The sequence below is a fragment of the Pseudomonas sp. CFBP 8758 genome, from assembly GCF_014841725.1.
Taxonomy (GTDB): Bacteria; Pseudomonadota; Gammaproteobacteria; order Pseudomonadales; family Pseudomonadaceae; genus Aquipseudomonas; species Aquipseudomonas baltica.
Map to the genome: position 1 here is coordinate 57,672 of NZ_JACYUK010000002.1, position 56,227 is coordinate 113,898.

Below are 56,227 nucleotides of genomic sequence, written 5' to 3' on the forward strand. Positions count from 1 at the left end.
CTCGCTGGCCTTGGGCAGTGGCGATGCGCAAAGCGGCAAGCACGGCATGTGGCACCGCCAGGGTGACGAGTTCATCCACATCAACACGGTGCAGCCACGAGGCCTGCTGTATGGGGTGACACGCTATCGCTTCGACGACCAGCGCCACATGCTCAGCGCCAGTTTCGCCCGCAAGGCGCAATACGACGGCGATCACTGGCAGCTGAACGACGTCACCACCACGCTGTTTCACGCCGATCGCAGCGAAGTGGTCAAGGCCGCCGAAGAGCGCTGGGAAGTCTCCCTGACCCCCCAGTTGCTCAGCACGGTGATCGTGGCACCCGAAGCATTGTCCATCTCCGGGTTGTGGGGCTATATCCACTACCTGGCCGACCAGGGCCTCAACAACGGTCAGTACTGGCTCGCGTTCTGGGTCAAGGTCCTCCAGCCGCTGGTAACGGCGGCGCTGGTATTGATGGCCATCTCCTTCATCTTCGGTCCGTTGCGCTCGGTCACCCTGGGCCAGCGCGTGTTCACCGGTGTGCTGGTGGGCTTCGTGTTCCGCATTGCCCAGGACCTGCTCGGGCCTTCGAGCCTGGTGTTTGGCTTTCCGCCACTACTGGCGGTGGTGTTGCCTGCGGCGATCTGCGCGGTGGCGGGACTCTGGCTGCTGCGACGCGCTGGTTAGCGCCTGGCGATCACCTTCGAACCGGCCCTCAGTGGCCGGTTTTTTCTTTGGTAACCCGCACGACCTGGCTACGTGAACCCAGGTCGTGCCAGGTGCGCTGGCGGCGCTCCATCAGCATCCACCACCAACCGAGCCCCAGGCACAGCCAGGACAGCAGTGCCAGCACGAAGCGCAGCAGCGCCTGGCCGAGGCTGACGGTGCTGCCGTCGACGTTCTGCACGCGAATGCCCCAGGCCTGCATACCCAAGGTCTGTCCGCCATGGGTCCAGAAACGAGCGAAGAAGGCGAACGACAGGCTCGTCAGCAGCAGCGACAGCCATGGATCGCGATCCAGCGCACCCGCCTCGGAAAGGACGCGCAGACGGGCCTCACCGTACCAACCCATCTGGGCCAGCTTGTACAGCGCGGCGGCAGCCATCAGCAGCGCCAGACACAGGATCAGGTCGTAGGTCGCTGCGGCCAGGCGCCGAGCCAGGCTCGCCGGTATCGGCTGCAGGTTGTGCGCTGCAATGGGCGCCATCGAAAATCCTTGGGCAGAATTGGCCGGTCACGTCGGCCGAGCGGCCACAAAAAAAGCCCCAGGCTATCAGCGCTGGGGCTTTTCGGCGACGCTCGAATCAAGCCTCGGCTTGAACCTCGTCAGCCTGCAGGCCTTTCTGGCCCTGCACGGCAACGAAGGTGACCTTCTGGCCTTCCTTCAGGCTTTTGAAGCCGTTGCCCTGAATGGCGCGGAAGTGTACGAACAGGTCCGGGCCGCTCTCAGGGGTGATGAAACCAAAACCTTTTTCGTCGTTGAACCACTTGACGGTACCGCTTTGACGATTCGACATAGCTTAATTTCCTTGAAACCTAGAATTATTAACAGCGTCTTTCACATGAAAGATCACTGGGCTGATTTGCAGGAAAGTAAGAGACGTCGAACGGGTTGTAGCAATGATCAGAGCTACTGCCCAGGTCACGATCCAAGCGACCCATGCAAACACAGTGGAGAAACTTTACGCTAACTTCAGCGAGAAAAACAAGCCCTCGCAACCTGCGCATTTCGAGCTTTTTTTGCCGCATTTCAGGCCGTATCCGCCGCGTTGCTCCACGATCGTGCACGACGCTTATTCCCTTGACGCCAATGGATTCAAGCAGTGGCAATCATGGGCCGAAGTGCGGTGGAACCATGACGCTTTATAGACGCGTCATAGTTTTTATCTACCAGCAGCGACTGTTTGCGCACTCGCAGGGATATCCGGTCTTTCATTCACCCACGATAATAGCGTTGAGCAACGAAGGGCATCTTGGCAACTTTCAAGGGCACAGGCTTGCCACGCACGATGGCCTGCAGTTCGTTATCCACGGCAGCGGCGCTGGCGTCGACGTAGCCCATGGCAACCGGCGCGTCCAGTGTCGGGCCGAACCCGCCGCTGCACACGCGGCCGACTTCCACTCCTTGAGCGTTGATGATCGACGCACCTTCGCGCACTGGAGTGCGATCCTGCGGCAGCAGGCCGACGCGCTTGCGTGCAACGCCTTCGCGTTGCTGGGCAAAGATGATGTCAGCACCTGGGAAGCCACCGGCGCGCGCACCCTCGGCACGGCGCGCCTTGGAGATGGCCCACAGCAAACTGGCCGCAATCGGCGATGTCTCGCTGTCCATGTCATGGCCATACAGGCACAGGCCCGCTTCCAGGCGCAGCGAATCGCGTGCACCCAGGCCGATCGGTTCCACTTCAGGCTCGGCCAGCAGGGCACGCGCAAGCGCTTCTGCCTCGCCGCTGGGCACGGAAATCTCGAAGCCGTCTTCGCCGGTGTAGCCCGAGCGACTCACGTAGCACTCAACGCCCAGCAGCTTCACGTTGGCGAACTGCATGAAGGTCATGTCTGCGACTTCCGGCGCCAGGCGTGCAAGCACTGCAACGGCCGCCGGCCCCTGGAGGGCCAGCAGTGCGCGGGAATCGAACAGCGCTTCGATCGTGCAGCGGCCGCTCAGGTGGTGGTGCAGATGGGCCAGATCCTGATCCTTGCAGGCGGCGTTGACGACCAGCATCAACGTGTCGTTGCCCAGGTTCGCCACCATCAGATCGTCGAGAATGCCGCCTTGTTCATTGGTGAACATGGCATAGCGCTGCATGCCCACGGGCAGGTCGATGATGTCCACCGGCACCAGCGTCTCCAGTGCCTTGGCGGCATCGGCGCCGGTCAGGCGAATCTGGCCCATGTGCGACACGTCGAACAACCCGGCCTGGGCGCGGGTGTGGCGGTGCTCCTTCATCACGCCCAGCGGATACTGCACCGGCATGTCGTAACCAGCGAACGGCACCATGCGCGCGCCCAGTTCCAGGTGCAGCGCGTGCAGGGGTGTTTTTTGCAAAGTGGCATCGGACATTGTTCGTTCCTTGCGAGGCAGGGCGCGCAGCGATCAACGCTGCGCGCCGCAGTTGTCACGCTTGCTGATAGGCTTCGATGGAAGGGCAGGCGCACACCAGGTTGCGATCCCCAAAAACGTTGTCGACCCGACCCACAGGCGGCCAGTACTTGTTTTCCTGCAGCGTCGGCAGCGGGTAGACCGCCTGTTCGCGGCTGTAGGCGTGGGTCCACTCACCGACCAGTTCGGCGGCGGTGTGCGGCGCATTCTTCAACGGATTGTCTTCGCGATCCAGACGGCCTTCCTCGACCGCACGAATCTCTTCGCGGATCTGGATCATGGCGTTGCAGAACCGATCGAGTTCTTCCAGCGACTCGCTTTCGGTCGGTTCGATCATCAAGGTACCTGCCACCGGGAACGACATGGTCGGAGCATGGAAGCCGAAGTCGATCAGGCGCTTGGCGACGTCGTCGACGCTGATGCCGCTGCTGTCCTTGAGTGGGCGTACGTCGAGGATGCACTCGTGAGCCACCAGGCCGTTGCTGCCGGCATAGAGGATCGGGTAGTGCTGTTCCAGGCGCCGGGCAATGTAGTTGGCGTTGAGGATGGCCACTTGGGACGCACGCTTGAGACCGTCGCCGCCCATCATGCGAATGTACATCCAGGTGATCGGCAGGATGCTGGCGCTGCCGAACGGGGCCGCGCAGACCGCGCCCTGTTTGCGCTCCAGCGCGGCATGGCCGGGCAGAAACGGCGCCAGGTGCGCTTTCACGCCAATCGGGCCGACACCTGGGCCGCCACCGCCATGGGGAATGCAGAAGGTCTTGTGCAGGTTCAGGTGGGACACGTCGCCGCCGAACTTGCCCGGTGCGCACAGGCCGACCATGGCGTTCATGTTGGCGCCATCGATGTACACCTGGCCACCGTGGTCATGAATGATCGCGCAGATCTCGCGGATGCCTTCCTCGAACACGCCATGGGTGGACGGGTAGGTGATCATCAGTGCGGCGAGCTTGTCACCGTGCTCGATGGCCTTGGCGCGCAGGTCTTCGATGTCGACGTTGCCGCGTGCATCGCAGGCAGTGACCACGACGCGCATCCCGGCCATGTGCGCGGTCGCCGGATTGGTGCCGTGCGCCGAGGATGGAATCAGGCAGATGTCGCGGTGCGCTTCGCCACGGCTCTGATGGTAGGCACGAATGGCCAGCAGGCCGGCGTATTCACCCTGGGAGCCGGCGTTGGGTTGCAGTGACACGGAATCGTAGCCGGTGGCAGCGCACAGCATGCTCTCCAGCTCGTCGGTCAGTAACTGATAGCCCCGGCTCTGCGCGGCCGGTGCGAAAGGGTGCAACTGGCCGAACTCGGCCCAGGTCACCGGGATCATTTCGCTGGCGGCATTGAGCTTCATGGTGCAGGAGCCCAGTGGGATCATGGTGCGATCCAGGGCCAGGTCCTTGTCGGCCAGGCGGCGCAGGTAGCGCATCAGCTCGGTTTCCGAGTGATAGCGATTGAACACCGGATGCTGCAGGATCGCCGACTGGCGCAGCAGCGGCTCGGGCAGTTGATCGCCGACCTCATCGGCCAGGGTCTGGAATACTACCTGCGTGCTTGCGTTGTGGAACAGCTGCCACAAGGCTTCCACGTCGGCCTGGCGGGTGGTTTCGTCCAGCGAGATGCCCACGCGCTGCGCGTCGACTTCGCGCAGGTTGATGCCTGCAGCCCGGGCCTGCTCGTGCAGGCGCTCGGTCGCGCTGCCGGTGGCCAGGGTCAGGGTGTCGAAGAAATGTTGCTGCTCCACGCGCACGCCCAATTGGGTCAGGCCACGCGCCAGGATGGCGGTGAGCTGGTGGGTGCGTCGTGCGATCTGGATCAGGCCGGCCGGGCCATGGTAGACCGCGTACATGCTGGCGATGTTGGCCAGCAGCACCTGCGCCGTGCAGATGTTGCTGGTGGCCTTCTCGCGACGGATGTGCTGTTCACGGGTCTGCATGGCCAGGCGCAGCGCGCTCTTGCCATGGCGATCCACCGACACGCCGACCAAACGTCCAGGCATGTCGCGCTTGAAGCTGTCACGGGTGGAAAAGTACGCCGCGTGTGGGCCACCGAACCCCAGTGGCACGCCGAAACGCTGGGCGCTGCCGATGGCGACGTCGGCACCGAATTCGCCCGGAGGGCTGAGCAGCGTCAGGGCGAGCAGGTCAGCCGCCACGGCTACCAGGGCATTGCCGGCATGAAAGCGCTCTACCAGTTCACGGTAGTCGAAAATGTCGCCGTTGCTGGCGGGATACTGCAGCAGAGCGCCGAAGAAACCGTCGGTGTCGGCGAGCTCATGCTCGTCGCCGATGACCACTTCGATACCCAGCGGCTCGGCGCGGGTGATCAGCACGGCCAAGGTCTGTGGATGGCAATGGCTGGAGGCGAAGAAGCGCTGGCTGTTCTTGTTCTTGCTCAGCCGTTTGCAGAAGGTCATGGCCTCGGCGGCGGCGGTCGCTTCATCGAGCAACGAGGCATTGGCGATGGGCAGTCCGGTCAGGTCGCTGATCAGGGTCTGGAAGTTGAGCAGCGCCTCCAGACGGCCTTGGGAAATCTCCGGCTGATACGGCGTGTAGGCCGTGTACCAGGCGGGGTTCTCCAACAGGTTGCGCAGGATCGGCGCCGGCGTGTGGGTGTTGTAGTAGCCCTGGCCGATGTAGTTCTTGAACAGTTGGTTCTGCTGGGCGATGGCCTTGATCGCGGCCAGGGCATCGGCTTCGCTCTGCCCGGCAGAGAGACCGAGCACGCTGGTGCCCTTGATGCTTTCGGGGATGACGCTGGCGCTCAGGGCATCGAGGCTGTCGAAACCCAGGAAGTCGAGCATGGCCTGCTCGTCGGCCGGGCCCGGGCCGATGTGGCGGGCGATGAATTCGTTGTCGGTGTGCAATGCAATGGCGCGAGTCATGGTGGGTCCTCAGCCTTGGGCGGCGATCAGGTTGTCGTAGGCGGTCTGGTCGAGCAAGGCGCGAACCTGTTCGAGGTCGTCGGGAATGAACCGGAAGAACCAGCCCTGGGCCAGTGGGTCCTGGTTGACCAGTTCCGGAGCCGCATCGAGTGCCGCGTTGACTTCGACGATCTCGCCATCCAGCGGCATGTTGATGCTGCTGGCGGCCTTCACCGATTCCAGCACCGAAACCTCGGCATCGCGCGCATGGCGGGCCAGTTCGGGCAACTGCACGAAAACCACGTCGCCCAAAGCATTCTGGGCAAATGGGGTGATACCGACCGTGACGCTACCGTCGGCTTCGAGGCGCAGCCATTCGTGTTCGACGGTGAAACGCAACTCGCTCATGGAAACTCCGCAGTGATTTGGGGTTCAGCAATGAGGGTTACTTAGCAAGATGGTTGCCAGATTTCCCAAAGTCACAGGCTGCAAGGGCTCCAGGCAAATTACCCCCATCAAGGATCGCAACGGCTGTAACGAAAACGCTACGCAACACGTAGACCAGCAAATACTCCGCCTCCCTTGTAGCAGCGGCGCGAGCCGCGTCGGCGGTAGACGCGGTCTATTGCATGGACCCAGACGAGCCCGGACGCGGCTTGCGCCGCTGCTACAGACGTCGTATCGAATTACGTACGCTGTATTTAAATCGATACAGTTCGGTTCGGCTGTGGTATCAGTTCGCGCCACCGATTCCATACTTGCGCAACCGGTTGGCGATGGCCGTGTGGGATGTCAGTAGACGGCTGGCCAGCTGCCTGCTGGATGGATAACTGGGGTACAGCTTTTCCAGAAGTGCTTTTTCGTAAGCGCCAACGGCCTGCTCCAGGCTGACGACGTCGCCGTCGTTGCGTCGACTCACGCTGGTGCCGGCGATGTCCAGATCGCCGATGTCGACTGTGTTGCTTTCGCAGACGGCGGCTGCGCGAAAGATCACGTTCTGCAACTGCCGAACGTTGCCCGGCCAGCGGTTGCCCAGCAGGGCAGGGTAGGTGCTCGTCGTCAGTCGGCACATCGGTCGCTGAATCTGCGTGCAGGCCTGCTGCATGAAATAACGAGCCAACAGCAGGATATCTTCGCCGCGCTCGCGCAGGGGTGGCACGTTCAGGTTGAGCACGTTCAGGCGGTAGAACAGATCTTCGCGGAAGGCGCCTTCGGCCACCATCTGCTCCAGGTTGCGGTGGGTGGCGCTGAGGATGCGCACGTTGACCTTGACCTCACGGTCGCCGCCTACCCGGCGAAAGCTGCCATCGTTGAGGAACCGCAGCAGCTTGGCCTGCAGGTACGGCGACATCTCGCCGATTTCGTCGAGAAACACCGTGCCTTGGTGAGCCAGTTCCATCAGCCCTGGCTTGCCGCCGCGCTGGGCGCCGGTGAATGCACCGGGGGCATAGCCGAACAGCTCGCTCTCGGCGAGGTTTTCCGGCAGGGCGGCGCAGTTGAGCGCTAGGAACGGCGCGCCGTGGCGCGCGCTGACGGCATGGCAGGCCCGCGCCACCAGCTCCTTGCCCGTGCCCGTCTCGCCTTGGATCAACAGCGGCGCATCCAGCGCCGCAACACGTTGCGCCCGGGCCTTGAGCGCACGGATCGGTGCGGAGTCGCCCAGCAGCGAATCGAACCCTTCGGCGTGGTCGTGGTGCAGGGCGGCCAGTCGCTCACCCATGCGGTTGGGCGGGTATAGCGTCAGCAGGGCACCGGCGTCGGTGATGGGTGTGGCATCGAGCAACAGCGTCTGGCCATTCAGGTTGACCTCGCGCAGTGGCAGACGGAACCCTTGTTCGAGCAAGGCGCCGAGCAAGGCAGGATCGGCGAACAGGTCCGCCACCGACTGTCCGGCGGGCTCGCGGCCGTACAGCTCGACCAAAGCCGGGTTGGCCAACAGCACATTGCCGGCACTGTCCAGTGCCAGCACTGGATCGCCCATGGCGGCCAGCAAGGCTTCAAGCTGCAGGTGCCGGCGTTGTCCTGGAAGAATATCGACCACGCGCACGTCCTCCACACCCCGCACCCGGAACAGCGCATCGTGCAGTTCTTCCAGCACCAGCGGGCTGAGGGTCGGTGCGTCGATATAGACGTTGGGTGGGACCATCTCGACTGCGTCGAGGTTGAGGTTGCGCGCCCCCAACAGGGCCAGCACTTCCTGGGTGATGCCGACACGGTCGATGAAGCTGACGTGGATACGCATGGGGTCTCGAGCATTCCGGACAGCGGAGGGACGCAGTATGCCTTGCCATCGCGCAAAGCTGTAGCACCTACGCGGGCGTGCTCAGTGCTGGGGGTTGATGCGTTCGGGCCGCGACCAGATCCACAGGTTGACCAGCACCATGCCGGAGATCGCCGCGTACACCGGCCAGTGCTGCTTGAGGGTGAACCACATGAGCACTGAACAGAGGACCATGCTGACGGTTGCGCTGACCTTGGTTCGACGGGTTATCACCTTGCCATTGCGCCAGTTCCGCAGCATCGGGCCGAACAGCTTGTGGTTCTCCAGCCAGGCGCTCAGCCGCGGTGAGCTTTTGGTCGCCGCCCACGCGGCCAGCAGGATGAACTCGGTGGTGGGCAACCCCGGCACCACGATGGCGATCAACCCGATGATCAGGCTGGTATAGGCCAGCAGGCCGTAAAGCACGCGGGCCAGCTTTGAGGGGAGCGGGCGAGGGTTGTCCATGAGTTCCATACAGTGGGGGTCAGGCCGGCGCCGTTTCCTTGTGGTCGGCGTAGGTGTGTTGCAGCAGCACCTGCAAGCGCGCAAAAGCATCGTTGGCCGCCTGATCAGCTTGCGCTTCTTCAGCCGCGCTGAACGGCAGGGCGTCGAAGATCGCGTTGAAGGCTTTCCAGCCCTTGCCGCGCCCGCCCTCGGGTTCGGCCAAATGGCGAGCACCGAAACTGGCGGTGTAACCCAAGGCGTTAGCCCGTTTGATCAGGATGGCGGCGCCGAGTTTAGACCCTTCGGAGACGCGAATCCAGGTGAGCGCCGTGGCCTGACTGGGCTCGCTGAGGGCGCCCGGAACAGGTTGCGGAATGGCCACGCCCAGATCGATCAGATCGGCCTTGGCCGCCTCTGCGCGGCAGCGCTCGGGCAGATCGGGAAACAAGGCGATCAGGGCCGGGTCGTTGTACAGGTGTTGCAACTCGGATTGGAACAGGTACTGCATCTGCAGAAAGCGCGCATAGCTTTGCGGCGTATCGAATGGCGCGTAGCGGGCCACGGTGTTTTCCAGGCTGTCGTGCAACGCCTGGCTGATCGCGCGCAAGCGAGCGGAGCGCAGTGGGGCGTGGTCCTGAATGTGCTCGGTGACGGTCATTGCGAGTTCCTTGAAAAATGCGGTGCTGTTTAGACGAGACGAATCAACTCACAGCGGACCGTAAAAAAATCCCACCACAGGGGCAGCGGTTATCTGCCCCTACAGTGCCATTATCAGATGTCCCAAACCAGATTGATCGCGAAATTACGACCGGGAGCAGTGAGGCGGTCGAGGTTGGCGGGTGATGTCACCGCCGCTTCGCCCACGCCGTCATAACTGCGCACGTCATCCCATAGCCAGTATTTCTTGTCGGTGAGGTTGTACAGGCCGGCGTTGACCGTGACGTCGTCGGTGACCTTGTAGTAACCGGCCAGGTCGAGGATGCCGAAGCCAGGCGTTTTGAACACACCGCTGCCGTCCGGCGACTTGAACGCGCTGCTATCCACTCGGTTCTGACGCTTGACCAGTGTCCAACTGAGCAGGCCGCCATACTGCTGCTGCTCGTAGCCCAGTCCGAATACGCCCTTGAGCGGATTGACGCTGTTGATCGGTTGGTCGTTGTCTTCGTTCTTGCCATGGGCGTACGCGATGGAGCCCTGGCTGTAGAGACCTTGCGGTGCACCGAAGCTGTCCAGGTTCAAGCGGCCCTTGAGCTCGACGCCCTTGATGGTGGCATGCTTGATATTGTTGCTTTGGAACACGGCGGACGTCGCCCCGGGGCTGACCGCATCCTCGTTGATGAAGTCGCGGTACTGGTTGTAGAACACCGCGATATCGAAGGTGCCTGCCTCGAACTTGCCGCGTAGGCCGGTTTCATAACTTCTGCTTTTTTCCGGTTCCAGATCCGGATTGGGCTGGACCGTATAGCCTGCGCCAAGGTTTTCGAAACGGCCATAAAGCGCCTTGGCCGAAGGTGTGCGGAAGCCTTCGGCGTACTGCCCATACCAGGTGTAGTGGTCATCGAAGTCGTAGGTCACGCCCAGCGTGGGTGACAACCGGTGCCAGTTCCGGTCGCTGTCGGTCACGGTGTACTGGCCAGTGGGGTTGACCGTGCGCAGGAACTCATCGGTCAGGCGGGGCTTGAGCTGGGTGTAGTCATAGCGGGCGCTGGGTCGCAAGGTCCACTGGTTCCAGCGAATCTCGTCCTGAGCGAACAGGCTGTAGGTGTTGATGGTCGGGTCGGGGAAGTCGCTGGATTTGACCAGACGATCGGCCGCGCTGTCGGCGCCGATGGCTCGGCAACTGCCCATCACGGTCAAGCAGGTCCCGTAGCCGCTGCGTGAGCCGGTAACCTTCTGCTGGCGGATGTTCGTGCCGTAGGTCAGCAGGTGATCGGTTTGTCCCAACTCGAAGGCCTTGTCGAGTTGCAGGTCGAACACCCACTGGCGCTCTTTGTACAAAGTGTCACGCGCTCGCAGCACATCGCGTGCGCGCGGGACGACATAGTGCTCTTCGGTGTGCTGGTCGGTCTTGGCGATCTGGTAGTTCAAGCTCCACTTGATGTGATCGGCCACGACGCTGTCCAGCTCGAAGTCGTGATTCAAGCCGAACCGCTCGCGGGTGATGGTGTCATTGCCACCGCGCGATTGATAGAAATTCAGCGGCCTGCCATTTGCATACGGGCCGCCATAGGCGCTTTTCAGGTCAACGTCTCGGTCGTCCTTGTATTTCTCGTAGGTGAGCCCGAATCGAGCATCGTCGGCGTAGTTCCAGCCCAGCTTGGCCAGGACATTGGTCGAGCGCACGTCCTTGGGGTCGGCTGCGGTGCGGCTCAGCCCCGTGCTGGTATGGTCGCCGTAGGATTCGGTCTCGTGGCCATTGCGCTGGCTCAGGTGCAGGAGGGCATCGAAGTCACCCGAACGGCCGGCCACGGTAGCCGAGTTCAGCCAGCTTTCGTCTGCCGAACTGTAACCGGTCTTCAGGCGTGCGCCGACATCCTTGCCGGGTTTGATGATGTCTTCCGGGTCCAGGGTGTAGTAGCTGACCACCCCACCGATGGCACTGCTGCCGTAGAGCGACGACGCCGGCCCGCGCAGGATTTCCACCCGCTTGACGATTTCCGGGTCGACGTAATTGCGCTCGGTTTGCGCATAGGGGCCGTTGAAGAAGCTGTACGGCACCTCGACGCCATCGACCTGGGTGAGCACACGGTCGCCGTCGATACCACGAATGTTGTAGCCGGTAAGGCCGCTGCGCAAACCGGTGCCGCCTGCGGAGACGCCCGGTTCGTAACGCACCAGGTCCTGAAGGGTGTTGACGTTGTCACGGTCCAGCTGCGTGCGGCCCTGGACGCTGACGGTACTCGGGACGCTGTCGGCGCTTTGTTCCTGGCGTGTGGCGCTGACGGTCATCTGTTGCAGGGCGATCACGGCGCCCGGCGAGCTGCGCTCGAGCACGACATTGTTGGCGCTGATTTTCCGGTAGCGCAAGGGTGTCCCTGCGAGCAGCCGATCCAGTGCCTGTTCCGGCGTCAGGTTACCGCGCGCACCGGGTGAAATGACGTCCTGGGCAAGCTCGGCGGGCAGTCCGACTTGCCAGCCCGTCGTGGTGCTGAAGCCGTTCAAGGCCGACGCCAGAGGCTGCCGAGCGATGCTGAAGGCGTGATTGACGCTGATGCGGGCGCTGTTCGGTGTCAGCTCCGCAGCGCTGCCCACGGCCGGCACGGCGGCCAGCAGCAGGGCAGCGGTGAGCACCGAGTGGTGAAACTGAGGACGAGTGAAACCTTTGGACATCGAAAGCGCTCCCTGTCGCGTGTCGTTATAGTGTTACCGATCCGAATGCGAATCAGTTGCATTGGCTATGACTAGACGGATGGGGAAGCGCTACAGCGTAAAAATAATTATGCGGTGTCTCGGTTCATGGCAATGACGTATCCGTCAGTTCAGGATGACCAGCGCCGGAAACTCCCGCACCTGTGCCGACGTCACCTGAGCCAACGAGCGAACCACTTCGAGCGGGTTGTCCAGGCGGTAATTGCCGGTCACTGCCACCTGCTCGAGCTTCTTGTCGGTGTTGATGATCCACCCCGGGTAATAGCGCCGAAGTTCGGCAAGTACCTCGCCCATTGGGCAATTCTCGAAGATCAAACGGCCCTGGACCCAGGCCAGATCCTTCTGTGGATCGAGCCGCTCGCGCGTGCCGAATCCCCTGGGGCCGATGCGTATGCTGTCGCCGGCGTTCAGGCGCACCGTCTCGTCGTGGCTGGCGCTGAGGTCGACGTTGCCGCGCTGCACCCGCACTTGCGCCTGGCCATCGTGGTAGCTCACGGCGAAGGCACTGTCGAGCACATCGGCACGCACCGGGCCTGCTTGCACCTTCAGGGGTTGTCGGCGGCTGGGAGGCACCTCGAAAAAAGCTTCGCCTTCGTACAGGCGTGCGCTGCGTTGCCGGGTGTCGATGCGGCTGGAGAAGGCCGAATCGGTGTTGAGCAGTACCTTGGAACCGTCTTCCAGCTGCAGGTGTTGCCGTTCGCCGACCTGGGTCAGATGAGCGGCCTGTACGCGCAGCGGCAGGTGGGTGAAATTCAATACGCCTACCACCAGTATTGCGGCGCTAGCCAGTGGTTTCCAATGCCGACGCCAGGCAGGCGGTTGGCGCCGCGTTTGCAGGGCGACGGCGGCCCGGTGAACCGGCGCGCCGTGCCACACCGCGCGGGCCTGCTCAAATGCCGCGGCATGTTCGGGGTCGGCCAGCAGCCAGTCCTCGAATGCGCTTTGCTCGGTGGGGTCGGTGCAAGGCTGGGCGATCAACCAATCGATGGCTTGCTCCATGGCCGGCCTCGGCGGCGCCCGCTCAGGTAGATGCTGCCGATTCACGGATGCTCCTCCAGGCGCTGGGCGACGCCGATGCAGATCGCCATGATCAATTTCAATTCCTTTTGCACGGTGCTTGCCGAGACGTGCAGCTCATGGGCAATTTCCACATAGCTGCTGCCATGCACTCGGCTCAGGATGAAAATCCGCTGCTGGCGCGGCGTCAGTCGAGCCAGGCTCACGGTCAGCCTGGCCAGAAGGCGCTCCGCATGGGCGACCTCGTCCGGACTACTGGCCACTGCTGCAATGCTTTGTAGTACGTCGAGGGGCACATCTTCGACCATGGTTCGCTCGTGCACCCGCCGTGAGCGCAGATAATCCAGGGCCAGATTGCGTGCTGTCTGAAAGACGAAGGGTTCGAGGTGCTCGATGCGTCGCTCACCCAGGGCACGATTCACCCTCAGGTAGGTTTCCTGAAGCAGGTCTTCGGCGGTGCTGGGGTTGCGTACCATGCGCTGAAGGGTGCGCAGCAGACTCAAGCGTTGGGAGAGGAAAACGGAATTGAAGCGTGATTGACTCACGGAATTGCCCGGACGGAAAGCAGAAGATGATAATGCTTCTCATCTGTGCGCCTGGTCAAGTCGCGATCTTTGCAAGAGGTATCGCGGCTGGAAACGGCATCCACCGTATCCAGCCGCTATGGGGCCTTACTTGGCGTTGATCAGCGCCAGGCAGTTGTCCAGCATGCGGTTCGAGAAGCCCCACTCGTTGTCGTACCAAGCCATGACCTTGACCAGCTTGCCGTTGACCTTGGTGTGGTTGGCATCGAAGATCGACGACAGCGGATTGTGGTTGAAGTCGGTGGAAACCAGCGGCAGGGTGTTGTAGCCCAGCACCTTGGACTGCTCGGCCGCGGCATGCATCAGCGCATTGATCTCGTCGCGGCTGGCTTCGCGCGAAAGGTTCAAGGTCAGGTCGACCAGCGAGACGTTGATCACCGGCACGCGCACCGCCATGCCGGTCAACTTGCCGGCCAGCTCCGGCAGCACCAGGCCAACGGCTTCGGCAGCGCCGGTCTTGCTGGGGATCATCGATTGGGTCGCCGAGCGGGCGCGGTAGGGGTCGCTGTGGTACACGTCGATCAGGTTCTGGTCGTTGGTGTAGGCGTGGATGGTGGTCATCAGGCCCTGCTCGATGCCCAGCTCGCGGTGCAGCACCTGGGCCACCGGGGCCAGGCAGTTGGTGGTGCAAGAAGCGTTGGAGATCACTTCGTGGGACTGACGCAGCACGTCGTGGTTGACGCCATACACCACGGTGGCATCGGCGCCCTTGGCCGGTGCCGAGATGATCACCTTGCGCGCGCCGGCCGTCAGGTGCGCGGCAGCCTTTTCACGGTCGGTGAACAGGCCGGTGCACTCGAACACCACGTCGATGTTCTCGGCCTTCCACGGCAGTTCCGCCGGGTTGCGGATGGCACTGACCGAGATGCGGTCGCCATTCACCGTGAGGCCTTCCTTGTCGTGCTCGACCGTGCCGTCGAAGGTGCCATGCACCGTGTCGTACTTGAGCAGGTGGGCGTTGATCGCGCTGTCACCCAGGTCGTTGATGGCGACGACCTGCAGGTCCTGGCGGTAGCCTTGGGTATAGAGTGCCCGCAGGACATTGCGGCCGATGCGGCCAAAACCGTTGATTGCTATGCGAATGGTCATGAGTGATTCCTGTGATCAGATTGGGTGATTCCCCTTGGATCAGGTCCGGGCAAGCAGGTCACGTAATCTGTTTTGTTGTTGGAATTACAAGATTATTCGCATAGAAATAGAAAACAAGCCTTTTTAGTGGCAATATTTTGTTCTATCTACAACGAGTGACCGGTACAACCCTTCCTCTACAGCGATTCTTGCCTGCAGGGCTTTGAGCCCTGACACGGGTCGTAGTTCGGACAGAGTGTTGCAGAGGTCGCCCCCAAAGCCTGGAGTTCTTCACATGCATCCCCGCGTCCTTGAGGTCACCCAACGGCTGATTGCGCGTAGCCAAGCTACCCGCAAGCACTACCTGCAACTGATCGACAGCGCCGCCAGCGACGGGCCCATGCGCGGCAAGCTGCAGTGTGCGAACTTTGCCCACGGAGTAGCGGGGTGCGGCACCGAAGACAAGCACCAACTGCGCATGATGAATGCGACCAACATCGCAATCGTTTCGTCATATAACGACATGCTCTCGGCGCACCAGCCCTACGAAACCTACCCGGAGCAGCTCAAGCAGGCGTTGCGCGAGATCGGCTCGGTCGGCCAGTTCGCCGGTGGCGTGCCGGCCATGTGCGATGGCGTGACCCAAGGCGAGGCTGGCATGGAACTGAGCCTGGCCAGTCGTGAAACCATCGCGCTGTCCACGGCCGTGGCCTTGTCCCACAACATGTTCGATGGCGCCCTGATGCTCGGCATCTGCGACAAGATCGTTCCGGGCCTGATGATGGGCGCGCTGCGCTTTGGCCATCTGCCGATGGTCTTCGTCCCCGGCGGGCCGATGCCGTCGGGCATCTCCAACAAGGAGAAGGCCGATGTTCGCCAGCGTTATGCCGAGGGCAAGGCGAGCCGTGAAGAATTGCTCGAATCGGAGATGAAGTCCTACCACAGTCCGGGCACCTGCACGTTCTACGGCACGGCCAACACCAACCAGTTGCTCATGGAAGTGCTGGGGTTGCACCTGCCGGGGGCCTCGTTCGTCAATCCCAACACACCGCTGCGCGATGCGCTGACTCACGAGGCGGCCCATCAGGTGACACGCCTGACCAAGGCCAACGGCGAGTTCACGCCCATCGGCCGCATCGTCGATGAAAAGTCGCTGGTGAATTCGATCGTCGCCCTGCACGCGACGGGCGGTTCGACCAACCACACCCTGCACATGCCGGCGATCGCCATGGCTGCGGGCATCATCCTGACCTGGCAGGACATGGCCGATTTGTCCGAAGTGGTGCCCACCCTGTCCAATGTCTATCCAAACGGCAAGGCTGACATTAACCATTTCCAGGCAGCTGGCGGCATGGCTTTCCTGATTCGCGAGTTGCTCGCAGCGGGCCTGTTGCACGAGGACGTGAACACGGTGGCCGGTCATGGCCTGAGCCGCTATACCCGCGAACCGTTTCTGCAAGAGGGTCGGCTGGTCTGGCGCGAGGGTCCCGAGGCGAGCCTCGACGAAACCATCCTGCGCCCCGTGGCACGGCCTTTCTCGGCCGAGGGCGGATTGCGCGTGATGGAAGGCAATCTGGGTCGGGGCGTCATGAAAGTGTCTGCCGTGGCGTTGGCGAACCAGGTAGTGGAGGCGCCGTGCCGCGTGTTCCAGGACCAGCAGGAGCTGGCCGATGCGTTCAAGGCCGGCGAACTGGAAAAGGATTTCGTCGCGGTCATGCGCTTCCAGGGGCCGCGCTCCAACGGCATGCCGGAACTGCACAAGATGACGCCTTTTCTCGGCGTGCTGCAGGATCGCGGCTTCAAGGTCGCGCTGGTCACCGACGGGCGCATGTCCGGCGCGTCCGGCAAGATTCCCGCCGCGATTCACGTCAGTCCCGAGGCGGCCAGCGGTGGCCCGTTGGCCTTGGTGCGCGATGGCGATATCATCCGGGTCGACGGTGTCGAAGGTACCTTGCAGGTACGCGTCGATGCCCAGACGCTGGCCAGCCGCACCCCGGCGGTCGGCACCTTGGCCAATGGCGTAGGGTGCGGGCGTGAACTGTTCGGGTTCATGCGCCAAGCCTTCAGCTCGGCCGAGCAAGGCGCCAGTGCCTTCACTTCGGGGTTGGAGATTTTGCGATGACACTCGCCCTTATCGGCGACATCGGCGGTACCAACGCACGTTTCGCCCTCTGGGAAAACGATGCACTGCATTCGGTTCGGGTCTTCCCCACGGCAGACTACACCAGCCCCGAGCACGCCATCGGTGTGTACATGGCCGACCTCAAGCTGCAGAAGGGCGACATCGGCGCCGCGTGCCTGGCGGTAGCGGGCCCGGTGGACGGTGACGAGTTCCGCTTCACCAACAGCCATTGGCGCCTGAGCCGCAAGGCATTCTGCGCAAGCCTGCAGATCGGGCACCTGCTGCTGATCAATGACTTCACCGCCATGGCGTTGGGCATGACCCGTCTACAGCCCGATGAATACCAGCTGGTCTGCGAGGGCGAAGCGGATCCCGCACGTCCGGCAGTGGTCATCGGCCCAGGCACGGGGCTGGGCGTGGGCACGTTGATCGCCCTGCGCAACGGCTGGATGGCATTGCCGGGTGAGGGCGGCCATGTCGACCTGCCCGTCGGCAGCGCGCGCGAAGCCCAACTGCGCGCGCACATCGAAGCGCAGATCGGTCACGTCAGCGCCGAGACGATTCTCAGCGGTGGTGGGTTGTTACGGTTGTATCAAACTGTGTGCGAAGTAGACGGCCACACGCCTTCCTGCACCTCGCCGGCGGAAGTTACCGACGCCGGGCTTGCCGGCGACCCCGTCGCTCGGGAAACCCTGGAGCAATTCTGCCGCTTCCTGGGCAGGGTGGCGGGCAACAACGTGCTGACCGTGGGTGGTCGGGGCGGCGTGTACATCGTCGGTGGCGTGATCCCGCGCTTTCTCGACATCTTCATGCAAAGCGGTTTCGCCGAGAGCTTCGCCGACAAGGGCTGCATGAGCGATTACTTCAAGGGCATCCCGGTGTGGGTGGTCACGGCCGAGTTCTCCGGGCTGTTGGGCGCAGGCGTGGCCTTGCAACAGGCGCAGGCTTGAGCGTTTAATCAGCCCTTGAAAAAAGCCGGGCGTATCGACCCGGCAATGACAACAAGGACGCCCACGTGAGCACTGTCGGCAAATCGATCCTGCTGGTCGATGACGATCAGGACATCCGCGAACTGCTGGACACCTACCTTAGCCGCGCCGGTTTCGCCGTGCGCACCACGGCCGATGGCGCGGGCTTTCGCGAAGCGCTTGGCGCCGAAGTCGGCACCGACCTGGTGATTCTCGACGTCATGCTGCCCGACGAAGATGGCTTCAGTCTGTGCCGCTGGATCCGCCAGCATCCGCGCATGGCCCAGGTGCCGATCATCATGCTGACCGCCAGCTCCGACGAAGCCGACCGCGTGATCGGCCTCGAGCTGGGAGCCGATGACTATCTGGGCAAGCCGTTCAGCCCGCGCGAGCTGCAGGCGCGCATCAAGGCGTTGCTGCGACGCAGCCAGTTCGCCAGCGAGCGCAGTGGCGAAGTACTCGGTTTCGACGACTGGCGGCTGGATACCGTCAGCCACCGCCTGTTTCACACCGACGGGGAAGAGGTGTTCCTATCCGGTGCCGACTTTGCCTTGCTCAAGCTGTTCCTCGACCATCCGCAGCAGATCCTTGACCGCGATACCATCGGCAACGCCACTCGCGGGCGCGAGCCGATGCCGCTGGATCGCATCGTCGACATGGCGGTCAGCCGCCTGCGCCAACGCCTGCGCGACAATGACAAGCCCTCGCGGCTGATCCGCACGGTACGTGGTAGCGGCTACTTGCTGGCGGCCCACGTTGCGCCTGTTTAAGCCGCGCTCACTGCTGGGTCGCATGCTGTTGCTGACACTGCTGGCGGTGCTGCTGGCGCAGGGCTTGTCCAGCGTCATCTGGCTGTCGCAGCTGCGTGCCACCCAGCTCGAAGGGTTGGTGACCAGCGCCCGCAGCCTGGCCCACTCGATGGCGGCCAGCGTCAGCTATTTCCGTTCGTTGCCACTGGCCTATCGGCCGCTGGTCCTGGATCAGCTGCGCAGCATGGGCGGTACGCGCTTTTTCGTTTCGCTCAACGACAAGCCACTGGGTATGCAGCTGCTCGAATCGACCGCGCGCAAGACTGCAGTGATCGATGCGGTTTCTGCAGTGCTCCGCACCCAGCTGGGCGTCGACGTGGATATCTCGGTGGCCTTCGTCAGCCCCGACGACCTGCGCATCTTCAATAGCGGCCTGAAGCTCGACGAGCTGCCGCGCTCCTGGGCGCACTACGCTTTGACCCTGGAACCGGTCAACCCGCCGGTGCTGGTCACCCAGATTCGCCTGGGACCCACCGAATGGCTGTACATCGCTTCGCTGTTGCCCGAACCCTATACCACGCTCGAGGAAGAGGGCCTGCCTGCCCAGCAGATCTGGTTCATCGCCCTGACCAGCGGGTTCCTGCTGCTGTTCATTGGCGTGCTCGTGCACTGGCAAAGCCGGCCCCTGAAACGCCTGGCCCGCGCCGCACGCGAGCTGTCGCTGGGCGAGGTGAGCAACGAACCGCCCATGGACGGCGGTGGGAGCGAGGTGGTGGAAGTGGCCCGTGCACTGAATGCCATGCGCGAGCGCATCAGCCGCTACCTGACCGAGCGCAGCCAGCTGTTCAGTGCGATTTCCCACGACTTGCGCACGCCCATCACGCGCCTGCGGCTGCGCGTCGAACTGCTCGACGATCCAGCCCTGGAAGCCAAGTTCGGCCGTGACCTGGACGAGCTGGAATTGCTGGTCAAGGGCGCGCTGCAATGCGTCAAAGACACCGACATCCACGAAAACATCGAACGGGTCGATCTCGATCAGGTACTCGACTGCCTGGTAGAGCCCTATCTGGCGCCGCACGGCAACGGCCGAGTGACCCTGGAAGGCAAGGCGCGCCGGGCTTATACCGGCAAGCCGCTGGCGATCAAGCGCTGCATCGGCAATCTGATCGACAACGCACTCAAGTACGGCGACCGCGCGCACTTGTCCATCCATGACGACGCCGAGGCCTTCGTGTTGTACGTCGACGACGAAGGCCCTGGGGTGCCGGAGCAACGGCTGCAGAAAGTCTTCGAGCCGCACTTTCGTCTGGCCGGCACTCAGCAGGGCTATGGCCTGGGCCTGGGCATCGCGCGCAATATCGCCCACAGCCATGGCGGCGAGGTGACCTTGCAGAATCTTCCGGCTGGCGGGTTGCGCGTGACGTTGGTGTTGCCACGCAAGGCGGTGTGAGACGTTCATGCGTGCTCACGCCAGCCGATCGAATGTCACCAGTCGGTGACATTTCCCCATCCCTTCGTTACCTGCGCCCCTGTGGCGATGTTTACACTCTCATGCAACGCAAGCATCAGACTTGCATCTGCATAACAACAAAAAAGGATGTCCCATGAACTCGCTCTCCCGCCTCGCCATCGTCGTTTCCCTTGCCTCCGTGTTCCCGCTCAGTGCCCTGGCTGCCGACTCCAAAGGTTCGGTCGAAGTGGTGCATTGGTGGACGTCCGGCGGTGAAAAAGCAGCAGTCGACGTGCTCAAGGCGCAGGTGGAGAAAGACGGTTTCACCTGGAAAGACGGCGCCGTGGCCGGCGGCGGCGGTTCCACCGCAATGACCGTGCTCAAGAGCCGCGCCATGGCTGGCAATCCTCCTGGCGTTGCCCAGATCAAAGGCCCCGACATCCAGGAATGGGGCAGCACCGGGCTGCTCAGCACCGAAGCCCTGAAGCAGGTTGCCGTGGATGAGAAGTGGGACAGCCTGTTGGTCAAGAAGGTGTCTGACACCGTCAAGTACGACGGCGAGTATGTGGCCGTTCCCGTGAACATCCACCGGGTGAACTGGCTGTGGATCAACCCCGAGGTGTTCAAGAAAGCTGGTATCGAAAAGGCGCCGACTACCCTCGAAGAATTCTATGCAGCCGGCGACAAGCTCAAGGCCAAGGGCTTCATCGCGCTGGCCCATGGTGGTCAGCCATGGCAGGACAGCACCGTGTTCGAAGACGTGGTGTTGTCGGTCATGGGCGCAGACGGCTACAAGAAAGCCTTCGTCGACCTCGATGAGAGCACCCTGACGGGTGAACAGATGGTCAAGGCGTTCACCGAGCTGAAGAAGGTCGCAACTTACATGGACCCCAACCGTGCCGGGCGTGACTGGAACATCGCGGCTGCCGACGTCATCAATGGCAAGGCCGGCATGCAGATGATGGGCGACTGGGCCAAGTCCGAGTGGACCGCGGCAGGCAAGGTGGCCGGCAAGGATTACCAGTGCGTGGCCTTCCCCGGCACCGAGAAAGCCTTCACCTACAACATCGACTCGCTGGCCGTGTTCGAACTCAAGAACAAGGACGACATGGCCGCGCAGCAAGACCTGGCCAAGGTTGCACTGGGCACCGACTTCCAGAAAGTCTTCAGCATGAACAAGGGTTCGATCCCGGTACGTACCGACATGCTCGCCGAGATGGACAAGTTGGGCTTCGACGCCTGCGCCCAGACGGCGGCCAAGGACTTCCTGGCCGACGACAAGACCGGCGGCCTGCAGCCGAGCATGGCGCACAACATGGCCACGACCCTGGCGGTGCAGGGCGCGATCTTCGATGTGGTGACCAACTACATCAACAATCCCCAGGCTGATCCGCAGAAGGCCGCCTCGCAGCTGGCCAAGGCCATCAGTTCGGCCAAGTGAACATCAGGCTGACACACCCAGCCCTGTAGCACCGGCGCAAGCCGGGTCCCGATCGCCGCCGTTGCATCATGCATTCGCGGCGCTGCCGGACGCGGCTTGCGCCGCTGCTACACACTATCCAACGAAGCGGACATCTCAACATGAGCTCAACTGCTGTCATGCGCAGGGCTTCGCCCCTGGACGCCCTGCAGCGCTGGCTGCCCAAGCTGGTGCTGGCACCGAGCATGCTGATCGTGCTGGTCGGCTTCTACGGCTACATCCTGTGGACCCTGGTGCTGTCCTTCACCACTTCAAGCTTCATGCCCAACTACAAGTGGGCGGGCCTTGCGCAGTACGCGCGGCTGATGGACAACGATCGCTGGTGGGTCGCGAGCAAGAACCTCGCGGTCTTCGGTGGCCTGTTCATTTTCATCAGCCTGGTGCTGGGGGTATTCCTGGCAGTGCTGCTGGACCAGCGCATTCGCCGCGAAGGCTTCCTGCGCACCATCTACCTGTATCCCATGGCGCTGTCGATGATCGTCACCGGTACGGCCTGGAAGTGGCTGCTCAACCCGGGCATGGGCCTGGACAAACTGCTGCGCGACTGGGGCTGGGAAGGCTTTCGCCTGGACTGGCTGGTTGACCAGGACCGGGTGGTCTACTGCCTGGTGATCGCGGCTGTGTGGCAGGCCTCGGGCTTCGTCATGGCGCTGTTCCTGGCCGGCCTGCGTGGCGTCGACCAGTCGATCATTCGCGCCGCCCAGGTGGACGGCGCCAGCCTGCCCACCATCTACCTGCGCATCGTCCTGCCGAGCCTGCGTCCGGTGTTTTTCAGCGCCTTCATGATTCTTGCGCACATCGCCATCAAGAGCTTCGACCTGGTAGCTGCGATGACGGCGGGAGGGCCGGGCTACTCGTCGGACCTTCCCGCGATGTTCATGTACGCCTTCACCTTCAGCCGGGGCCAGATGGGGCAGGGGTCGGCCAGCGCCATGCTGATGCTCGGCGCGATCCTGGCCATCCTGGTGCCCTACCTGTACTCCGAACTGCGGGGCAAACGTCAATGAACCCTATGACCGGCAAACCGGCCCTGACCTTCAGTCGCGTGGCGATCTACGCCGTGCTGCTGCTGGCCGCGGCCATCTACCTGGTGCCGCTGGTGGTGATGCTGCTGACCAGCTTCAAGACACCCGACGACATCCGCACCGGCAACCTGCTGAGCCTGCCGGAAGTGTTCACTGCCATCGGCTGGGTCAAGGCCTGGGGTTCGGTGGGTGGGTACTTCTGGAACTCGGTGATGATCACCGTTCCTGCCGTGCTGATCTCCACCTTCATCGGTGCCATGAACGGCTATGTGCTGTCGATGTGGAAGTTTCGCGGCTCGCAACTGTTCTTCGGCCTGCTGCTGTTCGGCTGCTTCCTGCCGTTCCAGACCGTGCTGTTGCCGGCGTCATTCACCCTGGGCAAGTTCGGCCTGGCCAACACCACCACCGGGCTGGTGCTGGTGCACGTGGTGTATGGGCTGGCATTCACCACGCTGTTCTTCCGCAACTATTACGTAAGCGTGCCGGACGCACTGGTCAAGGCCGCACGCCTGGATGGTGCCGGGTTCTTCACCATCTTCGGCAAGATCCTGCTGCCCATGTCGATCCCGATCGTCATGGTCTGCCTGATCTGGCAGTTCACCCAGATCTGGAACGACTTCCTGTTCGGCGTGGTGTTCGCCAGCGGCGATGCACAGCCGATCACCGTGGCATTGAACAACCTGGTCAACACCAGTACCGGGGTCAAGGAATACAACGTGGACATGGCAGCGGCAATGATCGCCGGCCTGCCGACGCTGTTGGTCTACATCTTCGCTGGCAAGTATTTCCTGCGCGGGCTCACGGCCGGCGCGGTCAAGGGGTAGCAACATGGCAACGCTGGAACTGCGCAACGTAATCAAGACCTACGGCAGCGGCTTGCCGGACACGCTGAAGAACATCGAGCTTTCGATCGACTCAGGGGAATTCCTGATCCTGGTGGGGCCGTCGGGCTGTGGCAAGTCGACCCTGATGAACTGCATTGCAGGCCTGGAGAACATCTCCGGCGGGGCGATCCTGGTCGACGGCGAAGACATCAGCGGCATGAGCCCCAAGGACCGGGACATTGCCATGGTGTTCCAGAGCTACGCGCTGTATCCGACCATGACGGTGCGCGAGAACATCTGCTTCGGCCTGAAGATCCGCAAGATGCCCCAGGCTTCGATCGACGAAGAAGTAGCGCGGGTGGCCAAGCTGCTGCAGATCGAGCATCTGCTCGAACGCAAGCCCGGCCAGCTCTCCGGTGGCCAGCAGCAGCGCGTGGCGATGGGGCGCGCACTGGCGCGGCGGCCCAAGATCTACCTGTTCGACGAGCCGCTGTCCAACCTCGACGCCAAGCTGCGGGTGGAGATGCGCACCGAGATCAAGTTGATGCATCAGCGCCTGAAGACCACCACGGTCTACGTGACCCACGACCAGATCGAGGCCATGACCCTGGGTGACAAGGTGGCGGTGATGAAGGACGGCATCATCCAGCAGTTCGGCACGCCGCAGCAGATCTACAACGATCCGGCCAACCTGTTCGTGGCCAGCTTCATCGGCTCGCCGCCGATGAACTTCATTCCGCTGCGCCTGACCCGCCAGGACGGTCGCCTGATGGCGCTGCTCGACAGCGGCCAGGCGCGTTGCGAACTGCCGCTGGGCATCGCCGACGCGGGGCTGGAGGATCGCGAGATCATCCTCGGCATCCGCCCCGAGCAGATCGCCCTGGCCAGCGAGCAGGTCACGGGTTTGCCCACCCTGCGTGCCGAAGTGCAGATCACCGAGCCGACCGGGCCGGACACGCTGGTGTTCGTCACCGTGAACCAGACCAAGGTGTGCTGCCGCATGGCGCCGGATGCTGCGCCGGCCATAGGCGCCACCTTGAACCTGCTGCTGGACCCGAGCAAGGTCCTGATTTTCGATGCGGCCAGCGGTGCGCGCCTCGGCGCCACGCGAACCGCGCAGGAAGCTGCACCCTTGGGCAACGTGACCCAGTTCAAAGGACGCTGAATAGCGATATCGGCGGGCGGCCTGTCGCCTGCCATTGGCAAGACTGTACAACACGTCAATAACAATAAAAGAGGAAGAGGGATGAACAGCAGACTTATCACTAAACCCAGACTGATCGGCCAGTTGTCGATGCTCGGCGCCTTGAGTCTGGCCGGCAGCGTGCATGCCGCTGGGGCTTTTACCGAAGAGTCGCCGTGGATGACCGGTGACTGGGGTGGGGCCCGTACGGAGTTGCTGGAAAAGGGCTACGATTTTTCGCTGGAATACGTAGGGGAAGTTGGCAGCAATCTCGACGGTGGCTACAACGACGACACCACCGCACGCTACAGCGACCAGTTCGCCTTGGGCGTGAAGATGGACCTGGAAAAGATTCTGGGGTGGAAGGATGCGGAGTTCAAGCTGGCCATCACCGAGCGTAGCGGCCGCAACATCTCCAATGACCGGATCGGCGACCCGCGTGCGGGCACCCTGAGTTCATCCCAGGAAGTCTGGGGCAGGGGCCAGACCTGGCGGCTTACCCAGATGTGGTACAAGCAGGGTTATTTCGACGACAAGCTCAACGTCAAGATCGGCCGCTTCGGCCCTGGCGAAGACTTCAACAGCTTCCCGTGCGACTTCCAGAACCTGGCGTTCTGCGGTTCGCAGGTCGGCAACTGGGTGGGCAACATCTGGTACAACTGGCCGGTCAGCCAGTGGGCGTTGCGTATCAAGTACAACATCACCCCGGAAGTGTATGCGCAGGTGGGCGTGTTCGAGCAGAACCCCTCGTACCTGGAAACCGGTAACGGCTTCAAGCTCAGCGGCAGCGGCACCAAGGGCATGATCCTGCCGGTTGAACTGGTATGGACGCCCAAGCTCAACGACCTGCCGGGCGAGTATCGCCTGGGCTACTACTACAGCACGGCCAAGGCCGACGATGTGTATGAAGATGGCAATGGCCAGGCGGCTGCGGTTTCCGGCGCCAGCTACAAGTCCCACAGCAGCAAGCACGGCGCCTGGATCGTCGCCCAGCAACAGTTGACCAGTCACAACGGCAGCGCCGCGCGTGGCCTGAGCATCTTCGCCAACGCCACCGTGCACGACAAGGACACCAACTTCGTCGACAACTATCAGCAGATCGGCCTGACCTACATGGGGCCCTTCGACGCCCGGCCCAAGGACGACATCGGTGTGGGCATCGCGCGCATCCACGTCAACGAAGACGTGCGCAAGAATCGCCGCCTGGTCAATGATCTGAACAACATCGAAGACTACGACAATCCGTCATACCTGCCGATCCAGGACACCGAGTACAACGCCGAGATCTACTACGGCTTCCACGTGACCAACTGGCTGACGGTGCGGCCCAACGTGCAGTACATCAAACATCCTGGCGGCGTGAACCAGGTGGATGACGCACTGGTGGCCGGGTTGAAGATCCAGTCCAAGTTCTGATTTGTGGTGTGCGCTTTCCGGGCGACTCAGGTCGCCCTTTTTTTCGAGCCAGTAACGGGCTCACCGTAGGAGCGGTCATCGGCCGCGAATGCTGCCCCGCGGTGAAACTGGCACACCGCGGTGTTCTTTTCGCGGCCGCTGACCGCTCCTACGTGGGATCAGGGGCTTATTCATCCCATTTACCTGCGGTTTGACCGTAGGAGCGGTCATCGGCCGCGAAAGGCTCGCTGCGGTGAATCTGATCCACCGCAGCGTTTTTTTGCGGCCACTGACCGCGCCTGCAGATCCATGTCCTTTGCCTGCATTCAGTCCAGGCCATCCCCAGCCGGGTAGCGACTCACGTTCAGGCTTTCCTTGATCTTCCTCAGGTGCGGCTGGAAATCCACGCCGCGCCGTAGCGTCATGCCCGTGGCCAACACATCGAGCACAGTCAATTGCACGATGCGCGATGTCATCGGCATGTAGATATCCGTGTCTTCAGGCAGGGGTATGTTCAGGCTTACGCTGCTGGCCTTGGCCAAGGGCGAGCCTGCTGCCGTGAGCCCCAGCACCGATGCACCGTTTTCCCGTGCCAGGCGGGCGACTTCCACCAGTTCGCGCGTGCGCCCGGTGTAGGAGATGATCACGAACAGCTCGCCGGTATGGGCAACCGACGCCAGCATTCGCTGCATGAGGACATCGGCATGGGCCGACACCGCCAGGTTGAAGCGAAAGAACTTGTGTTGGGCATCGAGCGCCACCGGCGCCGACGCGCCGAGGCCGAAGAAGTGGATCTGGCGTGCCTGGATCAACATGTCCACGGCGCGGCTGACCAGCGCCGGATCGAGTTGCTGGCAGGCGCTGTCCAACGAAGCGATGGCACTGCCGAAAATCTTCTGGGTATAGGCCGCCGGGTCGTCGTCGGCTTCTACCGCGCGACTGACGTAGGCGGCGCCACTGGCCAGGCTTTGCGCCAGTTGCAGCTTGAGCTCGGGGTAGCCGCTGACGCCGAAGGAACGACAGAAGCGGTTCACCGTCGGCTCGCTGACCTTGGCGGCCTGCGCCAGAGCGGCAATACTGAAGCGGGTCGCCTGCTGCGGATTGAGCAGAATGACCTCGGCCACCTTGCGCTCGGCCTTGTTCAGCTCATCGAGGCGGCTCTGGATCTGTTCCAGAAGATTTCGCACACGGTCCATGGTATGTCCTTGGGTCTACTGCAGCGCCAGCGAGCATGTCTGGCCAGGCTGTCTTCACGGGTGGCTTATCCTACTGGGGGGCGCAGTGCGCCACCACCCGTATCTGTCTGAATGGGTAAATGTTGTGGTTATTACTACATTCTGCCTTGAATCGTCCCCTGAAAAAGGGTATTTCTACGTCAACTTGATAGAAGAACAAACATCATGCCCTCAATGACCGCAGGATCATGCACCTTTGCTCTTTTTGGCGCCCTGGGCGACCTGGCATTGCGCAAGCTGTTTCCGGCTCTATATCAACTCGATCGCGCGCAGTTGCTGCACGCCGATACACGCATTCTCGCCCTGGCCCGCGAGCCCGGCGACGAAGCCCATCACCTGGGTGTCATCGAGGCAGGGTTGCGCAAGTTCGTTTCCGACGCCCAGCTCGAGCCCGACGCGGTGCAGCGTTTTCTGGCGCGGCTGAGCTATGTGCACGTGGACTTTCTGGATGCCGACACCTACGTCGCACTGGCCGAGAAAGTCGGTGACGCCGAACAATTGATCGCCTACTTCGCCACACCGGCGGCGGTCTACGGCGCCATCTGCGAAAACCTGCACAAGGTCGGCCTGACCGCGCGTACCCGCGCCGTGCTGGAAAAGCCTATCGGCCACGACCTGGAATCCTCGCGCCGGGTCAACGATGCCGTCGCGCAGTACTTCCCGGAAAATCGGGTCTACCGAATCGACCACTACCTGGGCAAGGAGACGGTGCAGAACCTCATTGCCCTGCGCTTCGCCAACAGCCTGTTCGAAACCCAGTGGAACCAGAACTACATTTCCCACGTTGAGATCACCGTCGCGGAAAAAGTGGGTATCGAAGGGCGCTGGGGCTACTTCGACCAGGCCGGCCAGCTGCGCGACATGATCCAGAATCACCTGCTGCAGCTGCTCTGCCTGATCGCCATGGACCCACCGGCCGACCTGTCCGCCGACAGCATTCGCGATGAGAAGGTCAAGGTGCTCAAGGCGCTCGCGCCATTCACCGCCGACGGCTTGACCCAGCAGGTCGTGCGTGGCCAGTACATCGCGGGCTACAGCGAAGGCCGTCCGGTGCCGGGTTATCTGGAAGAAGAAAACTCCAACACCCAGAGCGATACCGAGACCTTCGTCGCGCTGCGTGCCGATATCCGCAACTGGCGCTGGGCCGGCGTGCCGTTCTACCTGCGCACCGGCAAGCGCATGCCACAGAAGCTGTCGCAGATCGTCATCCACTTCAAGGAACCGCCGCACTATATCTTCGCGCCCGAGCAGCGCCTGCAGATCAGCAACAAGCTGATCATCCGCCTGCAACCGGACGAAGGTATATCGCTGCGCGTGATGACCAAGGAGCAAGGCCTGGACAAGGGCATGCAACTGCGCAGCGGGCCGCTGCAACTGAATTTCTCCGACACCTATCGCAGTGCGCGCATTCCAGATGCGTACGAGCGATTGCTGTTGGAGGTGATGCAGGGCAATCAGAACCTGTTTGTCCGTAAAGATGAAATCGAATATGCGTGGACATGGTGTGATCAGCTCATCGCCGGCTGGAAGAAATCCGGCGATGCTCCCAAGCCGTACGCGGCAGGTTCATGGGGGCCGATGAGCTCGATTGCCCTGATCACACGCGATGGGAGATCCTGGTATGGCGATATCTGATTTGCAGTTCCCCGAGGGGGTCAAGGTTCACGATTGCGTGAGCGCACCGTTGCTGGCCGAAGCCCTGGCCGGCAAGGTCGCCGAGCAACTGCGCCAAGCGATCGAGCGCCAGAACGTGGCAACCCTGGTGGTTTCCGGCGGGCGCAGCCCGGTGGCTTTCCTGGAGTGCCTGGCGCGTCAGAGCCTGGACTGGTCACAGGTAGTGATCTCCCTGGCCGACGAGCGTTGGGTGCCCATCGAGCACGCCGACAGCAATGCCGGCCTGCTCAAGCGCCACCTGCTGGTAGGCGCGGTCGAGCAGGCACGCTTCGTCAGCCTGTACCACACCACGTCCAGCCAGGAGGAGGCCGCCGCAGTCGCCGATGACCTGCTCGGCCAATTGCCGCCGATCGACGTGCTGGTACTGGGCATGGGCGATGACGGGCACACCGCTTCGTTGTTTCCCGATAGCCCCAACCTTGAACAGGCTCTGGCGCTGGACAGCGAGCGCCGCTGCTGGCCCATGCTGGCGCCGAGCGTACCGCATCAACGCCTGAGCATGAGCCGTGCGTTGCTGGCCTCGGCCCGCTTCAAAGTGCTGTCGGTGCAGGGCGAAAGCAAGTTGACCACGCTGCGCACTGCACTGGCCGGCGACGACGTGGCGCAGATGCCTATCCGCGCCTTCCTGCACTCCGCGCTGGATATCTACTGGTGTCAATGAATCAAGGAACCGCCGCTATGATCACCACCGAACAGCAGCAACGCATGGTCGACAAGGTTGCCCGGATCGACGCCCTGGCGGCGCGTGCGCGAATTCTGCCGGTCATCACCATTGCCCGTGAAGAAGACATTCTGCCCCTGGCCGATGCCTTGGCGGCCGGGGGGCTGACCGTACTGGAAGTGACCCTGCGCTCGGCACTCGGGCTCAGGGCCATCCAGGTGCTGCGCGAGCAACGCCCGGAGCTGCTGGTCGGCGCTGGCACGGTGCTGACCCGCGAAATGCTCGCCGCAACCGAGCAGGCCGGCTCGCAGTTCACCGTCACCCCCGGCGTGACCCAGGACATGCTCGAGGCCGGTGTGGAAAGCTCGTTGCCGTTGCTGCCGGGCATCAGCAGCCCGTCCGAACTGATGATGGGTTACGCGCTGGGCTATCGCCGCTTCAAGCTGTTCCCGGCCGAGGTGAGCGGTGGCGTGGCTGCCATCAAGGCGCTCGGCGGGCCCTTCCCGGAAGTGCGCTTCTGCCCGACTGGCGGCGTCGGCCCGGGCAACATCAACAGCTACATGGCTCAATCCAATGTGATGTGCGTGGGCGGCTCGTGGATGCTCGACAGCCAGTGGATTGAAAACCGCGATTGGGCACGCATTCAGGAGTGCAGCGCGCAGGCGCTGGCTCTGCTCGACTGATTCGACTTCGTTAGGCGCTTCACGGTTGTCTTTCAGTGCGCTCGGTCGGCGCACTTTTTTTTGCCTGAAAGAAAGTTGCCAGACGGTTCAGCGCCCATCGGCGATGCGCGGCTTGCCATGCTTGACCCGCAGCGGATCGAGCAGGTCGGACAGGCCGTTGTGATCGATTTCCTGCATCAGCGCCAGCAGGCCGCCCAGTTCCCCCTTGGGGAAGCCTTCGCGGGCGAACCAGTTGAGGTAATGCCCCGGCAGGTCGGCGATTACCCGGCCCTTGTACTTGCCGAAGGGCATTGCAAACGTCACTAGCGATTCGAGTTTTTCGGGGTTCATGACTGAATATTCACAAGGGTGTGGGTCTGCGAGAACGGCTTGGCGCAAGGTTACATGCATTCTGCACGGTGCCAAAGCCGCCGATCATGCATAAAGACAGCTTCGAAAAGTCGCAGGCTACGTTAACTCTTTGATATAGATGGTTTTTGTTTGCTGTAGAAGCTGGCACGAAGGCTGCTGTATGGACAGCATCCCAACGCGGTTTCCGATTTCCACAGGAATTCAAAAAGATGAATGATTCTGCCAAGACGGTTGTTTCCATCCTGAACAAGCTTATCGAGACCTGTAAGGACGGCGAGGAAGGCTTCAAGACCTGTGCCGAAGACATCAAGAACCCGGAACTCAAGGCGTTGTTCACCAAGCATTCCCAGGAATGCGCCGAAGCGGCCGGTGAACTGCAAGCCGAGGTCATTGCACTGGGCGGCACTCCGGAAGACTCCACCAGCGTGAGCGGTGACCTGCATCGTCGCTGGGTCGACGTCAAATCGATCTTCACCGGCAAGGATGAAGAAGCGGTGCTGAACGAAGCCGAGCGCGGCGAAGATGTGGCTTTGAAAGCTTACAAGGAAGCCTTGACCGAGGCGCTCCCGGCCAACATCTTCACCATCGTCGAGCGTCAGCTTGCCGGTGTGCAGCGCAACCATGATCAGGTCAAAGCCCTGCGCAACATCGCTCGCGCCAGCAGCTGAGCAGTCACGCTGTCGCTGTAAAGAAAACGCCCGCATCGGGCGTTTTTTGTTGGTCGATGTTCAGTGGCTGGCCGGCAATGCCGGTGTTCTGGAACCGTCGGTGCGATGGAGCAGCCGCTCCAGTTGCAGATAGATCACAGGGGTGGTGAACAGCGTCAGCATTTGGCTGATCAGCAGTCCCCCCACCACGGCGATGCCCAGTGGCTGGCGCAGTTCGGCACCGGCGCCATAGCCGAACATCAGGGGTAGTGCGCCCAGCAGTGCGGCCAGTGTGGTCATGATGATCGGGCGGAAGCGCGTCAGGCAGGCTTTGTGAATCGCTTCACGGGCGTCCAGCCCTTCGCTGCGCTGCGCATGCAGGGCGAAGTCGATCATCAGAATGCCGTTCTTCTTGACGATCCCGATCAGCAAGACCAGGCCGATCAAGCCCATGATGGAAAAATCCTGTCCCCATAGCCATAGCAGCAACAAGGCACCCAGCCCAGCCGATGGCAGGGTCGAGATGATGGTCAGCGGGTGAACGAAGCTTTCGTACAGCACGCCGAGAATGATGTAGACCGCCACCAGTGCGGCCAGAATCAGCCAGGGCTGGCTGGCCAGCGAACTCTGGAAAGCCTGGGCAGCGCCCTGGAAGCTGCCGGCGATAGAGGCGGGCATGGCCAATTCGGCTTGCGTGCGTTCGAGCAAACCGACGGCCTCGCCCAAGGCCACGCCGGGCGCCAGATTGAACGACAGGTTGGCCGCCGGAAACAGGCCATCGTGGCTGATCGACAGCGGGCCCTGAGTGGGTGCCTCGACCTTGGCCACGGCCGACAGCGGCACCATTTCGTTGGTCAGGGGCGAGCGCAGGTAGAAGTACTGCAGACTCTGCGCCTTGCCGCGCTGATCGGCCTTGAGTTCCAGAATGACCTTGTACTGGTTGGTTTCGGTCTGGAATTCGTTGATCTGGCGCTGACCGAATGCATCGTACAGCGCCTGGTCGATGTCGCTGGTGGTCAGGCCGAAACGCGAAGCTGCCACCCGATCGATGCTGATGTGGGTCACGCTGCCACCCAGCTGCAGGTCGTTGGACAGGTCGCGAAAGGCCGGGTTGGCACGCAGTCGTTCGGTCAGGCGTTCGGTCCACAGGTTCAGGCTCGGCCCGTCGTTGCTCTTGAGCACGTACTGGTATTGGCTGCGACTGGGGCCGGCGCTCAAATTGATGTCCTGTCCGGCGCGCAGGTACAGCACCACGCCAGGCACCTGGGCGAGCTGGGGCCGCAAGCGGTCGATGAACGCACTGGCCGAGACGTCGCGTTCGCTCTGTTCCTTGAGGCCGATCCAGAATCGCCCGGTGGCGATGGTCTGGTTGCTGCCGGTTACGCCCACGGCGTGGGAATAGGCCCTGACCGCCGGATCTGCGCCGACGATACGGGCCAGGGCAAGGTGTTTTTCCTGCATGTCTTTGTAGGAAATGTCTGCGGCTGCTTCGGTCGTGCCGAGAACGAAGCCGGTGTCCTGCACCGGGAAAAACCCCTTGGGGATGAGCACGTAGCCCGCCACCGACAAGGCGACGGTCAAGCCGAACACGGCCAGGGTGACGCGCTGGTGAGCCAGTGCGCGGATCAGACCTTTGTCGTACCAGGCCAGCAGGCGCTCACTGAAGCCCGCGCGTGTGGCGTGTGCGGGGCGGCGCATGAACAGCGCGCATAGCGTCGGTGCCAGGGTCAGGGAAACCACCACCGAAATGAGGATGGTAGAGGTTGCCGTCAGCGCGAATTCCTTGAACAGGCGCCCGACCACGCCGCCCATGAACAGCAGTGGAATGAATGCAGCAATCAGCGAAAAGCTGATCGACACTACCGTGAAGCTGATCTCGCTGGCGCCCTTGATCGCCGCTTCACGCATGCCATCGCCAGCCTCCAGATGGCGATGGATGTTCTCCACCACCACGATCGCATCGTCGACCACGAAACCGACACTGATGACGATGGCCACCAAGGTCAGGTTGTTCAGGCTGAAACCCATGAGGTACATGGCGGCGAACGTTGCGATCAGCGAAACGCCCAGCACACTGGAAACGATCAGCGTGGCCGACAACTGGCGCAGGAACAGGGCCATGACGGCCACCACCAGCAGCACGGCGATCAGCAGCGTCAGCTCCACTTCGTGCAGTGATGCACGGATGGTCTGGGTGCGGTCGTTGAGTACGGTGACATCCACGCTTGCCGGCAGCATCTCCTGCAGGCGTGGCATGGCGGCCAGTATGCGGTCGACCGTGTCGACGATGTTCGCACCGGGCTGGCGGAAGATCGTCAGGTTCAAGCCTGGCTGATCACCTGACCAGGATTGCACATAGGCGTTCTCCGCACCCTTGATCACGGTCGCGACGTCCTTGAGTTGTACCGGTGCGCCATTACGGTAGGCCACCACCAGCTGCGCGTACTCATGAGCCTCGAAGAGCTGGTCGTTGGTGGCCAATGTGGACACACTGGTGTCACCGTACAGAGCACCCTTGGCCAGGTTCAGGCTGGTCTGCTGGATGGCACCGCGCAGGTCGGCAAGCGTCAGCTCCAGCGCTGCGAGGCGCTCTGGGGCTGCCTGCACACGGATCGCCGGGCGTTGCTGGCCGGTGATGTAGACCTGGCCAACGCCCTCGATCTGGCTCAGTTGCCTGGCCAGCAGGGTTTCGGTGTAGTCGCTCAACACGTGGGTGGGCATCTGCGCCGAACTCACGCTGAGGATCAGCACCGGGCTGTCTCCCGGATTGACCTTGCGCCAGGTCGGCAGGTTGGGCATGTCCTGCGGCAAGCGTCCGGCTGCCGTGTTGATCGCCGCCTGGACCTCCTGGGCGGCGGTGTCGATGCTTTTGCTCAGGCTGAACTGCAGGATCAGGTTGGTCGAGCCCAGGGCGCTGCTGGAGGTCATCTGGGTCATGCCGGGAATGGCGCTGAACTGCACCTCCAGCGGCGTGGCCACCGAAGACGCCATGGTCTGTGGACTGGCGCCGGGCAGTTGCGCGTTGACCTGGATGGTCGGAAAGTCCGCTTCGGGCAGTGGCGCGATCGCCAGCCGGGTGAAAGCCAGGCCACCGAGCAACACCAGCGCCAGGGTCAACAGCACGGTGGCCACCGGATGGTCGATGCACCAGGCGCTGATCGAGCGCCCGGTGCTCATCGCAAGGTCGCTGCGTTGTCCACCGTTGGCTCGAGCACCTGTACGCGGGCTCCCGGCCTCAACCGCGATTGCCCGTCACTGACCAGCACATCGCCCGCAGCAACGCCGTCTATCAAGCTTTGGGTCGACGTCTGGTAGCGCACCTGCACCGGCACCTGCTCGACTTTGGCGTCTGTCACGCGGTACACATAATGGCCTTCGATACCGCGCTGCACTACGGGCAACGGCACCACCAGAGCGTTGCGTTCGACGCCGACCTGCAAGCCGACACTGACCAGTTGGCCTGGCCACAAGGTGTGTCGGCCGTTGTGAAACTCGGCCTTGGCGCGGATGGTTCCGGTGCTTGCGGCAATCTGATTGTCGAGCAGCGTCAGGTGACCCTCACCCACCAGCTTGCCCGTTTCGGTATCGCCATCGAGGTAGGCGCGCACCACTGCCGGCTGCGGCCGGTCGAGCAAGGACTGCAACGTCGCCAGCTCCTGCTGGGGGAGCGAGAATTCCACTGCGATGGGGTCGATCTGGGTCACTGTGAACAAGCCTTCGGCATCGCTGACACGCAGGAAGTTGCCCGGATCCACACGGCGGATACCGACCCGACCGGTCACCGGAGAGTGAATCTGGGTGTAGGACAACTGCACTTGAGCGGCAGCGATGGCGGCGTGATTGCCTTGCAAGGTCGCGGTGAGCTGGTCGAACAGGGCCTGTTGTTCGTCGAGCAACTGGCGCGAAATACCATTGTCGCGACTCAGATCCTTGTAGCGGCGCAGATTGACCCCTGCCACCTGCAACTGCGCCTGGCTCTGGCTGGCTTGCGCCCGCGCCTGAGCAAGGCTGGCGCGAATGGCACGATCGTCGATGCTGGCCAGCGCGTCACCCTTGTTCACCCATTGGCCTTCCTTCACGGCGACCTGCGCCAGAACCCCATCGACCTGCGCGCGCACGGTCACGCTGTGCAGCGAAAGCACCGAGCCGATACCGGTGAGATAACGCGGCACATCGGCCTGCACCACGGTGACTACACGCACCGGGATGGGCATTGCCGGCACTGGCTTGTTCGCTGCAGTGCGATCGAGCAGCAGCCAGGCCGCGCCTGACACGACGACAAGCAGCAAGCCTGCCAGTAACAGCGGTCGGATGGCTATGCGCATGCGTATCGGACACCGGCAGGGGGAAGAGCTGGCAGTTTGACCTTAGTCGCGTTGCCTTGCCAAGCCCAAGCCCCGGCGTGATTGGTCGTGCGCAGGCCACGCCTGCCGCGGGCTCCTGATTCGGAAGGGAAAAAATCGTTCCGCTTCGCTGGAAATACACCAACAGTATCTATCGGGCTTTTCCTACGAGTTGCGCTGAATAGACCTATAGCGCCGCCCAGTTGATCACCAGAGACTTTCTTCCTTACAACAAGTCGATAAATGAAGGAAGGCCAGTGATCGTTATGGACTGTGTGAAGTATGGCAAAGGATTGCTGCTGGCGAGTCTGATTCCCGTGATGCTGGCGTTGCTGTACGTCAGCACGCTGCCGGCGGCGATCAAATGCTGTGCATTTCAACTGGCCCTCGCCCTGGGCATGCTGTTGTTGCTGTCGACACGCGTGCCGTGGGTAAGGGTGCTGGTGGTCGCCTCGTTCATGCTCAAGTTCGCGGCCCTGGAGGCCCTCGACGAGAAAGCTGGCAACGTGCCGTTCATCAGTATTCTCTACGCATTCATTTTGCTGTGACGCTACTTGCCCTGTACCGAATCCCACGGGGTCACGAACGCCTTGCGGCTCTGTTTTTGGTACAGGCAGAGTTCTGCGCCAGGCTGGTTCTTCATGTGCGCCTGCGGGTAGCGGCCTTGAATGAGCACTGCGGTATAGCCCACGCGGTCTTCGAACTCGGCGGGAGCGCTGGCCACTCGGGCCTGTTTCAACGTGGTGGCTTTCAGGCAGGTGCTGGCGACGCGCTTGTCGTGTTCCGCCCACGCCTGGTCGGTCGATGCCATCGCGTGGGTGGTGAAGCCGCCGAGTGCGAGCAACAGGGTCAGGTAGGTTTTCATGGTCGTGGTTCCTGCGCCTTGTGAACAGGCAGCCATTATGCCCAACTGATGTTCATATGCGTACCTGGACGCCTGCGCCAGGCCCCGGCTGTTTCAGTGTGCCTGGTCCGCGACGAAACGCGCCGCGGTGATCAGGCAGCCGGTGAGTTCCGGAGAGGAAAACTTGGTCAGCACCGCGTTGGCACCGGCCAGGCGCGCCTTCTCGCTGTTCATCGTGCTGTCCAGCGAGGTGTGCAGCAGGACGTAGAGGTCCTTGAAGTCCGGTGTATCACGCAGCGTGCGGGTCAGCGCATAGCCGTCCATTTCCGACATCTCGATATCCGACACCAACACATTGATCTGCGCATCGGTACCCTGCAGCTCCAGCAGGCAATCGATCGCCTCGCGGGCGCTGCGCGCAGTGCGGCATTCGATGCCCAGTGTGCGCAGGGTTATGAGCGACTGCTGCAGTGCCACATGGCTGTCGTCCACGACCAGGATCCTGGCGTTGGCAAGGCAGCGCGCGTCGCCATCGCTCAAGCGTTGAGGGTCGCCCTGCAGTCGCGCCGGGGCGATACCGTGGATGACTTTCTCGATATCCAGCACCTGCACCAAGGCACCGTCCACCTGGGTAACGCCGGTGATGAACGACTTGGTACCCGAGCCGTAGGGCGGCGGACGAATATCGGTGCTCAGGCAATGGACGATGCGGCTGACAGCCTGTACGTGCAGGCCCTGCTTGGAGCGGCTGACGTCGGTGACGATCAGGCAACCGCCGGAAGGGTCGAGCAATGGCTGTTCACCGATCGCTCGGCTCAGGTCGATGACGGACAGCGCCTGGCCACGCAGGGTTGCCACGCCCTTGACGTGCGGGTGCGCTTCGGGAAGCCGGGTCAGGGCAGGGCAGGGGATGATCTCGCTGACCTTGAGCAGGTTGATGGCCATCAACTTGCCGCTGCGCAAGGTGAACAGCAACAGCGAAAGGGAGTCTGCGCGGGCGTTCTGGGATGCCATGTGAACCTTCTTGATGAAACCGATGCAGGGCCGTGAACAGTCGGCCCATCGAGTGCGTTGCCTATGTATCGACTCGGCGTGCGCAGGCTTTAACGCGATCGTCGACAGGCTGCGAGCAGGGTCTTAACGCCGGTTTAATCGACAAGGCATAACTGTAGCGAGGTTGGCGGAAATCTCCGGTTACATCGTATTTCCGGATTTTTCCTACAGTCGTCCGCGCGAGTCAGCGTGTAGACTGGCGCCCATCGAAAACCCGCCCGTTTTGGCCTGTGAAGGGAAAGCTGCAATGAACGAAGTCAACTTGCGCCTGAACCGCGAACGCCGTTTCCTGGTGCTGCTGGGAGTGATCTGCCTGGCCCTGATCGGCGGCGCGCTGTACATGCAGATCGTGCTGGGCGAGGCGCCATGCCCGCTGTGCATCCTGCAACGTTACGCCCTGTTGTTCATTGCCCTGTTCGCGTTCATCGGCGCGGCCATGCGCGGCCGTACCGGCGTGACCCTGTGCGAAGGGCTGGTGGTGCTCAGTGCGCTGGGTGGTATCGCAGCCGCCGGGCGCCATGCGTGGGTGCTGGCCAATCCAGCGGTCAGCTGCGGCCTCGACACGTTGCAACCCATCGTCGACGGTCTGCCCCTGGCCAATCTGATGCCCAGCGTGTTCCAGGTTCAGGGGTTCTGCTCCACGCCCTATCCACCGGTGCTGGGCCTGTCGCTGGCGCAATGGGCGCTGGTAGCTTTCGTGATGACGGCTATTCTTGTACCACTGGGCATCTATCGCAATCGCACTCGCCGCTGAGTATTCCAGCACGCACGCCCGGTCATTATTCGTGCCGGAATCCGATTCCCCGTTGATGGGGTAAAGGCGCGAATGTGGCAACGTGTCGCCCTTGAGTTTGCAAAAGCCTCGTAATTACGGGCCTTTGCAAGGGTTGGCCGGGGTGCGACATCGTGTCGCAAGGCTTTGAAAGTGCGTCGGATTGTTGCATAATTTGGAAATACCTGTTGCCGGATTAGTCGTAGTCAATGGGTAATAGGCTCACTACAATCGCGGAAATTTCAGTGGGTCAGTGCCTCAAAAAGGGCAGGTCAGGTGGTCGCATGCACCAATGACAGGCACTTTTCGTACCGTTGGCACTGCCTGGCTGAACCCTTGCGTGGTCCGTGCACTCAAGGGAAGGAGTATGCAGCCCTTCGGCTGCGCACGTCATGACAGCTGCACCGCTCCAGACCGGTCTTGTCATCCCGCAGCAACTGCGAGCCTGGCATGTCCGTATTCAATCCCGATATAAATGCTGGCGCTTGGCAGGTCGAAGTGTTGGCTACCAAAACACAATTGCATTGAAGCAAGCTGCTCTAGAGGTCGTGAGATGAGTAAAAAGCGTTACCCCAGACTGTTTGGCATACTGCCCTTTTTAGGCATGCTTTTTCTCGGCGGGTGCAAGTGGACCCTGATCGACTCGAAAGGGCAGGTGGGCATCGACGAACGCAACCTGATCTACATCGCCACCGGGCTGATGTTGCTGGTGGTGATCCCGGTCATCGTCATGGCGCTCGCGTTCGCCTGGAAGTACCGTGCCTCGAACAAGGAAGCGACCTACACGCCTGAATGGGCGCACTCCACCAAGATCGAACTGGTGGTATGGGGCATCCCGCTGCTGATCATCATCGCGCTGGGTTACGTGACCTATGTGTCGACTCATCACCTGGACCCCTACCGTCCGCTGGAATCCGAGCACAAGCCGGTGACCATCCAGGTCGTGGCGCTGGACTGGAAGTGGCTGTTCATCTATCCGGAACAAGGCATCGCCACGGTCAACAAGATCGTCTTCCCGGCGAATGTACCGGTCAACTTCCGCATCACTTCCGACTCGGTCATGAACTCGTTCTTCATTCCGCAGCTTGGCGGCCAGATCTACGCGATGGCCGGCATGCAGACGCAGCTGCACCTGATCGCCAATGAAAATGGCGAGTTCGACGGCATTTCCGCGAACTACAGTGGTGCAGGCTTCACCGGCATGAAGTTCAAAGCAGTCGCTACGACCCAGGCCGATTTCGATGCATGGGTCAGTGAAGTGAAGAGCGCGCCTAAGCAGCTCGATGCAGCTACCTACGAAGCGCTGGCCAAACCTAGCGAGAAAAACCCGGTCGAGCTGTATTCCTCGTACGTTCCGAACCTGTTCCAGACCATCATCGACAAGTATGAAGGGATGAACCCAGGCAAAGGCGTCAGCCACGAGGGGAAACAGGCCTCGAACGAAGGGATGGACATGGGCAAGAATTCAGCTGCTGGGGCAGAGGAGTAAAAGATGTTCGGTAAACTTAGTCTGGAAGCGGTGCCCTTCCACGAGCCGATAGTGATGGTGACACTTGCCGTCGTTGCGCTGCTCGGGGCGGTGGTGTTCGGTCTGATCACCTATCACAAGAAGTGGACGTACCTGTGGACCGAGTGGTTCACGTCGGTCGACCACAAGAAAATCGGCGTCATGTACATCGCCGTTGCCCTGGTCATGCTGTTGCGGGGCTTTGCCGACGCCATCATGATGCGCTCGCAACAGGCTGTGGCCACTGCTGGCTCGACCGGCTTCCTGCCGCCCGAGCACTATGACCAGATCTTCACCGCTCACGGTGTGATCATGATCATCTTCATGGCCATGCCATTCATGATCGGTCTGATGAACATCGTCGTGCCGCTGCAGATCGGCGCACGCGACGTAGCCTTTCCGTTCCTGAACTCGGTCAGCTTCTGGCTGTTCGTGGTCGGCGCGCTGCTGGTCAACATCTCCCTGGGGGTCGGCGAGTTCGGCAAGACGGGCTGGGTGGCGTATCCACCGCTGGCGGGCATCCAATACAGTCCCGGAGTCGGTGTCGACTACTACATCTGGGCATTGCAGATATCCGGTCTGGGTACATTGCTGACGGGCGTCAACTTCATCGTCACCATCCTGAAGATGCGTGCGCCCGGCATGACCCTGATGAAAATGCCGGTGTTCACCTGGAACTGCCTGTGCACCGCTGTACTGATCGCTGCATCGTTCCCGATCCTCACCGCTGTACTGTTCATGCTGACGCTTGACCGTTATCTGGGCTTCCACTTCTTCACCAACGAGCTTGGTGGGAACCCGATGATGTACGTCAACCTGTTCTGGGCCTGGGGTCACCCCGAGGTGTACATCCTTATCCTGCCGGCATTCGGTGTGTTCTCGGAAGTCACTTCAACGTTCTGTCGCAAGCGCCTGTTCGGTTACGTGTCGCTGGTATGGGCAACCATCGCCATCACAGTGCTGTCGTTCATCGTCTGGCTGCACCACTTCTTCACTATGGGTTCGGGTGCCAACGTCAACGCCTTCTTCGGCATCATGACGATGGTGATCGCGATCCCGACGGGTGTGAAGATCTTCACCTGGCTGTTCACCATGTACCGCGGCCGCATCGAGTTCACCACTCCGATGCTGTGGACCATCGGTTTCATCGTGACCTTCAGCATCGGCGGCATGACCGGCGTTCTGCTGGCAGTGCCCGGTGCTGACTTCGTGTTGCACAACAGCCTGTTCCTGATCGCTCACTTCCACAACGTGATCATCGGCGGTGCGGTATTCGGTTACCTGGCCGGCTTCACTTTCTGGTTCCCGAAAGCCTTCGGCTTCAAGCTCAACGAGCGCCTGGGCAAGTACTCCTTCTGGTGCTGGCTGGTAGGTTTCTACCTGGCGTTCATGCCGCTGTACGTGCTGGGCTTCATGGGCATGACCCGTCGCCTGAACCACACCGACAACCCAGACTGGACGCCGTGGCTGTACGTGGCTTTCGTCGGCGCGCTGTTCGTGGCCGCCGGTATCGGCTTCATGCTGCTGCAACTCTATGTCTCGATCCGCGACCGTCATCTGAACCAGGACGTCTCGGGCGACCCATGGGATGGCCGTACCCTGGAGTGGTCGACTTCGTCGCCACCACCGTTCTACAACTTCGCCGAGCAACCAGTGGTTTCCGACCTGGACGCTTACTGGGGCATGAAGGAACGTGGTGAAGCCACTGCCAACGCTGCGGACTACAAGCAGATTCACATGCCGCGCAACACCGGTATGGGCGTGCTGATGTCGTTCTTCGGTTTGATTCTGGGTTTCGCTGCCATCTGGCACATCTGGTGGGCGGCTGCGATCGGTCTGGCCGGCATGGTCATCACCTTGATCGTGCGCAGCTATGACGATGACATCGACTACTACGTACCGGCTGAAGAAGTCGCTCGTATCGAAGGTGAACGCATGGCTCGCCTGGCAAACGCCGCACGAGTTGATTCTCGTCTGAACTCCACGGTGGAGAAGGCTTAAACAATGTCTAACGCAACCCTAAACGCGGAAGTGGCTCACGAGCACGAGCACGGTCATGACGATCACGATCATCACGATTCCGGGGGCATGACTGTCTTCGGTTTCTGGATCTACCTGATGACCGACTGCATCCTGTTCGCGTCGATCTTCGCCGCCTACGCAGTACTGGTTAACAACGTTGCCGGTGGCCCCTCGGGCCACGACATCTTCGAGCTGCCCTTCGTGGCAGCCGAAACTGCACTGCTGCTGTTCAGCTCCATTACCTATGGCTTCGCCATGCTGGCGCTGCACAGCAACGACAAAAGCGGTGTGATGAAGTGGCTGTTCGTCACTTTCCTGCTGGGCGCAGGCTTCATCGCGATGGAAATCTACGAGTTCCACAAGCTGATCGAAGAGGGCTTCGGCCCGCAACGCAGCGGCTTCCTGACCGGGTTCTTCACCCTGGTCGGTACCCACGGCCTGCACGTGACCAGCGGTTTGATCTGGATGGCGGTGCTGATCGCCCAGGTCAAATCCAAAGGCCTGACCGCAACCAACAACACGCGCATGAGCTGCCTCAGCCTGTTCTGGCACTTCCTGGACGTGGTCTGGATCTGCGTGTTCACCGTCGTCTATCTGATGGGAGCTCTGTAAATGGCAAACCCTCATACCACTTCGGCCGGTAGCAGCCACGGTAGCTACAAGTCGTACATGATCGGTTTCGTGCTGTCGGTCATCCTGACCGCGATTCCGTTCGGCCTGGTGATGTTTCCGAGCATGTCCAAGGAAGCCACCCTGTGGATCGTGATGATCTTCGCGGTGATTCAGGTGCTGGTTCACCTGGTCTATTTCCTGCACCTGGACCGCACGTCCGAACAGCGCTGGAACGTGATTGCCTTCGTGTTCTCTGCGTTGATCATCGCGTTCCTGGTAGGCCTGTCGCTGTGGATCATGTTCAGCATCCATCACTTCATGATGGCGAAGTAAGGAACCCGGACATGTCCGTAAAGCACTTTATCCAAATCACCAAACCGGGGATCATTTTCGGTAACGTGCTTTCCGTGGCAGGTGGGTTCTTCCTGGCCTCTCAAGGGCATGTCGACATCGGGCTGTTTCTGGCCACGGTGATCGGTACATCGCTGGTAGTGGCGTCGGGCTGTGCATTCAACAACTGCATCGACCGTGACATCGACGTGAAGATGGAGCGCACCAAGAATCGCGCGTTGGTCCAGGGGCAGATTTCGGTGAAGGTCGCACTGATCTTCGCCACGCTGCTGGGGGTTGCCGGGATGGTCATGCTGTACGCATTGGCCAACCCGCTGGCGGCCCTGTGCGGCTTGATCGGCTTCGTCATCTACGTGGGCTTCTACAGCCTTTATCTGAAGCGCAAGTCGGTGCACGGCACCCTGGTGGGCAGCCTGTCCGGTGCCATGCCTCCGGTGATCGGTTACGTGGCAGTGAGCAACAGCTTCGATCTGGCGGCATTGACGTTGCTGGTGATGTTCAGCCTGTGGCAGATGCCCCATTCGTATGCGATCGCCATCTTCCGCTTCAACGATTACCTGGCGGCTTCGATTCCGGTGCTCCCGGTCAAGCGGGGTATCGTGGTGGCGAAGAAGCATATCCTGATCTACATCCTGGCTTTCCTCCTGGCGACGCTGATGCTGACCCTGGGTGGCTATGCCGGCATGAGCTACCTCGCAGTTGCCGCAGCCATGGGCATGTACTGGTTGTACATGGCCTGGACAGGTTACAAGGCGGTCGATGACAAGGTCTGGGCGCGCAAGCTGTTCGTGTTCTCGATCTTCACCATCACCGCGTTGAGCGTAATGATGTCCCTGGATTTCAAGGCGCCGGGCGAGCTGTTGCTGACCTACGCGCATTGATCCTGCTGCAGCGATAAAAACGCCCCGGACCGAACAGTTCCGGGGCTTTTTTTTGGGGCAAAGGTTGGGTCCGCACCGCATATTGCGCTTTACATCCCCGCATCGGCCCCGTTATCTTTCGGGCTGGCCACCGCAGTGGCCAACGTCGCTCGGACGGTTCCGGGCGCTTACGTATCCGAGGAAGTCATGGCCGAACCTGTTCGCCCGCGCCGCTTTGCGCGCATCGATCGTCTCCCCCCCTATGTGTTCAATATCACCGCCGAGTTGAAGATGGCTGCGCGTCGGCGCGGCGAAGACATCATCGACCTGAGCATGGGCAACCCCGACGGCGCCACGCCACCCCATATCGTCGACAAGCTGGTGACCGTTGCCCAGCGCGAAGATACTCACGGCTACTCCACTTCCCGCGGCATCCCGCGGCTGCGCCGGGCCATTTCGCGCTGGTACAAGGACCGCTATGCGGTCGATATCGACCCTGAAGACGAAGCCATCGTCACCATTGGCTCGAAAGAGGGTCTGGCGCACCTGATGCTGGCCACGCTCGACCAGGGTGATACCGTGCTGGTGCCCAACCCCAGCTATCCGATTCATATCTACGGTGCGGTGATCGCCGGCGCCCAGGTGCGCTCGGTGCCGCTGGTGCCGGGCGTGGACTTCTTCAACGAGCTGGAGAGGGCGATCCGCGAATCCATTCCCAAGCCGAAGATGATGATCCTGGGCTTTCCATCCAACCCGACCGCGCAGTGTGTGGAACTGGATTTCTTCGAGCGGGTGGTGGCCCTCGCCAAGCGCTACGACGTCTTGGTGGTGCATGACCTGGCCTATGCCGATATCGTCTACGACGGCTGGAAAGCCCCGTCGATCATGCAAGTGCCGGGCGCCAAGGACATCGCCGTCGAATTCTTCACCCTGTCCAAGAGCTACAACATGGCTGGCTGGCGGATCGGCTTCATGGTCGGCAATCCCGAGCTGGTCAATGCGTTGGCACGCATCAAGAGCTACCACGATTACGGCACGTTCACGCCGTTGCAGGTCGCAGCCATCGCCGCGCTCGAAGGCGATCAACAGTGTGTGAAGGACATCGCCGAGCAGTACCGCCAGCGCCGCAACGTGCTGGTCAAAGGCTTGCACGAACTGGGCTGGATGGTCGAGAACCCCAAGGCGTCGATGTATGTCTGGGCCAAGATTCCGGAGGCCTACGCGCACATGGGCTCGCTCGAGTTTGCCAAGAAGCTGCTGGCCGAAGCCAAGGTCTGCGTCTCGCCCGGCATCGGCTTCGGTGACTATGGCGACGACCACGTACGTTTTGCGCTGATCGAAAACCAGGATCGCATTCGGCAGGCCGTGCGTGGCATTCGCCAGATGTTTCGCAACGACAAGAGCTGACGCTCTACCGTGGCATATCGTGCCACTCGTACTGCATCTGGCGAGCGGTCAGGCGCGCCGCATCGGCACCGAGCAGGCGTGCCACCAGATGCAGGCTCATGTCGATGCCGGCGGAAATCCCGGCGCTGGTGACCAGGCTGCCAGCATCGACATAGGGCACATTCTCCCGCACATCGAGGTCCGGGTAGCTGTCGCGCAGCTCCTGGATATCGGCCCAATGGGTGGTGACGCTCTGCCCCTCCAGCAGGCCAGCCTTGGCCAGGATCAACGCGCCACTGCATACCGAAGTGAGCAACCCGGTCGTCGCCGCCATCCGCCGCACCCACGCGAGGGTATTCGGGTCATTTACAGGTTGATCGATCACGCCCCCCGGCACGATCAGCACATCGCTGTGCACCTCTTCATCGAACTGGGCGTCGGGCTGCACCCGCAGCTCGTAGCGGGCGGTGAGCAGGTCACGACTGGCCGCAACCGTGCTGACCACGAATGGCGCGTGAATGCTCAAACCGTCGCGCAGCGCAACGCGGGTGGCAACGCTGAACACTTCGTACGGCCCGGCGAAGTCGAGAATCTCGATACCGGGGTAGAGCAGGATGACAACCTGCAACGGGCGGTCGAAAATCTGCAATTCGGGGGGCAAGGCCTTGGACATACGGTCACTCCAGTCTGGAGCACGCATCATCGAGCTGAACGGTAAAAGGGTAAATGTCAGTTACCCCACAGATCCTGCCAAAGTGTCGTGATTGCTTGCATCGAACGTTTGCGCGGCCAGGGCTGAAATTGTTTCTCGACGTTGCAATTGCCGAACATCACCTTTTTAAATGGCAACCTGATCCTGGCTTTTGGCCGATTGCGCGTAAACTTATCCTTCTTCGCGAGGCGGTCGACCATCACCGCACTCGTCCGCTGTGCCTCTGGCCAGTCATCGGCCAGGCTTCATCTTCACTTTCAGGATCATATCGTCATGACCAAACGGCTCACCAGCGCTCTGCTGGCTTGTGTATTGCTCGGCTCCAGCGCTGCCCACGCGCAGAAGGCGCCACCACCGGTGCAGCTATCCCTGCTCGGGTCTGGCGGCGTGGTCAGTGCCATGCAGACCATCGTCGTCGAATACGAAAAAGCCACCGGCATCAAGGTCACCGTGCTGCCTTCGCCTGCCATCGGCGACAACCCCATGGCCATCTCCAGTCGACTGGAGCGCGGTGAGCGAGCCGATCTGGTGCTCACCGAGGACGCCGCGTTGAATAAACTCATTCAATTGGGTGAAGTGCAGCGCGAACCCCGCGTGGATGTCGGCAAGTCCTTCATCGCCATGGCCGTACGCCAAGGTGAGGCCAAGCCAGACATCGGCAGTGTCGACGCCTTTCGCAAGACGCTGATAGACGCCCGCTCGCTGGCCTACTCCAACAGCACCAGCGGCCTGTACCTGTCGCACCTGCTGTTTCCGCGCATGAAACTGGCCGAACAGCTTCGCGACAAAAGCAGCCTGGTAGACAGCGAGCCCGTGGGTGCCGTGGTTGCTCGGGGCGATGTGCAGCTGGGTTTCCAGCAATTGAGCGAGCTCAAGGCGGTACCGGGCATCGATATCGTCGGCCTGATTCCAGATGCGGTGCAGAAGATGACTTTGTATTCGGGCGGTGTCACGCGTACCAGCGCCCACCCTGAAGAGGCCGCGGCATTGCTGCAGTACCTGAGCACACCGGCAGCCCGTCTCGCCATTCAGGAAAGCGGGCTTACGCCAGTGCATTGATCACGCCGGGCGCCAACGGTGGTCTAGAGAATCTTCACGGTATGAAAGGCCACGGTGTCATAGGGTACGGTTACTTCCTGCTTGTCCTTGAGCTGGGGGTGGGTGGCAATGATCTCGCGGACTCTCTGGTAAATCGGCTCCTGCTGTTCAGGGGGGAGGATGGAGATGAAGCTGATGGAGCGCACCCGGTTGAGAATCACGTCTTCCGGCGTGCCGGTGTGCGAATGGGTGAAGTGCTTTTCCACCAGCGGATGGGCGAAGCCCTTGTGCGGGAACATTTCACGCCACTGTTGGGTGTAGAACCGCGGGCTGTCACCGGCCACCGCGCTGACCACGTCCGCTACCTGACGTACCCAGTCCTCGCGGGTATCGCGCAGGTTCCAGATCATTCCCAGGCGTCCGCCGCGCTTGAGCACCCTGTGGATTTCCTTCATGGCCTCGGGTTTGGCAAACCAGTGGAAGGAATGCGCGCAGATCACCGCGTCCACCGATTCGTTTTTCAACGGGATCTCTTCCGCGGCGCCCTCGAGTATCTTCACATAGGGCTTGTCGCCCCAGTTGAGCTGCAGCTTTTCGCGCATGGCGGCAACCGGTTCCACCGCGAACACCTCGGCGCCGATATCGATCAGCCGCGGAATGAACTTGCCAGTCCCCGAGCCCAGGTCGAGTACAGTTGTATGGGGTGGGTCCCATTTGCTGTGCGGCTTGATCTGCATGATCTCGCGTAGCCAGTTGTCGAGTTCCTTCGGGTAGTCCGGGCGCCCCTTGTCGAATGAGCTGGCACCCTGCAGATAGCCTTTTACAGCCGTCGATGGAAGGAGTTTGAGAAGTTTTTCGGTCAAGCTCTTGGGGTTTGTGGTGCTACTGTTTTCGTCGAAATTGCTCATGTTCGCCCTCGCACGCTTGCTAGCGCGGTTGTTGTCGCCAGGCTGATTGCACAGCGCAACGCCCAACCAGCCGCGGTGGGCGTTATAAGACAAAGCGTAGCCCAAGGTCGTTGAAGGCACCTTCAATTCGTACAGGGTGGGGTGAAACCGGATCAGCGTCCGTCGGAAATTTGCTTTGGTATGTGCGGTGCACTGGGTCAAACCGGCTGCAGCTTCTTCTCGAACACCACCACGCCATCCAGATCACGCAGTTGCACGGTCATTTCTCCGCTCTGGCCCTCGATCTGTACTTCACCGAAAAACTGGAAACCTGCGAACGGTGAGGTGTTCTGGGCCGGCGGCGCTTTCTGGAACACCACCTGCGGACCAAAGGTGGCATCCAGCGGGTTAGGGCCGAAGCTGCCGGCGTTCAGTGGCCCGGCGACGAATTCCCAGAACGGTTCGAAATCCTGGAAGGCGGCGCGGTCCGGATGGTAGTGATGCGCGGCGCAGTAGTGCACGTCGGCGGTCAGCCAGACCGTATTGACCACTTTCTGCTGGCGCACGAAGCCGAGCAGCTCGGCGATCTCCAGCTCGCGCCCCTTGGCGGCGCCATCATCGCCATTGGCGATCGCCTCCCAGCGCCCGACCCCCGGGCTCATTTCTCCATCCGGGACACCCAAGCCGATGGGCATATCGGCGGCAATGACTTTCCATTGGGCCTGCGACCCTTTGAGCCCGGACTTCAGCCAGTCCAGTTGCGCCTGTCCAAGAAACGCCGTGCGGGCTTCGGGCTTGGCCGCCAGGTTGTCGTCGTTGCCACTGCGGTAGCTGCGCATGTCCAGGACGAAGATGTCCAGCATCGGCCCATAGCTGAGCTTGCGGTAGATACGCCCGCCGTTGTCGGCGCGCTGCAGGCGCATGGGCGCGTACTCGAGCCATGCCTGACGCGCGTTGCCAACCAGATGACGGATGTCGCGGTTCTGGTAGCGCGCGTCGAGTTGCTTGCTGGGCGACCAGTTATTGGTCACCTCGTGGTCGTCCCATTGCCAGATCTGCGGCACCTCGGCATTGAAGCGCCGCACGTTTTCATCCATCAGGTTGTAGCGGTAGTTGCCGCGGTACTCGTCCAGAGTTTCCGCCACCTTGCTCTTGGCTTCGGTGGTGATGTTGCGCCATACGCGGCCATTCTCGGTGGTCACCGTGGCGGGCACCGGCCCATCGGCGTAGATGGTATCGCCGCTGTGGATGAAGAAATCCGGCAGGCGCAGACGCATGGCTTCGTAGATGCGCATGCCGCCGATGTCGGGGTTGATGCCGAAACCCTGGCCCACTGTGTCGCCGCTCCACACGAAGCGGATGTCGCGACGCTGCGAAGGCTCGCTGCGCAGATGGCCGAACCACGGCTCGCTGCTGACGCCGGTCTGCGCGTCTTCGAACTGCACGCGATAGAAGATCGCCTGGTCCACCGGCAGGCCGCTGAGTTCGACCCGCGCGGTGAAATCGCTGCCCGCGTCGGCCAGTGGCGATACCGAACGGCGAGGGTTGGTGAACATGCTGCGCGTATCCCATTCCACCACCATGCGTGCCGGGCGGTCGCAGCGGCTCCAGACCATGGCCCTGTCGCCCATCAGGTCGCCGGACTGCACGCCGTCAGTCAGTTGTGGCCGGTCCTTGACCGAGGCGATCACCGCCGGCGCCAGCCCAGGCAACAGAAAGCCTGCCCCCACGGCTTGGACGAGGCGACGGCGCTTGAGATCGAACATGGTCATGGCATAGCCCTTGGAAAGTGAAAGGGCTATGTAAGCGTGGGGATGTGACAGGGGCGTGAAGGTCAGCGCAGTTCTGTGGTGTGACAGTTTCTACTGCCGGCAGGCTGGTATTGAATGCACCGATCGGTCATTGGTCGAACCGTCGATGCAGTTCGGGGAACAACAACTGCGCAAACCAGACGGGAAGGCCTGGATGCAGCTGTCTCGATTTGACTGACGGTGCATCTATCAAGCCCATTGTCACCAGCTTGTTCAATTGGCCGCTGAAAGGATGAACAAACGCCAGGCGGTGATGGTAGGCCAGCGCTCCAAGCAAACGTGTACGCTGGTCACCAATGCGTCCATACACGGTTTGCAGTCGAGTCATCATCGGTGAAATTGACTGCCAGGCTGGCGCAAAATGGTTACCTACCATGACGTTCGCTTCCCTCACATCCCGCAGCTGCCCAGGTATGAGCGTGCGACCGTCGGCCAGGGTAAGTTCTGTTTCACTCGCACTAGCGAACAAGCGTCGATGCACGCGCGCGACCAACGAGGGAGTGAACATTTCGGCCCACTCCAGGGGATGGCATAATGGGCTCGAGCCCATGATTGCCAGAGATGAAGGGCGAACTCATTCGCAGTTCTCTATTCCGATTTTTTTTCCGATTTCTTGGCGGGCCGAGAGCCCCATATTGCGCGGGTTACAGAGGCTCGCGGAATATAAATATACAATCGAAATTTCCGATTTATTTCTCGCGGTCACAGGGGTCATGCTGGCCCAACCTAGCCGGAGCACCGCAGCGGTTCGGGGCAATCGCTCGGTTGCCAGCTAGTTGCCCATTACGCTTCATGCGGCGTCAGCCAGACATGGCAACTTCGCTCGCCGAAGTTGCCTGCAGCGTGCGCAGACCTGTGAGTACGGCGGTCAGCATCAGCAAACCGGCACCGATGGCAACGGCGAATCCGGCACGGGTACCGAAGTGGTCGATGACCATACCGGCGACTGCCCCACCCATCGCGATGCCGACACTGACCCCTGTGCTCAGCCAGGTCAGCCCTTCGGTGATCTTGCCGGGCGGCAGGATTTTCGTGCCGATGTTCATTACCACGATCAGCGTCGGTGCGAACGACATGCCGGTGATGAACAGCAATGCGGTGAGCCAGTACACGTTGGGCGCGAAGATCGGCAACGTCGTTGCCACGGCAGTGAAGACCGCGCCGATCAGCAGCTGAGTTTCGTACGCTAGCCCACTTCTCACTGTCCCGAACGTGATCCCGGCAACCATCGACCCTGCAGCGAACCCCGCGAGGATAAAGCTGGCGGCTGCTGGCCAGCCTTGTTCCTTGGCAAACGCCACTACCGCGACATCGACCGAGCCGCCGAGCAACCCCAGCGCCAGCATCGCCACTACGATGATCCGCAAGGCAGGAATGCGCAGCGGGGAAGTGGATGGGCCGGTGACCGCCGGCACCGGCGGCGGCTCGGTTTCATGCTGGCGCAGAAAGGCAACCACGCCCAAGGCCAACAACACGGCGGCTACCAGCGGGCCGGCTTGTGGAAACAGACCGCTGCTCAAGGCGATGGACAGCGGTGGACCGACGATGAAGGTGAACTCAACCAGCACTGTATCCAGGGAGTACGCGGCGTGCAGTTGGGGTTTTCCGCGAAACAGGTAGGCCCAGCGTGCGCGGATCATTGCGCCGAAACTGGGGAGCACGCCCGCCAGGGCGGCCAGCACGAACAGCACCGGCAGCGGCGCATGCCAATGCACGGCGGCTATCAGGGCCAGAAGCATGCCGATACTGAACGCCGCGACGGGCGCCAGCACCTTGCGCTGGCCGCGCTGATCCACCAGTTTCGAAATCATCGGCCCGAGTATGGCGCTGGTCAGGGTAAAAGTACCCGCCACTGCGCCTGCAACCCAATAACGCCCGGTTTCATGCACCAGCATGGTGATGAGGCCCAGCCCGATCATGGTCTGTGGAAGCCGGGCCATGGAACCCGCCAGTAACAGAGCCACGACGCCCGGGGTTGCGAAGAATGTACGGTAGGCATTACTCATGTGAAGGGCGGAACTCCTTGTTCGCGGGGATGAATCGGGCAGGCAGCTATATAGCCAGTTGATCGGCCTTGATACCAAATGCTGCGGCAATCTTCTCACGAGTGAGCTTGCGTGGCTTGGCGGAGGTTTCCTGCTGAGCATAGGCCGACTGGGTGATTCCAAGGCGTTGAGAAACTTCCTCCTGAGTGAGATCCAGGTACTCACGCCACGCTTTGATCGCGGATGCACCATCAACCATACGACTCACGACTTCGTGGGGAATCAGGCCGTTGCTCGCGTTGTGTTGCGCTACGTATTGGGCGTATGGAATGACCACAAAGGCTGGCTTCCCGTCCGGGCCATTGATGACCTGAATTTCAGTAGGTGTGTTCATCGCGCTTCTTGACCTCTTGAATGCTGACAATCTCGATGGCACCGTCCCAGTCGAACAGGATGCGATAATTGCCAACGCGCAAACGGTAGCCGTAACCATGTGAAGTCAGCGCTTTCACATTTGTAACGTGTGGCATATTGGCGAGAAGTCCTGCTGCATCGCGAACCTGTTGCTGGTGCCGATGCTGAAGTTTCATGAGCTGTTTCACTGCTTTACGAGACCATCCAACCGAATTGACAGCCATTCTATAAGTCTTTTATAAGTAATATCCATAGGTTTACTTATCAAGGACTTGTCCGCAACCTTCGTGTTGTGGCCGCATGTGTAGACCGATGAGAATCATATCGGGCGCTCAAGAAACAAAAGTCGTGCTGCCAATGCTGTCATCACGCTCGCAAAGCCATAATTGGCCCAGCGACGAGGCATGCTGTTCAATCGTCCGCGCAGCGTTCCGGCGCACAGTGCCAGCACACTGTGAAACACCAGGGAGATCAGCATAAGCAGCACACCCAGCATGACCAGTTGAACCGTCACACTGGCGTTGCCGACAGTGACGAATTGCGGCAGAAACACCATGAAGAACAGCAGGCCTTTGGGGTTCAGCAAGCTGTTGAGCGTGGCGCGAATGAAGATCTTGCGGATCGAACCCAGAGGGCGGGGTGCAGCGCTTTCGCCAGTCGGCGCCGTCAGCGCTTGCCAGGCCAGCCACAACAGATAGCACGCACCGGCCAGCCGCAACAAGTCGAAGGCAGGCGCCCAACTCATGACGACAGCGCCCATGCCGGCGCTGACCAGCAGCGTCAGCAGCAGGTCTGCCAGCGAAATCCCCAACGCCGCTGCCACCCCGGCCCGCCAACCGTGTGCCAGCGCGTGGCTGGTGACGAAGGCCATGTTCGGTCCGGGAACGACCAACAGAAGCATCGCGGCGATAACGAACAGGTAGAGGTTGGCTGCATCCGGCATGACGAACGCTCCTGTGGATTGAGTTCACAGGGTAGGCGCATCAAGCGAGCGGCGGGAGGTACAGTTCAACAGAAGGTGGGGACAACAGTGGTCGGGGCGGGGCCTGTCGGGCGACGGATGGGTGCGGAAGTGGTAGCGATTGGGCTGGCGCCTTCGCGGCCACTTGCCGCCCCTGCAACGGGAGTGGGAGAAATCGCAGACGAAAAAAAAGACCTTCGCGTAGGTCTTTTTTCTGATTTGGTGCCCCGAGGGAGACTCGAACTCCCACTCCTTTCGAAAACGGATTTTGAATCCGCCGCGTCTACCAATTCCGCCATCAGGGCTTACAGGCGGCGAAGTATAGAGACGGCGCGACCACTGGTCAATCAGCTTTCATGGTCAATTTTGCAGATTTTTGCTAGAATTTTCAGCCCTATACAGCCGAACCCTATCATGCGTGTCGCCGATTTCTCTTTCGAGCTTCCTGATTCCCTGATCGCTCGCCATCCGTTGGCGGAGCGCCATGGCAGCCGCCTGTTGGTCCTCGATGGGCCGTCCGGTGTGCTGGATCATCGTCAATTCACCGATCTGCCCGGTTTTCTCAGGCCAGGCGACCTGATGGTGTTCAACAATACCCGGGTGATTCCGGCACGGGTGTTTGGCCAGAAGGCGTCGGGGGGCAAGCTGGAGATTCTGGTCGAGCGCGTGCTGGACAGCCATCGGGTGCTGGCCCACGTGCGTTCCAGCAAGTCGCCCAAGCCGGGTTCGAAGATTTTGCTTGACGGCGGCGGCGAGGCCGAGATGGTCGCGCGGCATGATGCGCTGTTCGAGCTGCGCTTCAATGAAGAGGTGTTGCCACTGCTCGATCGGGTCGGGCACATGCCGTTGCCGCCCTACATCGACCGGCCCGACGACAGCGCCGACCGCGAGCGCTATCAGACCGTGTACGCCGAGAAGGCTGGCGCGGTGGCGGCGCCGACGGCGGGGCTGCATTTCGACAAGGCGCTGCTGGCGCAGATCGAGGCGATGGGGGTCCAGACCGCCTTCGTGACGCTGCATGTCGGCGCCGGTACCTTCCAGCCGGTGCGGGTCGAGAAGCTTGAAGACCACCACATGCATAAAGAGTGGCTGGAGGTCAGCCAGGACGTGGTCGACGCGGTGCAGGCGTGCAAGGCCCGCGGTGGTCGAGTGGTGGCGGTAGGCACCACCAGCGTGCGCTCGCTGGAAAGCGCGGCGCGTGACGGCGTGTTGAAGCCGTTCAGTGGCGACACCGATATCTTCATCTTTCCGGGGCGACCGTTCCATGTGGTCGATGCCCTGGTCACCAATTTCCATTTGCCGGAGTCCACGCTGCTGATGCTGGTCTCGGCGTTCGCGGGTTATCCCGAAGCCATGGCGGCCTATGCGGCGGCGGTGGCCAACGAGTACCGCTTCTTCAGTTACGGTGATGCCATGTTCATCACCCGCAATCCGGCGCCTCGCGGTCCCAGCGAAGCCGCGCCAGGGGATCACGCATGAGTCGCACCTGTCGTATGTCGTTCGAATTGCTGGCCACCGATGGCAAAGCCCGTCGTGGCCGCCTGACCTTCCCGCGTGGCGTGGTGGAGACCCCGGCGTTCATGCCGGTGGGCACCTATGGCACGGTCAAGGGCATGTTGCCGCGCGACATCGAGGCGATCGGCGCGCAGATGATTCTGGGCAATACCTTCCACCTGTGGTTGCGCCCGGGCACTGCGGTGATCAAGGCGCACGGCGACCTGCACGATTTCATGCAGTGGAAAGGGCCGATTCTGACCGACTCCGGTGGGTTCCAGGTGTTCAGCCTGGGCGCCATGCGCAAGATCAAGGAGGAGGGCGTGTACTTCGCCTCCCCGGTGGACGGTTCCAAGGTGTTCATGGGGCCGGAAGAATCGATGCAGGTCCAGCGCGACCTGGGCTCGGACGTGGTGATGATTTTCGACGAGTGCACGCCTTACCCGGCCGACGAGCACACCGCGCGCACCTCCATGGAGCTGTCGCTGCGCTGGGCGCAACGGTCCAAGGACGCGCATGGCGAAAGCACCGCGGCGCTGTTCGGCATCGTTCAGGGCGGCATGCACGAGAACCTGCGCATGCGTTCGCTCGAAGGCCTGGACAAGATCGGTTTCGACGGCCTGGCCATCGGCGGCCTGTCGGTGGGCGAGCCCAAGCATGAAATGATCAAGGTGCTCGACTACCTGCCGGGCCTGATGCCCGCTGACAAACCTCGTTACCTTATGGGGGTAGGCAAACCCGAAGACTTGGTCGAGGGTGTGCGCCGCGGCGTCGACATGTTCGACTGCGTGATGCCGACGCGCAATGCGCGCAACGGGCATCTGTTCATCGACACGGGCGTGCTGAAGATCCGCAACGCGTTCCATCGCCACGATGATTCGCCGCTGGACCCTACCTGCGATTGCTATACCTGCCGCAACTTCTCGCGCGCTTATCTGCATCACCTGGACAAGTGTGGCGAAATGCTCGGTAGCATGTTGAATACCATCCACAATTTGCGTCATTACCAGCTGCTGATGGCTGGTTTGCGCGAGGCTATTCAACAGGGTACATTGGCCGCCTTTGTCGATGCCTTCTATGCCAAGCGCGGGCTGCCCGTGCCGCCCTTGGACTGACCGTTTTATAAAGACTTTAAGTCAATAACTTCTAAGTAACTGGAGCGTTGAATGAGCTTTTTGATCCCCGCCGCTTTCGCGGACGCCGCTGCACCGGCTGCTGGCCCTGCCGGCTCTGGCTTCGAGTGGATTTTCCTGGTCGGTTTCCTGGTCATCTTCTACATGATGATCTGGCGTCCGCAGGCCAAACGTGCCAAGGAACAGAAAAACCTGCTGGGCAACCTGCAGAAAGGTGACGAAGTGGTCACCAGTGGCGGCATCGCCGGCAAGATCAACAAGGTCACCGACGACTTCGTGGTCATCGAAGTGTCCGACACCGTCGAGCTGAAAATCCAGAAGGGCGCCATCGCCGCGACCCTGCCCAAAGGCACGCTCAAAGCGATCTAAGCTGCAGACTTTTACCCATGTCGGGGCGCGCAAGGCGCCCCGCGTCTTGAACGGGCGGCGTGATGCTGAACAAATACCCTCTGTGGAAATATGTACTGATCCTGGCGGTGCTGGCGATCGGTTTTATCTATTCCGCACCTAATCTCTATCCTGATGACGCGGCCATCCAGGTCAGCGGCGCGAGCACTTCGCTGCAGGTCAATCAGGCAGATCTGGATCGCGTCGGCACGGCACTCAATGCCGCCGGCATCCAGGTCAAATCCGCAAGCCTGGCCGAAAACGGCAAGGGCGGTCTGCTGCGCCTGACCAAGGCCGAAGACCAGTTGCCGGCCAAGGATGTCGTGCGCAAGGCGCTGGGCGATGACTACGTAGTGGCCCTGAACCTGGCCCCGACCACGCCGCCGTGGTTGCGCAGCCTGGGTGCAAGCCCGATGAAGCTGGGCCTCGACCTGTCCGGTGGCGTGCACTTCCTGCTCGAAGTCGACATGGACAAGGCGCTCGACGCCCGCATGAAAGTCTACGAAGGCGAAGTCAAGACGCTGCTGCG

Annotated in this window: 54 protein-coding genes and 1 tRNA gene (2 of these 55 only partly in view); 27 read left to right on the top strand and 28 right to left on the bottom strand. The window is 61.6% G+C overall.

What is annotated here, in order from left to right; translation table 11 throughout:
- Positions 1 to 667: the 3' portion of an LPS export ABC transporter permease LptG gene (gene lptG, locus IFT75_RS04050; RefSeq protein WP_192053498.1), read on the top strand. 395 nt of this gene lie to the left of the window's left edge; only the last 667 of its 1,062 coding nucleotides appear in the window; its start codon lies beyond the left edge, outside the window; it ends in the stop codon at positions 665 to 667.
- A 28-nt stretch (positions 668 to 695) separates the two neighbouring features.
- Here the strand turns inward: lptG and IFT75_RS04055 are convergent, their stop codons facing one another.
- The 12 genes from IFT75_RS04055 to gap all read right to left on the bottom strand — a co-directional run bounded on the left by IFT75_RS04055 (position 696) and on the right by gap (position 14,700).
- A complete protein-coding gene (locus tag IFT75_RS04055) occupies positions 696 to 1,187 on the bottom strand; it encodes an RDD family protein (protein ID WP_192053500.1) in 492 nt (163 codons plus the stop codon).
- 97 nt (positions 1,188 to 1,284) lie between these two features.
- Complete coding sequence (locus IFT75_RS04060; protein WP_122479618.1) at positions 1,285 to 1,497, bottom strand: cold-shock protein; 213 nt, start codon at positions 1,495 to 1,497, stop codon at positions 1,285 to 1,287.
- A 419-nt stretch (positions 1,498 to 1,916) separates the two neighbouring features.
- Positions 1,917 to 3,041 (bottom strand): glycine cleavage system aminomethyltransferase GcvT, encoded by a 1,125-nt coding sequence (gene gcvT, locus IFT75_RS04065; RefSeq protein ID WP_192053502.1) that lies wholly within the window; start codon positions 3,039 to 3,041, stop codon positions 1,917 to 1,919.
- A 55-nt stretch (positions 3,042 to 3,096) separates the two neighbouring features.
- A complete protein-coding gene (gcvP, locus tag IFT75_RS04070) occupies positions 3,097 to 5,958 on the bottom strand; it encodes an aminomethyl-transferring glycine dehydrogenase (protein WP_192053504.1) in 2,862 nt (953 codons plus the stop codon).
- Between the two features lie 9 nt (positions 5,959 to 5,967).
- A complete protein-coding gene (gene gcvH / locus IFT75_RS04075) occupies positions 5,968 to 6,345 on the bottom strand; it encodes a glycine cleavage system protein GcvH (protein ID WP_122479614.1) in 378 nt (125 codons plus the stop codon).
- A gap of 325 nt (positions 6,346 to 6,670) precedes the next feature.
- On the bottom strand, positions 6,671 to 8,179 hold the full coding sequence (locus tag IFT75_RS04080) for a sigma-54-dependent transcriptional regulator (protein WP_122479613.1): 1,509 nt from the start codon (positions 8,177 to 8,179) through the stop codon (positions 6,671 to 6,673).
- An 81-nt stretch (positions 8,180 to 8,260) separates the two neighbouring features.
- A complete protein-coding gene (locus IFT75_RS04085) occupies positions 8,261 to 8,662 on the bottom strand; it encodes a YbaN family protein (protein ID WP_192053506.1) in 402 nt (133 codons plus the stop codon).
- A 19-nt stretch (positions 8,663 to 8,681) separates the two neighbouring features.
- Positions 8,682 to 9,299, bottom strand: coding sequence for a biliverdin-producing heme oxygenase (locus IFT75_RS04090; RefSeq protein ID WP_185794107.1), 618 nt, complete (start codon positions 9,297 to 9,299; stop codon positions 8,682 to 8,684).
- Between the two features lie 113 nt (positions 9,300 to 9,412).
- Complete coding sequence (locus IFT75_RS04095; RefSeq protein ID WP_192053508.1) at positions 9,413 to 11,971, bottom strand: TonB-dependent receptor; 2,559 nt, start codon at positions 11,969 to 11,971, stop codon at positions 9,413 to 9,415.
- A gap of 144 nt (positions 11,972 to 12,115) precedes the next feature.
- Entirely contained in the window at positions 12,116 to 13,009 is an 894-nt protein-coding gene (locus IFT75_RS04100; RefSeq protein ID WP_192053510.1) for a FecR family protein, read from the bottom strand.
- Between the two features lie 41 nt (positions 13,010 to 13,050).
- Positions 13,051 to 13,572, bottom strand: coding sequence for a sigma-70 family RNA polymerase sigma factor (locus tag IFT75_RS04105; RefSeq protein ID WP_192053512.1), 522 nt, complete (start codon positions 13,570 to 13,572; stop codon positions 13,051 to 13,053).
- 126 nt (positions 13,573 to 13,698) lie between these two features.
- Positions 13,699 to 14,700: a type I glyceraldehyde-3-phosphate dehydrogenase gene (gene gap, locus IFT75_RS04110; RefSeq protein WP_122713527.1), complete on the bottom strand. Its 1,002-nt coding sequence runs from the start codon at positions 14,698 to 14,700 to the stop codon at positions 13,699 to 13,701.
- Between the two features lie 274 nt (positions 14,701 to 14,974).
- Here gap and edd point away from each other — a divergent pair, with 274 nt between their 5' ends.
- The 9 genes from edd (at position 14,975) to IFT75_RS04155 (ending at position 25,896) form a co-directional block, all read left to right on the top strand.
- The gene (gene edd, locus IFT75_RS04115; RefSeq protein ID WP_122479607.1) at positions 14,975 to 16,801 is read left to right on the top strand and encodes a phosphogluconate dehydratase; all 1,827 of its coding nucleotides are present in this window, start codon (positions 14,975 to 14,977) and stop codon (positions 16,799 to 16,801) included.
- Complete coding sequence (locus IFT75_RS04120; protein WP_122479606.1) at positions 16,798 to 17,751, top strand: glucokinase; 954 nt, start codon at positions 16,798 to 16,800, stop codon at positions 17,749 to 17,751. Before edd ends, IFT75_RS04120 begins: the two co-directional genes overlap by 4 nt.
- A gap of 65 nt (positions 17,752 to 17,816) precedes the next feature.
- Positions 17,817 to 18,539, top strand: coding sequence for a response regulator (locus IFT75_RS04125; RefSeq protein ID WP_122479605.1), 723 nt, complete (start codon positions 17,817 to 17,819; stop codon positions 18,537 to 18,539).
- 22 nt (positions 18,540 to 18,561) lie between these two features.
- A complete protein-coding gene (locus IFT75_RS04130; RefSeq protein WP_122479740.1) occupies positions 18,562 to 19,968 on the top strand; it encodes an ATP-binding protein in 1,407 nt (468 codons plus the stop codon).
- Between the two features lie 154 nt (positions 19,969 to 20,122).
- Positions 20,123 to 21,409, top strand: coding sequence for an ABC transporter substrate-binding protein (locus IFT75_RS04135; RefSeq protein WP_185794103.1), 1,287 nt, complete (start codon positions 20,123 to 20,125; stop codon positions 21,407 to 21,409).
- 140 nt (positions 21,410 to 21,549) lie between these two features.
- Positions 21,550 to 22,455 (top strand): carbohydrate ABC transporter permease, encoded by a 906-nt coding sequence (locus IFT75_RS04140; RefSeq protein WP_122479603.1) that lies wholly within the window; start codon positions 21,550 to 21,552, stop codon positions 22,453 to 22,455.
- A 5-nt stretch (positions 22,456 to 22,460) separates the two neighbouring features.
- A complete protein-coding gene (locus IFT75_RS04145) occupies positions 22,461 to 23,297 on the top strand; it encodes a carbohydrate ABC transporter permease (RefSeq protein WP_163007624.1) in 837 nt (278 codons plus the stop codon).
- A 4-nt stretch (positions 23,298 to 23,301) separates the two neighbouring features.
- A complete protein-coding gene (locus IFT75_RS04150) occupies positions 23,302 to 24,462 on the top strand; it encodes an ABC transporter ATP-binding protein (protein WP_192053514.1) in 1,161 nt (386 codons plus the stop codon).
- Between the two features lie 129 nt (positions 24,463 to 24,591).
- Positions 24,592 to 25,896, top strand: a complete 1,305-nt coding sequence (locus IFT75_RS04155; protein WP_244652354.1) for a carbohydrate porin — start codon at positions 24,592 to 24,594, stop codon at positions 25,894 to 25,896.
- A gap of 305 nt (positions 25,897 to 26,201) precedes the next feature.
- On the opposite strand, the gene hexR is transcribed toward IFT75_RS04155, so the two are convergent.
- The gene (gene hexR, locus IFT75_RS04160) at positions 26,202 to 27,062 is read right to left on the bottom strand and encodes a DNA-binding transcriptional regulator HexR (protein ID WP_185794215.1); all 861 of its coding nucleotides are present in this window, start codon (positions 27,060 to 27,062) and stop codon (positions 26,202 to 26,204) included.
- A gap of 213 nt (positions 27,063 to 27,275) precedes the next feature.
- On the opposite strand from hexR, the gene zwf reads away from it, so the two are divergent.
- The 3 genes from zwf to IFT75_RS04175 are packed head-to-tail and all read left to right on the top strand — an operon-like array spanning position 27,276 to position 30,128.
- Positions 27,276 to 28,745, top strand: a complete 1,470-nt coding sequence (gene zwf, locus IFT75_RS04165) for a glucose-6-phosphate dehydrogenase (RefSeq protein WP_122479598.1) — start codon at positions 27,276 to 27,278, stop codon at positions 28,743 to 28,745.
- The gene (gene pgl / locus IFT75_RS04170; RefSeq protein ID WP_192053518.1) at positions 28,732 to 29,445 is read left to right on the top strand and encodes a 6-phosphogluconolactonase; all 714 of its coding nucleotides are present in this window, start codon (positions 28,732 to 28,734) and stop codon (positions 29,443 to 29,445) included. The genes zwf and pgl overlap by 14 nt, the downstream gene beginning before the upstream one ends.
- Positions 29,442 to 30,128, top strand: coding sequence for a bifunctional 4-hydroxy-2-oxoglutarate aldolase/2-dehydro-3-deoxy-phosphogluconate aldolase (locus IFT75_RS04175; protein WP_185794099.1), 687 nt, complete (start codon positions 29,442 to 29,444; stop codon positions 30,126 to 30,128). The genes pgl and IFT75_RS04175 overlap by 4 nt, the downstream gene beginning before the upstream one ends.
- A gap of 87 nt (positions 30,129 to 30,215) precedes the next feature.
- Here the strand turns inward: IFT75_RS04175 and IFT75_RS04180 are convergent, their stop codons facing one another.
- On the bottom strand, positions 30,216 to 30,458 hold the full coding sequence (locus tag IFT75_RS04180; protein WP_090356375.1) for a DUF3820 family protein: 243 nt from the start codon (positions 30,456 to 30,458) through the stop codon (positions 30,216 to 30,218).
- A 230-nt stretch (positions 30,459 to 30,688) separates the two neighbouring features.
- Between IFT75_RS04180 and IFT75_RS04185 the strand changes: the two genes are divergently transcribed.
- Positions 30,689 to 31,147, top strand: a complete 459-nt coding sequence (locus IFT75_RS04185) for a ferritin-like domain-containing protein (RefSeq protein WP_122479594.1) — start codon at positions 30,689 to 30,691, stop codon at positions 31,145 to 31,147.
- A gap of 60 nt (positions 31,148 to 31,207) precedes the next feature.
- On the opposite strand, the gene IFT75_RS04190 is transcribed toward IFT75_RS04185, so the two are convergent.
- A complete protein-coding gene (locus IFT75_RS04190; protein ID WP_192053520.1) occupies positions 31,208 to 34,303 on the bottom strand; it encodes a multidrug efflux RND transporter permease subunit in 3,096 nt (1,031 codons plus the stop codon).
- On the bottom strand, positions 34,300 to 35,451 hold the full coding sequence (locus tag IFT75_RS04195) for an efflux RND transporter periplasmic adaptor subunit (protein ID WP_192053522.1): 1,152 nt from the start codon (positions 35,449 to 35,451) through the stop codon (positions 34,300 to 34,302). Before IFT75_RS04195 ends, IFT75_RS04190 begins: the two co-directional genes overlap by 4 nt.
- 275 nt (positions 35,452 to 35,726) lie before the next feature.
- Between IFT75_RS04195 and IFT75_RS04200 the strand changes: the two genes are divergently transcribed.
- Positions 35,727 to 36,017 (top strand): hypothetical protein, encoded by a 291-nt coding sequence (locus IFT75_RS04200; RefSeq protein WP_192053524.1) that lies wholly within the window; start codon positions 35,727 to 35,729, stop codon positions 36,015 to 36,017.
- A 2-nt stretch (positions 36,018 to 36,019) separates the two neighbouring features.
- On the opposite strand, the gene IFT75_RS04205 is transcribed toward IFT75_RS04200, so the two are convergent.
- Both IFT75_RS04205 and IFT75_RS04210 read right to left on the bottom strand, forming a co-directional pair.
- Positions 36,020 to 36,334, bottom strand: a complete 315-nt coding sequence (locus IFT75_RS04205; RefSeq protein WP_122479590.1) for a hypothetical protein — start codon at positions 36,332 to 36,334, stop codon at positions 36,020 to 36,022.
- A 93-nt stretch (positions 36,335 to 36,427) separates the two neighbouring features.
- Positions 36,428 to 37,327 (bottom strand): chemotaxis protein, encoded by a 900-nt coding sequence (locus IFT75_RS04210; protein ID WP_192053526.1) that lies wholly within the window; start codon positions 37,325 to 37,327, stop codon positions 36,428 to 36,430.
- A 286-nt stretch (positions 37,328 to 37,613) separates the two neighbouring features.
- Between IFT75_RS04210 and IFT75_RS04215 the strand changes: the two genes are divergently transcribed.
- The 7 genes from IFT75_RS04215 to alaC all read left to right on the top strand — a co-directional run bounded on the left by IFT75_RS04215 (position 37,614) and on the right by alaC (position 44,897).
- Positions 37,614 to 38,120 carry a disulfide bond formation protein B gene (locus IFT75_RS04215; RefSeq protein ID WP_122479588.1) on the top strand — a complete coding sequence of 169 codons (507 nt, stop codon included), beginning with the start codon at positions 37,614 to 37,616 and terminating at the stop codon, positions 38,118 to 38,120.
- Between the two features lie 571 nt (positions 38,121 to 38,691).
- Positions 38,692 to 39,627: a ubiquinol oxidase subunit II gene (gene cyoA, locus IFT75_RS04220; RefSeq protein WP_122479587.1), complete on the top strand. Its 936-nt coding sequence runs from the start codon at positions 38,692 to 38,694 to the stop codon at positions 39,625 to 39,627.
- Between the two features lie 3 nt (positions 39,628 to 39,630).
- Positions 39,631 to 41,646 carry a cytochrome o ubiquinol oxidase subunit I gene (gene cyoB, locus IFT75_RS04225; RefSeq protein ID WP_122479586.1) on the top strand — a complete coding sequence of 672 codons (2,016 nt, stop codon included), beginning with the start codon at positions 39,631 to 39,633 and terminating at the stop codon, positions 41,644 to 41,646.
- 3 nt (positions 41,647 to 41,649) lie between these two features.
- Positions 41,650 to 42,279 carry a cytochrome o ubiquinol oxidase subunit III gene (locus IFT75_RS04230; protein WP_122479585.1) on the top strand — a complete coding sequence of 210 codons (630 nt, stop codon included), beginning with the start codon at positions 41,650 to 41,652 and terminating at the stop codon, positions 42,277 to 42,279.
- Positions 42,280 to 42,612: a cytochrome o ubiquinol oxidase subunit IV gene (gene cyoD / locus IFT75_RS04235; RefSeq protein WP_122479584.1), complete on the top strand. Its 333-nt coding sequence runs from the start codon at positions 42,280 to 42,282 to the stop codon at positions 42,610 to 42,612.
- An 11-nt stretch (positions 42,613 to 42,623) separates the two neighbouring features.
- Entirely contained in the window at positions 42,624 to 43,511 is an 888-nt protein-coding gene (cyoE, locus tag IFT75_RS04240; RefSeq protein ID WP_122479583.1) for a heme o synthase, read from the top strand.
- A gap of 186 nt (positions 43,512 to 43,697) precedes the next feature.
- Positions 43,698 to 44,897, top strand: a complete 1,200-nt coding sequence (gene alaC / locus IFT75_RS04245) for an alanine transaminase (protein WP_122479582.1) — start codon at positions 43,698 to 43,700, stop codon at positions 44,895 to 44,897.
- 4 nt (positions 44,898 to 44,901) lie between these two features.
- On the opposite strand, the gene IFT75_RS04250 is transcribed toward alaC, so the two are convergent.
- Positions 44,902 to 45,549, bottom strand: a complete 648-nt coding sequence (locus IFT75_RS04250; RefSeq protein WP_192053528.1) for a DJ-1/PfpI family protein — start codon at positions 45,547 to 45,549, stop codon at positions 44,902 to 44,904.
- Positions 45,550 to 45,605: 56 nt separating this feature from the next.
- Positions 45,606 to 45,788, bottom strand: coding sequence for a hypothetical protein (locus IFT75_RS04255; RefSeq protein WP_192053530.1), 183 nt, complete (start codon positions 45,786 to 45,788; stop codon positions 45,606 to 45,608).
- Positions 45,789 to 45,861: 73 nt separating this feature from the next.
- Between IFT75_RS04255 and IFT75_RS04260 the strand changes: the two genes are divergently transcribed.
- Entirely contained in the window at positions 45,862 to 46,647 is a 786-nt protein-coding gene (locus IFT75_RS04260) for a substrate-binding domain-containing protein (protein WP_122479580.1), read from the top strand.
- A gap of 23 nt (positions 46,648 to 46,670) precedes the next feature.
- Here the strand turns inward: IFT75_RS04260 and IFT75_RS04265 are convergent, their stop codons facing one another.
- From IFT75_RS04265 to IFT75_RS04300, 8 genes are all read right to left on the bottom strand, one after another.
- Positions 46,671 to 47,534, bottom strand: coding sequence for a class I SAM-dependent methyltransferase (locus IFT75_RS04265; protein WP_192053532.1), 864 nt, complete (start codon positions 47,532 to 47,534; stop codon positions 46,671 to 46,673).
- A gap of 197 nt (positions 47,535 to 47,731) precedes the next feature.
- Positions 47,732 to 49,285, bottom strand: coding sequence for an alkaline phosphatase D family protein (locus IFT75_RS04270; protein WP_192053534.1), 1,554 nt, complete (start codon positions 49,283 to 49,285; stop codon positions 47,732 to 47,734).
- 127 nt (positions 49,286 to 49,412) lie between these two features.
- Positions 49,413 to 49,832: a Fic family protein gene (locus tag IFT75_RS04275; RefSeq protein ID WP_244652700.1), complete on the bottom strand. Its 420-nt coding sequence runs from the start codon at positions 49,830 to 49,832 to the stop codon at positions 49,413 to 49,415.
- A 292-nt stretch (positions 49,833 to 50,124) separates the two neighbouring features.
- Positions 50,125 to 51,330, bottom strand: a complete 1,206-nt coding sequence (locus IFT75_RS04280) for an MFS transporter (protein ID WP_192053538.1) — start codon at positions 51,328 to 51,330, stop codon at positions 50,125 to 50,127.
- A gap of 46 nt (positions 51,331 to 51,376) precedes the next feature.
- On the bottom strand, positions 51,377 to 51,703 hold the full coding sequence (locus IFT75_RS04285) for a helix-turn-helix domain-containing protein (protein WP_192053539.1): 327 nt from the start codon (positions 51,701 to 51,703) through the stop codon (positions 51,377 to 51,379).
- The gene (locus IFT75_RS04290; RefSeq protein ID WP_192053541.1) at positions 51,687 to 51,947 is read right to left on the bottom strand and encodes a type II toxin-antitoxin system RelE family toxin; all 261 of its coding nucleotides are present in this window, start codon (positions 51,945 to 51,947) and stop codon (positions 51,687 to 51,689) included. The genes IFT75_RS04285 and IFT75_RS04290 overlap by 17 nt, the downstream gene beginning before the upstream one ends.
- A 95-nt stretch (positions 51,948 to 52,042) precedes the next feature.
- Positions 52,043 to 52,666, bottom strand: coding sequence for a LysE family translocator (locus IFT75_RS04295; protein ID WP_192053543.1), 624 nt, complete (start codon positions 52,664 to 52,666; stop codon positions 52,043 to 52,045).
- Positions 52,667 to 52,904: 238 nt separating this feature from the next.
- Positions 52,905 to 52,989 (bottom strand) — tRNA-Leu (locus IFT75_RS04300).
- 109 nt (positions 52,990 to 53,098) lie between these two features.
- Here IFT75_RS04300 and queA point away from each other — a divergent pair.
- The 4 genes from queA to secD form a co-directional block, all read left to right on the top strand.
- On the top strand, positions 53,099 to 54,163 hold the full coding sequence (gene queA, locus IFT75_RS04305; RefSeq protein WP_192053545.1) for a tRNA preQ1(34) S-adenosylmethionine ribosyltransferase-isomerase QueA: 1,065 nt from the start codon (positions 53,099 to 53,101) through the stop codon (positions 54,161 to 54,163).
- Between the two features lie 14 nt (positions 54,164 to 54,177).
- Positions 54,178 to 55,293 (top strand): tRNA guanosine(34) transglycosylase Tgt, encoded by a 1,116-nt coding sequence (gene tgt, locus IFT75_RS04310; RefSeq protein WP_163007623.1) that lies wholly within the window; start codon positions 54,178 to 54,180, stop codon positions 55,291 to 55,293.
- A 51-nt stretch (positions 55,294 to 55,344) separates the two neighbouring features.
- Complete coding sequence (gene yajC, locus IFT75_RS04315) at positions 55,345 to 55,680, top strand: preprotein translocase subunit YajC (RefSeq protein ID WP_122479568.1); 336 nt, start codon at positions 55,345 to 55,347, stop codon at positions 55,678 to 55,680.
- A 62-nt stretch (positions 55,681 to 55,742) separates the two neighbouring features.
- A protein-coding gene (gene secD, locus IFT75_RS04320) for a protein translocase subunit SecD (RefSeq protein WP_192053547.1) crosses the window boundary here: on the top strand, positions 55,743 to 56,227 show its beginning. It continues 1,384 nt past the right edge of the window; only the first 485 of its 1,869 coding nucleotides appear in the window; the start codon lies at positions 55,743 to 55,745; the stop codon falls past the right edge of the window.

Excerpts from the sequence above, each read along its gene's own strand:
- IFT75_RS04055 (WP_192053500.1), bottom strand. The coding sequence starts at position 1,187 with ATGGCGCCCATTGCAGCGCACAACCTGCAGCCGATACCGGCGAGCCTG.
- IFT75_RS04060 (WP_122479618.1), bottom strand. The coding sequence starts at position 1,497 with ATGTCGAATCGTCAAAGCGGTACCGTCAAGTGGTTCAACGACGAAAAA.
- gcvT (WP_192053502.1), bottom strand. The coding sequence starts at position 3,041 with ATGTCCGATGCCACTTTGCAAAAAACACCCCTGCACGCGCTGCACCTG.
- gcvP (WP_192053504.1), bottom strand. The coding sequence starts at position 5,958 with ATGACTCGCGCCATTGCATTGCACACCGACAACGAATTCATCGCCCGC.
- gcvH (WP_122479614.1), bottom strand. The coding sequence starts at position 6,345 with ATGAGCGAGTTGCGTTTCACCGTCGAACACGAATGGCTGCGCCTCGAA.
- IFT75_RS04080 (WP_122479613.1), bottom strand. The coding sequence starts at position 8,179 with ATGCGTATCCACGTCAGCTTCATCGACCGTGTCGGCATCACCCAGGAA.
- IFT75_RS04085 (WP_192053506.1), bottom strand. The coding sequence starts at position 8,662 with ATGGACAACCCTCGCCCGCTCCCCTCAAAGCTGGCCCGCGTGCTTTAC.
- IFT75_RS04090 (WP_185794107.1), bottom strand. The coding sequence starts at position 9,299 with ATGACCGTCACCGAGCACATTCAGGACCACGCCCCACTGCGCTCCGCT.
- IFT75_RS04095 (WP_192053508.1), bottom strand. The coding sequence starts at position 11,971 with ATGTCCAAAGGTTTCACTCGTCCTCAGTTTCACCACTCGGTGCTCACC.
- IFT75_RS04100 (WP_192053510.1), bottom strand. The coding sequence starts at position 13,009 with ATGGAGCAAGCCATCGATTGGTTGATCGCCCAGCCTTGCACCGACCCC.
- gap (WP_122713527.1), bottom strand. The coding sequence starts at position 14,700 with ATGACCATTCGCATAGCAATCAACGGTTTTGGCCGCATCGGCCGCAAT.
- edd (WP_122479607.1), top strand. The coding sequence starts at position 14,975 with ATGCATCCCCGCGTCCTTGAGGTCACCCAACGGCTGATTGCGCGTAGC.
- IFT75_RS04120 (WP_122479606.1), top strand. The coding sequence starts at position 16,798 with ATGACACTCGCCCTTATCGGCGACATCGGCGGTACCAACGCACGTTTC.
- IFT75_RS04130 (WP_122479740.1), top strand. The coding sequence starts at position 18,562 with ATGCTGTTGCTGACACTGCTGGCGGTGCTGCTGGCGCAGGGCTTGTCC.
- IFT75_RS04135 (WP_185794103.1), top strand. The coding sequence starts at position 20,123 with ATGAACTCGCTCTCCCGCCTCGCCATCGTCGTTTCCCTTGCCTCCGTG.
- IFT75_RS04140 (WP_122479603.1), top strand. The coding sequence starts at position 21,550 with ATGAGCTCAACTGCTGTCATGCGCAGGGCTTCGCCCCTGGACGCCCTG.
- IFT75_RS04145 (WP_163007624.1), top strand. The coding sequence starts at position 22,461 with ATGACCGGCAAACCGGCCCTGACCTTCAGTCGCGTGGCGATCTACGCC.
- IFT75_RS04150 (WP_192053514.1), top strand. The coding sequence starts at position 23,302 with ATGGCAACGCTGGAACTGCGCAACGTAATCAAGACCTACGGCAGCGGC.
- IFT75_RS04155 (WP_244652354.1), top strand. The coding sequence starts at position 24,592 with ATGCTCGGCGCCTTGAGTCTGGCCGGCAGCGTGCATGCCGCTGGGGCT.
- zwf (WP_122479598.1), top strand. The coding sequence starts at position 27,276 with ATGCCCTCAATGACCGCAGGATCATGCACCTTTGCTCTTTTTGGCGCC.
- pgl (WP_192053518.1), top strand. The coding sequence starts at position 28,732 with ATGGCGATATCTGATTTGCAGTTCCCCGAGGGGGTCAAGGTTCACGAT.
- IFT75_RS04175 (WP_185794099.1), top strand. The coding sequence starts at position 29,442 with ATGAATCAAGGAACCGCCGCTATGATCACCACCGAACAGCAGCAACGC.
- IFT75_RS04180 (WP_090356375.1), bottom strand. The coding sequence starts at position 30,458 with ATGAACCCCGAAAAACTCGAATCGCTAGTGACGTTTGCAATGCCCTTC.
- IFT75_RS04185 (WP_122479594.1), top strand. The coding sequence starts at position 30,689 with ATGAATGATTCTGCCAAGACGGTTGTTTCCATCCTGAACAAGCTTATC.
- IFT75_RS04190 (WP_192053520.1), bottom strand. The coding sequence starts at position 34,303 with ATGAGCACCGGGCGCTCGATCAGCGCCTGGTGCATCGACCATCCGGTG.
- IFT75_RS04195 (WP_192053522.1), bottom strand. The coding sequence starts at position 35,451 with ATGCGCATAGCCATCCGACCGCTGTTACTGGCAGGCTTGCTGCTTGTC.
- IFT75_RS04205 (WP_122479590.1), bottom strand. The coding sequence starts at position 36,334 with ATGAAAACCTACCTGACCCTGTTGCTCGCACTCGGCGGCTTCACCACC.
- IFT75_RS04210 (WP_192053526.1), bottom strand. The coding sequence starts at position 37,327 with ATGGCATCCCAGAACGCCCGCGCAGACTCCCTTTCGCTGTTGCTGTTC.
- IFT75_RS04215 (WP_122479588.1), top strand. The coding sequence starts at position 37,614 with ATGAACGAAGTCAACTTGCGCCTGAACCGCGAACGCCGTTTCCTGGTG.
- cyoA (WP_122479587.1), top strand. The coding sequence starts at position 38,692 with ATGAGTAAAAAGCGTTACCCCAGACTGTTTGGCATACTGCCCTTTTTA.
- cyoB (WP_122479586.1), top strand. The coding sequence starts at position 39,631 with ATGTTCGGTAAACTTAGTCTGGAAGCGGTGCCCTTCCACGAGCCGATA.
- IFT75_RS04230 (WP_122479585.1), top strand. The coding sequence starts at position 41,650 with ATGTCTAACGCAACCCTAAACGCGGAAGTGGCTCACGAGCACGAGCAC.
- cyoD (WP_122479584.1), top strand. The coding sequence starts at position 42,280 with ATGGCAAACCCTCATACCACTTCGGCCGGTAGCAGCCACGGTAGCTAC.
- cyoE (WP_122479583.1), top strand. The coding sequence starts at position 42,624 with ATGTCCGTAAAGCACTTTATCCAAATCACCAAACCGGGGATCATTTTC.
- alaC (WP_122479582.1), top strand. The coding sequence starts at position 43,698 with ATGGCCGAACCTGTTCGCCCGCGCCGCTTTGCGCGCATCGATCGTCTC.
- IFT75_RS04250 (WP_192053528.1), bottom strand. The coding sequence starts at position 45,549 with ATGTCCAAGGCCTTGCCCCCCGAATTGCAGATTTTCGACCGCCCGTTG.
- IFT75_RS04255 (WP_192053530.1), bottom strand. The coding sequence starts at position 45,788 with ATGGTCGACCGCCTCGCGAAGAAGGATAAGTTTACGCGCAATCGGCCA.
- IFT75_RS04260 (WP_122479580.1), top strand. The coding sequence starts at position 45,862 with ATGACCAAACGGCTCACCAGCGCTCTGCTGGCTTGTGTATTGCTCGGC.
- IFT75_RS04265 (WP_192053532.1), bottom strand. The coding sequence starts at position 47,534 with ATGAGCAATTTCGACGAAAACAGTAGCACCACAAACCCCAAGAGCTTG.
- IFT75_RS04270 (WP_192053534.1), bottom strand. The coding sequence starts at position 49,285 with ATGACCATGTTCGATCTCAAGCGCCGTCGCCTCGTCCAAGCCGTGGGG.
- IFT75_RS04275 (WP_244652700.1), bottom strand. The coding sequence starts at position 49,832 with ATGTTCACTCCCTCGTTGGTCGCGCGCGTGCATCGACGCTTGTTCGCT.
- IFT75_RS04280 (WP_192053538.1), bottom strand. The coding sequence starts at position 51,330 with ATGAGTAATGCCTACCGTACATTCTTCGCAACCCCGGGCGTCGTGGCT.
- IFT75_RS04285 (WP_192053539.1), bottom strand. The coding sequence starts at position 51,703 with ATGAACACACCTACTGAAATTCAGGTCATCAATGGCCCGGACGGGAAG.
- IFT75_RS04290 (WP_192053541.1), bottom strand. The coding sequence starts at position 51,947 with ATGGCTGTCAATTCGGTTGGATGGTCTCGTAAAGCAGTGAAACAGCTC.
- IFT75_RS04295 (WP_192053543.1), bottom strand. The coding sequence starts at position 52,666 with ATGCCGGATGCAGCCAACCTCTACCTGTTCGTTATCGCCGCGATGCTT.
- queA (WP_192053545.1), top strand. The coding sequence starts at position 53,099 with ATGCGTGTCGCCGATTTCTCTTTCGAGCTTCCTGATTCCCTGATCGCT.
- tgt (WP_163007623.1), top strand. The coding sequence starts at position 54,178 with ATGTCGTTCGAATTGCTGGCCACCGATGGCAAAGCCCGTCGTGGCCGC.
- yajC (WP_122479568.1), top strand. The coding sequence starts at position 55,345 with ATGAGCTTTTTGATCCCCGCCGCTTTCGCGGACGCCGCTGCACCGGCT.